Origin of the sequence: Dermabacter sp. (genome assembly GCF_032550575.1) — a bacterium.
Lineage (GTDB): Bacteria > Actinomycetota > Actinomycetes > Actinomycetales > Dermabacteraceae > Dermabacter > Dermabacter hominis.
In genome coordinates this window covers 57,672-100,534 of the sequence record NZ_JAWFZC010000007.1, presented here as the reverse complement: position 1 = coordinate 100,534, position 42,863 = coordinate 57,672, and the positions used below count along the sequence as shown (strand labels likewise).

Below are 42,863 nucleotides of genomic sequence, written 5' to 3'. Positions count from 1 at the left end.
GGCGTGTACTTCTTGCGCTGTTGACTCACAATGAACATCCTCTCCTACGGACACAAGATCCGCACTAATAGGGTGTCCACTAAACGAGGGTAACCTCAGCTCTGGCAGGTGATGGTTGGTGCGGCAGGCTTCGCCTGGGCGGTCTTGATCGTTTTCCAGCCCGACCACGACGCGCTCCACACGCCCAGCTCATCCACGACCTTCGCACGCACATACAGCGTCTTGTTATCAGGTAGATCAGCCGGAAGCGTGCACGAGAGCGTGGAACCTGACGCCCCAAGACCAGTCGCACACTTTGTCACAAACGAATCCGTCGTGCCCGCAGTCGAGGTATGCACCTCGATATTCGCTCGCATCGAATTCCCATCCGGATCCGTCCCTACCGTCGACACAACCGGGCGTTTCGAGGCCACATACGTGTCTGCACCATAGGTGGTGGTTCCGGCAACCGTTGGCACTGCTGCCACGTTCGGTTTGCGGTCGTAGGTGAACACGATCGAGGGAGGTGTGGTCGATTCCATCGACGCGAAACGCTTCCACCCGTTCACATCTGTCTCGGACGCAGCCTTCAACGCCAACGATGCGCTACCTGCGCTCGAGGTTGCCCATGACTGCGCGAGACCAGTGATCGGAATACTCACCCAGCCCGCAGCACACGACGAACTATGCCCCTTCGCAACTGTCACGCTGCCCTGCTTAGCTACCAGGCCCGGCTGCGCACGCCACCGCACCGCCGAAGTTGCGACCGCGTTCGTCGACCACACCTCCAACGCCGTCGGCCTGCACGAATACGACCACGACTCATACAACTTCAACGACGCCGACTGAACCTTCAACCCTTTAAACGATGCCGTCGAAAACGTGAGAAACGATCGAGCTTTCGCAGACCCGTCATACGTGCCAGCCTTCAACTCTCGCTCACTCGAACGATCCGACGAAACATTCGACTGCACGAACGCGTCAAACGTCGGCCGCGTGGTCGCAGACGCATACACCGGATCCACCGTCACCGGAAACACACGTGCCTCATCGAGCAGCCACTCCCGCGACAGTGACAACCGAAGCGTCACCGCCGTCGCTTCTTGCTCCACGAGCTGCACACTCACACCCGTGTGCTGTGTGTGCTCGCGACTCTTCACGTCCACGAACGCGTCCCATGCCATCGGGGCCTCGAAACGAGACACCACGTTCCCAGCCGCATCAACGAATTCGACACGCTCACCTGTGATTTCGCGGGCCGTCACACCCTCTGGGATCGACAACGGCACATCCCATGTCACCAGCGAACCCGATTGGTCCGCAGCATAAGACTCGGCAGCGGTGCGGTCCGCAATAATGAACGACTGCTCGAACCCATCGCGCGTCGCTGTTACCTGAAGATCAATCCCCGGCCACGCTTTCGCATACGTTGCCGTCGGCCCCTCCACACGCGGTGCACCAAGCGAATCCGGCCACGTCACCGCGATCTGCGAATCCGCTGCCCCACCTGACAGCGACGCTACCTCAGCCGGTTGAGCATCTGTGCCCTTCACCTCACCCGCCAACACAACCCCCTCGGGCACTGACGTGGGAGCAAGCGAACCATCCGCCTTCTCAACCAGATCAGTATTGAATGAGGTCCATTCACCCTTATCGTTCTTGAACCGCACCGGGGCCGCGAACTGCTCTGTCGTCACCGACCCATCCGCATTCACCCACGTGCTCGAGGACTCCGACCGTTCCGCCGTCACCTCCACACGCTTGCCCGTCGCTCGGGCCTGGATCACAGCCGACGGAAAATCAACCACACCACCCGAGGTGGGAGTGGCCTGCTCCACAGGCGAAGGAGAAGGGGCAGGAGTGGTATCAGCCCAGGCCTGCGATGCAGGCACCAAACCCGCCGACACCAACGCCGCCGACACCCCATACGCCGTCAACAAAACAGCACGACGAAACACACGATTACTAGACCAGCCACCCACGCGAGAATCCTCTACTCACTTGCAGCATCACTGCTGCTCCCGTAACGCCCCGAAGAGGGAGTCAGAGAAACTTTACTGCCACGTAAAAGGAGCGAGAAGCGGACTTAAGTCCCCTCAAGGTTGAATGACGTCAGCTCTTTGGGTGGGCTTCGATGATGATGTTGTCGGTGCTGTGTCTGCTGGCGGGTTGGCAGCAGGCGGAGAGGGGCGTTTGCCAGCTGGATTTTGTGATGGTCTCCGTGGTGCCGTTGCCGTCGACGTAGGCAGTGTCGCCAGTTTCCACGGTTGCCGTTACCTGGTTGAGGTGACGGGTGTCGAGACCGGGATGCTCGGGGCATGATTTCTATCCTGAACTCGACAAACAGTGCCGAGCTCAGGCTAGAAATCGAGTCCTCACAGAGTCTTGCCCGTCGGTGAATTTCAGGCTGCGCCAGCGGCAACACCTGAGTTCACGGATCGTTCACCACGGCTGCGCGAGCGCAGCACGAGGGCCGCGGCGACGAGCACAAGAAGCATCACGGCGAAGCCCGCGAGCGCCATCCCCGTTGCGGCGAATACGACGTAACCCACGAGCGAGGATCCGGCCGCGACGAGCGCGTAGGGAAGCTGGGTGTTCACGTGCGTACTCACCTTGCAGCCGGCGCCCGTGCTCGACAGGATCGTCGTGTCGGAAATCGGCGAGCAGTGATCGCCGAACACACTGCCGGCGATGACCGCGCCGAACGCCGCGACCAGAAGCTCATTGCCTCCGGGAGAAGCATTCATGAGCTGGCCCGCGAGCGGCAGCAGAATGCCGAAGGCACCCCACGAGGAGCCGGTCGCGAACGCCATGAGACCGGCCATCACAAACAGGATCGGGACGAGCCAGTGGGCCGGGAGGTTCACGTTCGCGACGACGTCGGCGAGGAAGCTGCCCGTGCCGAGATCGCCGATGACTGCGCCGAGCATCCACGCGAGAAGAAGAATCGAAATCGCGGGAAGCATCGACTTCGCACCCTGGAAAGCGCCACCGAAACGCACGGTCGAGGAGAAGACCGGGTTGGAGAGGGTGTAGCGGTACAGGTAGTAGAACGCGACGACGAGGCCGATGATGCCGCCGACGTTGAGGGACAGCGCCACGTTGGCGTTGGCCATCGTCGAGAAGAGATCCCACGCGCCGGCCTCGATGCCGCCGGTGACGTACATTCCGCCCACGACACCGAGAATGAGCAGCACGAACGGAACGAGCAGCGCGCGCTTCGCGCCCGGTTCGTGACGCGGGAGCTTGTCGGTCGCCTGACTGGGCGCATCCTTCTCATCGGCGTGCACGCCGTCGCCGGCGAAGGCCCGCTCCTCTTCCTTACGCATGGGCCCGAAATTGAGCTGCCAGGCGATCACGAGCCACAGAAATACGAGCGCAGCAACCGCGTAAAAGTTCATGAGTGCGGCGCGCACGAAGGCCTCGACCTCGCTCATCTGCAGTGCGGAGGCCGCGAGGATCGGGGCCATGATGCCGATGAGGGAGGCACCCCAGCTCGAGAACGGGATGAGCACGACGACGGGGGCCGCGCCCGAATCGATCAGGTACGAGAGCTTGGCGCGCGAGACGCGTTGCCGATCCGAGATGGGCCGTGCGATCTGCCCCACCGAAAGAGCGTTGAAGTAGTCGTCGATAAAGAACGAAAGGCTCAAAAGGCCAGTGAGAATTTGGGCCCCGCGCCGTGTCTTCACGCGCTTTTCCACCCAGTCCGAGAACGCCGACGTCCCGCCGGCCATGAGGACGAGAGACGTGATCGTGCCGAGTTCGAGCAGGAAGGCGATGATGAGGATCGTGTACCAGTTCAGCCCGCCGTCTTCCCACACGAGTCCGAGGGCAGCCTTACCGACCTCGCCAAGCGAGCCGAGCGGAGAAAAGTCAGCGATCAGTATCGCGCCGGCCACGACGCCTGCGAAGAGCGATATGAGCACACGTTTCGTCACGATCACGAGGAGAATCGCGAGGATCGGCGGAACGAGGGTGAGGATCGGGTAGGTCTCTACCACTGGGACCTCCTAGGCGTGTCGCAAACGCAGGAACACCCCCACAGTAAACGCCGTTGTCCCGAGGGGAAAGTGGAAAGGTCCCCGAGGTGATCCATACGTGGTGAAGGATACGAATGCTCACGCAGTCGCGAGCGTCAGCACCCCGACGCCCGCGAGGAGCACCGCGAAAAGTGCCGTGAGACTCGAGGGCCGCGCCTTCGCCGAGAGGGGCCCACCGGCCATCCCCCCGAGCACCGTTCCGGCCGCAAATATGAGTACCGACGGCCAATCGATATGCGTGGGGGTTCCGATCCTCGCGAGCAGCGCCGCGGCGGACGTCATGATCATGACGAGCAGGCTCGTGCCCGACGCCGCACGCATCGGCAGACCGAGCGCGATCACGAGCATCGGCACGGCAAGAAACCCTCCACCGACGCCGAAAAAGCCCGTGAGCAGCCCCGTGGCGCTCGCGGCAAGCACAAGGGCAAGCCGAGACGGTTGGGATTCGGGTTCCGACGGTTGCCCAGCAAGCGTCGGCCCCCTCTCTTTCACGTTCTCTTCGAGCCTCGTCGTGTAGGCGCGGCGCGCCATGACGATAGCGACGATGAGTAAGAGTGCACCGAAGCTGAGCATCAGGGTTCGCTCGGGCACGAAAAGGGAGAGTCGCGAGGCGAGGGCGGCGCCGACGATGGCAACGGCGCCGAAGGTGAGCCCCTCCCTCCAGCGGACATTGCCCTGCTGTGCGGGGTGGCGGAGCGCGACGATGGCGGTGAGGCCCACGACGACGAGCGAGGCACCGGTCGCGTCGTGGGGCGCCATGCCGAGCACGAACACGAGCACGGGGACAGAAAGGATGCCTCCACCCGCGCCGAGGGCACCGACCACGAGGCCGATGCCCACACCGATCACCGCCGCGAAGGCGACGGCGTTCATCGCGCCACCGCGAACTGCACGCCTAGATCACACCAAAATCGAGCATCGCGTCAGCAACCTTCACGAAGCCCGCAATGTTGGCGCCCACAACGTAGTCACCGGGGCGTCCGTACTCTTCGGCTGTCGCGGCGCACGTGTCGTGGATGTTCACCATGATGTCGGTGAGGCGCTTTTCGGTGTCCTCGAACGTCCACGAGTCCCGCGCGGCATTTTGCTGCATTTCGAGGGCCGAGGTTGCCACGCCTCCCGCATTGGCGGCCTTGCCAGGGCCGAAAGCAATGGTGGCCTCCTGGAAAAGGTCCACGGCTTCAGGGGTCGAGGGCATGTTCGCGCCCTCGGAGACCGCGATGAGGCCGTTCTTGAGGAGCGTCTTTGCGCTCGCGGCGTCGAGCTCGTTCTGGGTGGCGGAGGGGATGGCGATCTCGCCGGGGACGTCCCACACGTTGCCACCTTCGACGAACCGCGCTTTGCCGCCACGACGTTCGGCGTACTCGCGGATGCGGCCGCGCTCGACCTCCTTGATCTGCTTGAGCAGGTCGAGGTCGATGCCCTCCTCGTCGACGACGTAGCCGCTCGAATCAGACGCCGTGATAGCCACGCCGCCGAGCTGCTGGGCCTTCTCAATGGCATAGAGCGCGACGTTGCCGGAGCCGGACACGAGCACGCGGCGACCTTCGAAGTCGAGACCTTTCGCCTTGAGCATCTCGTTCGCGAAGATCGCGGCGCCGTAGCCGGTCGCCTCCGTGCGCACGAGCGAGCCACCCCAGTTGAGGCCCTTGCCGGTGAGGGTGCCGGCATCGAAGCGGTTCGCAAGCCGCTTGTACTGGCCAAAGAGGTAGCCGATCTCGCGGCCGCCCACGCCGATGTCGCCCGCGGGGACGTCGGTATCGGGGCCGATGTGGCGGAAGAGTTCGGTCATAAACGACTGGCAAAAGCGCATGATTTCGGCGTCAGACTTGCCGTGCGGGTCGAAATCGGAGCCGCCCTTGCCGCCGCCGATCGGGAGGCCGGTGAGGGAGTTCTTAAAGATCTGCTCGAAGCCAAGAAACTTCACGATGCCGAGGTTGACGCTGCGGTGGAAGCGCAATCCCCCTTTGTAGGGGCCCAGTGCCGAGTTGAACTCGATGCGAAAGCCGCGGTTGACCCGCACCTTGCCCTCATCGTCAACCCAGGGGACGCGGAAGATGATCTGCCGTTCCGGTTCGGCGATGCGCTCGAGGATCGCGGCTTCGGCGTATTCGGGGCGCCGAGCGTGGAGCAGTTCGAGCGATTCGAACACCTCCCTGACCGCCTGGTGGAATTCGCTTTCGCCGGGATTGCGGCGCAAAACGGCGTCAAGGGTCGCATCAAGTGAAGTGGCCATCGATCATCCTTTGTCGTGAGTGTATGCAGTCGTCTTCGTACACCTCTGTCGATACTGAGTGGTAAAGGCGCTCTTGAAAACTTACACGCCGCGGCCATCTTTCGGGAAGTCGCGGTCTCAGGATGAGAGACGCGACGCTTTAGCGGGCCGCGAGCTGTTCGATCGCCCAGCGGGGATCATCCGTGGAGATCGACTCGGGGCGGAGCTCGACGGCCTTTGCGAGCTGCTCCTCCGTGTTCACCGTCCACACGTTGATCTTGTAGCCACGCGCGTGCGCTTCCTTCGCGGCCTCGGGGGTGAGACCGTCCACGCTGCAACTCAGCCACGTGCAGCCGAGCTCCTCGAGCGTGTCCCACGTCGACTCCTCGACCGCATTCACGAGGAGACCGAGGCCCACGTGCGGGGCAACCTCGTGCACAGCCGCGAGAGCCTCGGGGACGAACGAAATGACCGTGTCGCGCTCGCCGTGCCCCGGGCGTTTATCGTGGATGAGCTGCGCCGAAGCCGTGGCGGCCGACGCGACCTTGACCTCGACATAGAGTTCGAGGTCCTCCATCGCGAGAAGCTCCGTGAGGAGCGGAACGCCGTGGCCACCCTGGAGTGACACCTGTGCGAGCTCGGCGTTCGTGAGGTCCTTGATCGCGCCTTTTGCGGGAATAGAAGCTGGATCGGCCATGCGGTCGATCGTCTCGTCGTGCATGATGATCGGCGTGCCGTCGGCGCTCAGGTGCACGTCGCATTCGACGACGCCAGCGCCGTCCGTCTTTGCCTGGCGGAAGCCCGCGAGCGTGTTCTCGGTCGTCACGAGCGCTGCTCCGCGGTGGCCAACGATCACGGGTCGGTAGCCCTCGACCGCCGCGACCTCGACGCCTTCGGCATGCGATGCTTGCGGCGGGCGCACGGCGGGCGCTTCCGTGACCAGAGCAGGGGCACCGGTTCCAGAACCCTGCGCGGGGACGAAATGGTCGATGCTCGCGAGAACGGTACGGAGGCCGTGGTCGGCATCCTCCGTCATCGCGCGGACCTCCTCGCCCCTGCTGAGCCCGCTCATGACGGTCGGGTCGATGCACTCAACGATGCTCTGCTCGTAGCTCTCCCCCGCGCGCACGACGACGTTGCACGGCAAAAGCGCCCCCATCGACGGATCGGCGTTAAGAGCGCGCCTCGCGAGCGCCGGGATGCACGCACCGAGAATCACATATGGGCCGAGCTCGGCGCCAGCTTCAGCGCCGATCTTGTTGGAGAGGGTGCCCTGCATGTTCAGTTCGTACACCACCCCGAAGCCTTCCTCGGCGAGGGCGTGGCGAACCGCCTCAAGGGCAACATCGAAGGGCGCCGAGACCTGCACTCGGTGCGTGTACTTCACGGGAAACTCCTTTTTCGTGGGGCGTGTTCACGCATGTCGACCGCGCGTGATCGGGCCAGGCTAAGGTGGCAATTCCACGGGCGGTTGACGCGACGGTGGCCTACAGGTGAACGAGCCGCGTTACATTATGGGGCGCAGCGGAACGAGCAGCTTCTCGGTAACTTTCTCGATTCCTGCGCGCGCCTTCCACTTCTCGGGATCCACCTCGAAGCAATCCTTGAAGTCGGCCTCAAACACTTTCTCGAGAGCCTCGGCGAATGCCGGATCGGCAACCTCGAGGTTGGTTTCGTAGTTAAGCGCAAGTGAGAGCCGGTCAAGGTTGGCGGTTCCGACGGTTGCCCACATCCCGTCGATCGTCGCGATCTTCGAGTGGTTCATCGCGGGCGTGTAGAGGAAGATGCGCACGCCAGCGTCGAGTAGATCCTGGTAGAAACCCCGCGCGACCCAGTCGACGACGACGTGGTTGGACTGTTCGGGGAGCATGAGACGCACATCGACCCCGCGCGCGGCAGCGGCACGAAGCGGCTCAAGGAGCTTACCGTCGGGAACGAAGTACGGGGTCGAGAGCCAGATGTTCTTCTGGGCGCGCTCGATGGCCGCGAGGTACATGCGGCGAATCGGGTAGACGGCCTGGAGCGGGAGGTTGGGGTGGACCTCGACGCGCGTATTCCATGCGTTTGGCGCGATCCAGTCAATGCGTTCATCGGCGCGACGATCCTCGTTCCACACGTTGACGAACGCCTGGCGCAGCTCCCACACGGCGGGCCCCACCTCGCGCACGTGGGTGTCGCGCCATTCACTCTCGTAGGCATCGCCGATGTTGAAGCCGCCCACGTACCCCACCTCGTCGTCGACGACGAGGACCTTGGAGTGGAGCAGGCCGGTCGAGCGAACCGGAGCACGCCAAAACGACCCCGAAATGGGGTACATGCGGTGAACGTTGATGCGCTCATCAAGTTGCTCGAAGAACTGGCGAGGAACCACGAGATTCGCGAAGACGTCCCAAATGAGGAACACATCGACTCCGCGCGCAGCCGCGTTGTTCACGGCGTCCATGAAGCGCTGGCCTACGCGGTCTCCCTTCCAGATGAAGGTCGCGAGCATAACCGTGTGCTCGGCATTGTCGATCGACTCGATCATCGAATCGTAAAGTTCCTCGCCGCTCGTGAAGATCCTGATGTCGGACTTCTCAACACTCGAATCGAACGTCCCGGGCTTGGGCGCACGGCGCTTCTTGCGCCCGCGTTTTGTGTAGGCGTCCATGGCGAGGAGGGTGCCCACGGCGACTGCTTGAGATGCGGCAATACCGGCAGTCGTCGCGAGTGCAGCCCGCCTGGCGATGCGCTTGCTGCGCTCAATAACGCTCAGCTGTGCGGTGGTTTCACTCATGCCTCAATCCTCGCAACTCTTCCTGAAGCCTGCGTTCCCTTCCGCGTGTCGGGCTACCGCGGCGGCCACGACGAGATCCTGCCAGCTCATACCCACGGTCGTCACGACCGTGGGGGCACTCGGAGCGTTCGTCTCAACCTTCGCGGCGGCCTCATCTCCGAGAAGCGACTTCATGCTTATGGGCGCGCCTTCGGTGAGGGATCCGTCGGCGATCGCGCGCACGACATCCCCGTTCTCGCGCAAGGCGACCGCCTGATCCTCGACGATCACGCGGGCACGTCCCATCGTCTCGGCGGGAACCTCGCGGGTCTGCGGTGTATGGGCGCCGACGGCGAGCACGGCCGCGTGCGGCTGCACCCACGCATCGTCAAACACCGCCTCCTTTGCCGCGCTCGCGCACACGATCACGTCGGCGGCCTCGACGGCAGCGCGGCAGGCGTCGGAACCTGCCTTCACCGTTCCAACGTCGCCTGCACTCCCGCCCGCGCCCACCGCGAGCGCGCTTTCACTCACGTTTTCCGGGCTGCGCACGGCGTAGGTGACAGACCCGAGAGCGTCGAAGCCCACGCCCCCGCTGCCGCACTCATCGGCGAGCGCCCGCACGAGCCCCTCCCCCTGAACTCCCGCGCCGAAGGCGACGACGTTCGGCCTGAGCGTGACGTGCGCGGCGATCGCGCGTAATGCCGGGCGTGCCGCGGCGATGGCCACCGCGGGCGTGCGAAGCGCGGTGAGGGCGATCCCGTCGACGAGCGAGCGCGGCGTCAGCGTCTGCGCGTCGCACAGCAGATACGTGCCCTGGATGAACGGGAGAGACTTGTCCGGGTTGTGCGGCGCAAGGGTCAGTATTTTGATGCCGGCATCGTCACCGACCCTTGAGGGCATCGTGAGGAATTCGCCGGTCCCGACACTCGTGAAGGTGCGTTCAGGGTCGCCTGCCGGATCGAAGCCCGAGGCGAGAGCTGCCGTCAGGGCGTCAGCGGCAGCGCGATACCCGAGGGCGAAAACGTGCTCTGCGGTGTAGTTCTTCATGTTCTCACTGTGTCATGCGTGACTTAGCACGGGCCGAATTGAGAGGTTGAGGCGTAACCTCGACACATGCCCACGTTATTGATAATTCACGGAACTACGCGTCCATCGCGCTCGGGGATCCTCGTGTCACGCGCACTCGAAAGCCTTGCGAAGGAGACCACGACCTTCGACGTCGAGTTCGCGGATCTCAAGGACGTTAACCTTCCCTTCCTCGACGAGCTCGACCACCCCCGATCCGGGAACTACGAGCGCCCGCACACGCGTGCGTGGGCGGCCACCGTCGCGCGTGCTGACGCGATCGTCTGGGCAACGCCCCAGTACAACGGCTCGTTCTCGGCGCCACTCGAGAACGCGATCGACTACCTCGCGGCGGAATGGGAAGGCAAGCCACTCGGCATCATTGCGTGGGGCTACTCCAACGGCGGGCTCGATGCGGCACGCGCGCTCACCCCCGTCGCCGCATCGCTCCGGATGGACCTCGTGGAGCCACTGCTCGGCTACACGAGCTACGGCGCTGACCTGAAAGACGGAAGCCTCACCGTGAGCGAGGAATGGAAGCGCAACGCGACAACTCTCCTCAAAGGGCTCGAAGAACGCGCGGCGTAGGATGCTCCGCATGCCCACTTCACCCCTTCGCCTCGCCGGCGACTTCGTCGTCCTCGAACCGCTCTCACTCGACCATCTCGAGGGACTCAAGGACGCGGTGAACGACGGCGAACTATGGAAGCTCTGGTACGCAAACATCGCAAAGCCCGCAGAAATGCGCCAGGACATCGAGAGGCGTCTCGACCTGTGCGAAGCAGGCTCGATGCTCCCCTATACCGTGATCCGTAAAGTCGACGAGGATTCCGGCTACATTGCCGGGATGACGAACGTCATCAACATCGACCGGGCGAACCGGGTCGCCGAGATCGGCGCAACCTGGTACGCGCAGAGCGTGCAGGGCACCGCGGTGAATCCGGAAGCGAAGTTCCTTCTTCTCCGGTATCTCTTCGAGGTCGAGAAGCTTCAGCGCGTTGAGCTGCGCACCCACACCTTCAACAGGCACTCACGCGCGGCGATCGAAAAACTCGGCGCCACCTTTGAAGGGGTCATGCGGCGCCACCGAGTTCTCAAAAACGGCACCACACGCGACACGGCGCTGTACTCGATCCTCGACCACGAGTGGCCCACCGTGCGCGCACACCTCGAATACCGGCTCCAGCGCGCAGCGCAGTAGCCCGCCCGGGAAGAGTGGCCGACGCCTGCCTTAGAGCCATTCGCGACAAGGAGAAGGGAACTACGCTCCTTTACGCGACATCCACCAGCGCTCGACGATGAGCCCGACGATGACGACGACAATGCCGACGCCCGCACCAATCGATGTTTCGACGATGCGGGGAACGAGCATCTCGTAATGCCTCGCGGGGTTCGCAAGATGCACCATGAGCAAGGCGAGCGGCGTGACGAATACGAGCCCAAATGAATAATTGCGCGTCACGAACATCTCCGCGAGGAACTGCATCGCGACGATCCACACGACTGTCTGCCACGGCTGACTCGGAAACGACATGAGGAACGCCGCGATGGCGACGCCAAGGACGGTCCCCACAACGCGGTGAAGGGCACGGTTGACCTGCCCCACGCGGCGGGTTTCTGAAAGAGGAGCCACGGCCGCCACTTGCGCCCAATATGGCGAAGGAATCATGAGCGCCGTTGAGATCGACCCCGCAATCAATGCCGCGCTCGCGAAGCGGCCCGCATCCTGTGCGTAATCGGCAACGCTCACGCGCTCCGGCACCGGCACCGGGCGGCCCGTGTTGGCCTCGCCGAGCACGTGAAAGAGCACGCTGAACGCTAAGGAAATCAGCACGCTTCCGCCGCCGAATACAAGCGGTATCCACAGCGGGAACACGTGCGGGCTCGTCGCGATAGCCGTCGCCGCAAAAACGAAGAAGAGCACGCCCCGCGGCCTCAGCGAAAAGCGAGGCACGAGGCCCGACGTCAGGGCCGCCACCATCGTGCCGACGATGACGACGATCCAGGCCCCAGGAAACGTCGGAACCAGCATCTCCGCGTGGCGCGCAGCGGTCGCGAAAACCTCGCACGCTACCAGGGCGCCTCCCGCAATGGCCTGTTGCCGCACGCGCTCGCGCGTGGGAACGAATCGGCCATAAAGCGAGCTGAAGGTGCCAAATGACGCAAAGAGTGAAAGATCAAGGCGTCCCAAGAAAAGGAGAATCACGAGGGGGACCGCAACCGAAAAGGAGATGCGCACCGCGGGGACGAACTCGCCTCGCGCCTCGCCGAGGGTCACAAAGGTCCGGGCGCTCGAGCCGACATGAACCCTCGCCTCGGCGGGAATCGCGTGCAGAAATGTCCGGCGATGACGAGAGACGCGGGGAGAAGGCACGTGCCTCAGGATAAAACCATTCGCGAGGCGCGCGCATCATCGCCCGCATCAACTCACGTTGTGAGGTGTTCGATCAAGATCTTGGCGCCCAGAGCGATGAGGACAAGGCCGCCCGCTACCGCGGCGGGAGTTCGGAATCGGGCCCCGACACGATGACCAATGATGACCGCAACGAACGACAGGGCGAAGGTGACGAGGGCGATGATCGCAGCCGCCTCAACGATGTTGACGGCGAGCATCGCGAAGGACACGCCGATCGCGGCGGCGTCGACGCTCGTGCCGATGCCCAGAAGAAGAAGTGTTTTGAGGTTGATCGCCGCTTGCTCGCCGCTAGCGTCTTCCTCCTCGACCACGAAAGCCTCACGGATCATGTGCGCGCCGATGAGCGCGAGCAGCGCGAAGGCGATCCAGTGGTCGATGGGGGCGAGCACCTGGGAGAACTGGGATGCGAGTGCCCACCCGAGCACGGGCATGAGGCCCTGAAACGCCCCGAACACGACGGCGATGAGGAGCGCCACGCGGTAGGACAACTGGCGCATGTGCACACCCTGCGTGAGAGCGGCGGCGAAGGCATCGGCGGCAAGCCCGACGCCCACGAGCAGGAGTGCGATGATGTCCACGTCTGTCAACACTTTCGCCTCGACATGCGGTGTGTCTAGAGGAAAACGAAAGTGAGGACGTCCAAACAATTTGACGGAGAATAGCGCGCGGGCGATTCTTGACACGGGCCGTAGGGCCCTTCGCCGCCCGCCCACGAGAGGCTCACCCCGCATGAACGCCACGCCCGAACCAACCAGGGTCACCGAGGACTACCTCGCCGTCATCTGGAAGGCGAGCGAGTGGCCCGACGACGGGCACACCCCCGCAACGAGTGCGATCGCCTCCGCACTCGGGGTTTCGCTCTCGACGGTGTCAGCGCAGCTCAAACGCCTCGCGACCGACGGCCTTATCGACTACCACCCCTACGGCGCGATCGCCCTCACCGCCGAGGGCGAGACGATCGCGCGTCAGGTCGTGCGGCGACACCGGATCCTCGAAACCTTCCTCGTCGACCACCTCGGCCTCGCGTGGGACGAGGTTCACGAGGAGGCAGACAAGCTCGAGCACGCGACAAGCGACCGACTGATTGGGCGCATGGACGACATGCTCGGGCACCCCGCAGTCGACCCCCACGGCGATCCGATCCCGTGCGATATTCACGATGCGCCCGACCCCGGCGTTCCGCTCACGCGCTGCGAACGGGGCGAGAGCGTAGTTATTTCACGCGTCTCCGACGAAAACCCGGACATCCTTCGCTACTGCGCGAAGCGCACGCTCGCCCCGGGCACCCGAATCACGATCCTCGAGGAAATGGATTCGACGGGCCTCATGAGCATCGAAGGTGGCGGGCAGCGCGTCGAGTTGAGCGCTCAGATCGCGAACGCGATCAGGGCGGTTCCCGAATCCGCTTAGGCGCGCAACCCGCGCACTTCGGCTCGCGCTACCAGTCGCGCGACGAGCTTCGCCCTGTTCCTTTCGGAAATCGGGCGCCCGCTGAGGTGGTTATACACCCAAAGCCCAGCACTGAGAACGTGATCCTCAAGTCGCTCTAAGTCGTCGTCGCTCTCGACATCCTCACTCGGGTTGAGAAGCCAGCGTTCATCAATCTCGTCCCAAGCCCGCTCATGGTCACGGTGGCTCAGCGCCTGGATATTGAGAAGAATTTCTACGAGGGGCTCTTCGCGCTCGAGGGCGACTACAAGGGCACGCTCGCGTTCGGCCGGCGTGAGGTCTTCGGGGGCCTTCCCGCCGCTCACGCGGGTGACCTCACGCTCCCACAGTTTCGCGGCGTAGTGGTGAAGATCGACGAGGAGATCGTGACGAGAAGGGAAGTGATAGATGAGGCCCGACTTCGACATACCTGTGGCTGCCGCGAGCGAATCGAAGGTAAGGCCGTCAACGCAACCGGTCTCGGTGACGAGGTGGTACGCCACCTTAAGGGCGTACTCTTTCTTGCTGGATCTGGGCACAGGGGTCCTAGGGGGAAAGGTTCAGCATTGAGGGGATGACAATAAAGTAACAGTGTTCTGCACCGATAAAGGCTAGGAACTACCTAACGCGAGGTATGACACATTTCTTACAAACGTAAGCCAGCGCTCTTTACATCTGTAAATCAGTGCTTTATGTTTGACCCGGTCGAAAAGACTGACACCTGTAAGAAAGAGCAGAGTCGAGGCCCCATGTCTGTCCTGTATGCCGCACGGCGTGCCCTCAGCCATCACGTCGAGGAGACGCCGACCGATCCGCGTGCTCAAAAATCGCGCGAATCGCTCGTCCGCGTCATGGTCGACGCCCTCGACGAAAACCCGCAGCCCCCGAGCGTCTCCGAACTTGTTCGACGCGCCGGCGCGAGCCGCCCCACCTTCTACCAGCACTTCGGGGACATTCCCACGCTCATGCACGCCGCGGCTATGGCTCGCCTCGAAGAGGCCTTCGCGACGCTCCCCCAGCAGGCGTCGGACAACCCCGACCACCCCGAAAACTGGACCCGCTTCGCAGCCGAAAGCTTTACGGCGCTCTTCACGCACCTGAGCGAGAACCGCACGTTTTACCTCGCGGTTCTCGACGGCCCGAGCGGGCGCGCCGCCGAAAGCGAACTCACGCGCTTCCTTGCAGGGCGCATGCTAGGCATCGGCACGCTCCGCGACGCACTGACCCGTCTCACCGGTCCCCGCGCCGCGCGCTACGCCGAGTTCCTCTCGGCGGGTCTCATTTCGCAAGCCACCAAGGACCTCCGCGACGACCTCCCGGTCTCAGCGATGGTCGAAACGACAACCGACTTCCTCGCGGCCGCGACTGGCCACAAGGCCGCCTAAGGAGAACGTTTTATGTCACAGAACAATCTGAAGGCCATGCGCACGGCCAAGGCCAATTCCATCGCGCGACGCCTCCGCAGTTCCGGAAACAGCCTTTCCATCATTCGCGTCATGATCCTCGTGATCGGCGTTTCGCTCGTTCCGCTCGTTTACGCGGCACTTCTCACGTGGTCGAACGTCGACCCCATCAACAGGCTCCACCAGGTGCCCGCCGCCGTCGTCAACCTCGACAAGGGCAACACCGACCCCGACCTCGACCTCGGCGACGAGCTGACCGATGAACTCCTCGATTCGACCTCGAACAACAACCTCGACTGGACGGAAATGTCCGAGTCGCGCGCCAACAAGGCGCTCCAGGACGGCGAGATCTACGCGGTCTTGAGAATCCCCGAGAACTTCAGCACCAACGTCGCCTCTGTTGGAAACGACGACCCCTCGACGGCCGCGAAAGCCGAACTCTCAATCACGACCAACGACGCGAAAAATATGATCTCGGGCAACCTCGCCCAGAGCATCCTCACGAAGGTCACGGATTCGCTCAACGAAAAGGTGAGCGACGAGTACCTCCACAACATCTACGCGGGCTTCAACGATATGCACGACTCGCTCTCGGATGCCGAGGACGGCGCCGGGCAGCTCGCCGACGGCTCTTCTGACGCAAAAGACGGCGCCGACAAGCTCGCCGACGGCACCGCGAACGCGAAGGATGGTTCCGGTCAGCTCGTGGACGGAACGGCTGCAGCGAAGGACGGCACTGCCCAGCTTGCCGACGGCACCACGACCGCGAAAGACGGCTCCGGCAAGCTCGTCGTGGGTCTCGGCGACCTCAAGGACGGCACCGTCACCCTCGCGAACGGCGCGAACACCCTCGCGAATGGCACAACTCAGCTCAAGGATGCGACGGGGCGCGCCGCGGTTGGCGCAGGCGATCTCGCGAACGGCGTGGGCCGGCTGGATTCGGCCGCGGGTCAACTTTCCGACGGTGCCTCGCAGGTCAACAACGGCGCGATTCGCCTGCGTGACGGCCTCACGGACGCCCAGGATGGCTCCGCGAAACTTGCCGAGGGCTTGAACGAACTGAACTCAAAGACTTCGATCCTCCCCGGAGCGGTCGCGGAGCTCAAGAAGGGCTCGGCGGCCCTCGCCGATGGCTCCGAGCTCATCGCCGAACGCATGGAGGACCTGAGCGATCGTGGGCCCGCGATCGTTGATGACCTGCACAAGGTCAAGGACAAGACTCGCGGCGCGCACGACGAGGCCGTCGAACTCAAGAAACTCACGGTCGAAGACGTCGAGGGCACCGAAGACTACGCGGAATCGCTCGCGGACATTCAAGAACACTGGGACGAGATGGATCCCGAGCAGCAAAAGCTCGCGATCGATGGTCTCAAGAGCGGCGCCGATCAGATTGCGGAACGCTCTCGCAAGATCAACGCTGGCGTGAGCGACCTCGACCTCAAGATCATCGTTCCCCTCGACGTTGCCGCGCACGCACTCGATAACAAGGTCAACGAACTTCCCGCACTCTTCGACCACGCGGCTGAGAAGTCCCGAGAAGTCGCCGACAAATTCAAGAGACTCGACGACGGAGTAGGCGAGCTCGACGCGAAATCGACCGAGCTCGTGGATGGCATCAACCAGCTCGCGACCGGCGCAAACACGCTCGATGACGGCCTCGGGAAGCTCTCGAATGGTGCCGGCGACCTGACAAACGGCACGGGTCGTTTGGCGGATGGCACGAGCCAACTCAAGGACGGAACGGGCACGGCGTACGCGGGCGCTTCGACCCTCGCCGACGGCGCCTCGAAGCTCGACGCCGCGAGCGGAAAACTCAACGACGGCGCACAGCGCCTCGCGACGGGCTCGAGTGACCTCACAACCGGCGCAGGCAAGCTTCAGGACGGCGCCATAAAGCTCGATGGCGGCATCGGCAAGCTCAACGATGGCGCCGTGAAGCTCCACGACGGCTCCATAAAACTCAATGACGGCGCCGTGAAGCTCAACGATGGCCTCGGCAAACTCAATGACGGCGCGACCGAACTCGGCGGCGGCCTCGGCAAACTCAAGGACGGCGCGAATGAGCTCCACGACGGCCTTGCCGATGGTGTCGAGCAAGTACCGAATTACTCCACGTCTGAGAAGGATCATCTCGCGAGCGTTGCCTCTCAGCAGGTAGACCTGTCGAAGCACCGCCTGCACGAGGTTGAAAGCTACGGCTACGGCCTTGGCCCGTACTTCATGACGCTTTCGCTATGGATCGGCGCGCTCGCGTTCTTCCTGGTGTTCCCGGCCCTGAGCGGTCGCCGCGTGGGCAGCAACATGCCTGCCGCAATGGTCGCCCTCGCGAGCTACCTTCCGGGTGCCTTGGTGAGCGTGCTTCAGTCGGTGCTCATGGTTTCGACCGTGCACTTCCTCGTGGGGATCGACATGATGCGTCTTGGCCAGGCGTTCCTTATTTCGTTCATCGCCTCGCTCACGTTCATGGCTCTCAACCAGGCACTCGTCGCGTGCTTTGGCCCCGTGGGGCGCTTCATGTCGCTCATCTTCACGGTGCTTCAGCTCGCGTCGGCGGGTGCTACGTACCCGATTGAGACGACTCCGAAGTTCTTCCAGATCATCAGCCCGTACTTGCCCTTCACGTCGGTCGTGAACGCACTGAGGGTCGCGATCGCGGGCGGCTCGATCAACTTCGCCCACCTCATTTGGATCATGGTTGCCTATTCGGCGGTCGCCTTCGTGATGCTCTTGTTCGGTATCCGTGCGAAGCGCCGGGTGGAGAAAATCAAGAAGAAGCTTCACGACCGTGTCGAGAACGCGGCTCAGGACGAAGCGTCGACTGGAGAGGGTGCAGAAGGCGCTGAGGAGTCCGACGGTTCTTCGGATACGGAGGATGCTCCGCAGCCCGGTGATGCTGAGGGCGCCGAGGACACGGAGGACACCGAGGAGTCCGCGGTTGCTGAAGAGCAGCAGGACGCTGGCGAGGCGGCCGAATCCGAAACGCCCGAGAGCGGTGAGGGTTCGGCACCCGGGGAGAAGGCCTGACGGGCACCGGGCGCGAGTTATCCACAATCGAGGGTCCGACGACTGCCAAGGCTCACCTGTTTCCGTAGGATCGAGGCATGACGCTTCCCTCCCATCCGTTTCAGGTCAACCTTCACGCGGTCGTCGAGCTTCTGAGCACGCACATCTACTCGAATCCGCGCGTGTTCCTGCGCGAGCTCATTCAGAACGCTCGCGATGCGATCATGACGCGCATCGAGGCGGGCACGCTGACCCTCGATGATGCCCTCATCCAGGTGACGCCCGTGGGCCCCGAATCTGGCGAGCTCGTTGTCACCGATAACGGCGCGGGCATGCACCGCGAGGAAATGGCGGAGCTCCTCTCGACCGTCGGCCAATCGAGCAAGCGGGACATTTTCGACTTGCCTCGCACGGATCGGCTGGGGCAGTTCGGCATCGGGCTGCTGAGCTGCTTCATGGTGAGCGATGAAATCGTGGTCGAGACCCGCCCCGCCTCCGGTGGGGAGGCGAGCCGTTGGGTGGGCCGCAGCGACGGCACGTTCACGCTCGAATCTCTCGAGGGTTCGGCCGGCTCTCACGTTGCAGTCGGCACGAGCGTGCGGCTCACCCCCCGGCCGGATGCTCGCGAGCTCACGTCATACGTTCGCGTGTGGGAGCTCGCGACCACGTTCGCGGAGTTCCTCCCCGTGACGCTCGAGGTCTGCGGGCCGCGTGGAACCGAGCGTTTCGTCAACCGCACCCCGTTTTTTACCCGTCACCTCTCCCCCGGGGTGCTCCCCTCGGCGGCAGATGCTCCCGTGGAGGGCAGCGAAGATGACCTTCACGCTTGGGCCCTCGAGCGGGATCTCGAGCACCTCGCCGAGTACGGAACTGAACTTCTCGGTGCACAACCCCTCGACATAATCGACATTTCCGTTCCCGAAACGGGCACGCGAGGAACCGCTTTCGTTCTTCCGGCCTCCCCCTCTCCAGGCGCGCGGCAGGCCACGCGCGCCTACATGGGCGGGCTTCTCGTCTCCGAAGCCCTCCCCGATCTCCTGCCCGAATGGGCATTTTTCGTGCGAGTCGTTCTCGATTCCACGGGGCTCACCCCCACCGCCTCGCGCGAAGGTTTCGTCAACGATGAGGCGCTCGCGGTCACGAAGCGCGCGATTGCCTCGACCTTGCGGTCCTGGATCCTCTCGCTTGCTGAGAGCGATCCGCGCGGCCTCCAGCGTTTCCTTGCCATTCACGACTTGGCCCTGCGCTCCCTCGCCGTTCACGATGTGGAGCTCGCGCGGATCGTGCTGCCTCATTTCACGTTCGAGACGAACCAGGGGCGCATGCTCGTGAGCGAGATCGTCGAGGCGAACCCGCGTGTGCGCTACGCCGAAACAACGGAGGAATTCCGCCAGCTCGCGGGCGTAGTCCCGAGCGACCAGGTCGTCGTCAATGCCGGCTACGTGTACGAAAAAGACCTCATGCGGATGCTCGGCGAGACTATTGCGTCCGCGAGCGCCGCGCCCATCACCCTTGGCGATGTGATTGCGCAGTTCGGGGCGGTGTTCGGTCCAGACAAAGAGGCCGCCGAACGCGTGCGCGCATTCGCCGAAACCGCGCTGTTTGGGCTCGATTGCGACGTCCAGGTGCGCGCATTTACTCCCGAGGATGTCCCGGCCCTCTACGTCGTTGATCCCGATGTTTTGAGGAGCATGGAGCTGCGCCGCCTTGAGGAATCGACGAGCGGCTTCTGGGGCGACCTCATGCGTGAGGTCACGGCCTCCTCACCGGAAACGGAGCGTGCGCCGGAAGGCCCAGACTCGAGCCTGCCCACCCTTGCCACACTCGTTCTCAACTGGAATAGCCCCCTCGTGAAAATGCTCGCGGGCATCGAGAGCGAGGATCAGGTGGTGGCCTCGCGAACGGTGCGGCTCATCTACGTGCAGGCGATGCTCGCGGGGCACAACCCGCTGCGGCCCGCGGATCGCGCGATCCTCAACGAGTCCCTTTCCGACATGCTCGCGCTTTCCACGAATCTCATGCGGCGCGATCTCTCGATCGAGGATTTTCTCGAACCGGGCGAAGGCACCGAAAGTTAGGCTGGGACCATGCGTGAACTCCAAGCATCGATTATCAACGAGATGGGCGTGAAGCCCCAGATCGACCCTGCGGCAGAGGTCGAGCGCCGCGTCGCTTTCCTGACCGAGTACCTGCGTTCGACCGGCGCGAACGGCTTTGTGCTCGGCATTAGCGGCGGCGTCGATTCGACTCTCGCGGGCCGCCTCGCTCAGCTCGCGGTTCAGAAGGTGCGTGCCGAGGGCGGCGACGCTCATTTCGTCGCGGTGCGCCTTCCACACGGGGTGCAGCACGATGAGGCCGATGCGGCCGCGGCAATGGCGTGGATCGGCGCGGACCGCGAGATGACCATCAACATCAAGGGCGCTGCGGATGCACTTCGCCACGAGTTTGCGTCTGCGGCGGGGCATGAGACAAGCGATTTCAACGCGGGCAACATCAAGGCGCGCCTGCGCATGGTCGCTCAGTACGCGATCGGCGGTGACGAAGGGCTCCTCGTGATCGGCACGGATCACGCCGCCGAGTCCACGGTCGGGTTCTTTACGAAGTTTGGCGACGGTGGCGCGGACATCCTCCCTCTCTACGGGCTCAACAAGCGCCAGATCCGCTCGCTTCTCGAACATCTGGGCGCACCGGATCCGCTCTGGACCAAGGTGCCGACCGCCGACCTGCTCGATGGCAACCCCGGGCGCACGGACGAGGACGAGCTCGGCGTGAGCTACGACGACATCGACGACTACCTCGAAGGCCGAGACATCCCCGCGCCCTCCGCAGAGAACATTGAGCGCCGCTATCTCTCGTCGCGACACAAGCGCACAACGCCCGTGACCATCACCGACACGTGGTGGAAGGGCACCCCGGAGTCGCGATGAGCGAAACAGAGACCGTCGAAAGCCTCGCGCGCCGCTTCGACTCCCCTGCGCCGATGCCGCCGCGGGAGCGGTGGGAGATCGGCAAGCGCGCCGAGCGACTCGCAGAGGAGCGAGGCGATAAGCGAGCCCTCTACGAGATCCGCATGCGGCTCGTAGGTTTCGCCTTCCAGGCAGCCGAGGCCACGGAGCAGCTCACGCTGTTCCTGTGGTGCGCGCACATGCACGATTCCGATCCCTCTCGCTACCCCGTGCGTCCTCTCGAGACTCAGCCGGACGTCGACCTCCTGTGGTGGTACAAGTGGCTCACGGTCATGCTTCTGAGCTACCCCCAGTACTCGCTTTCCCAGGTGCGTTCCGCGCTCGACATGATGCGCGCCGCCTATCAACGCGAAGGAGCCGGGGAAGCCGGAATCCTGTGGGCTGAACTCTCTTTCGCGCTCGAGACGGGCAATGTCGACGAAGCCCGCGAGGTTCTCACTCGCATCAAGGCGTGCCCTCCCGACGAATACTCCAATTGCGACGCGTGCGCGAGGGCGCAGGAAGCCACGATTTTGTGGCAGATCGACGAGCCGGAGGCAGCGCTTCGCCTCGTGGACGAAATCCTCGACCGGGGCTACGAGTGCGCGGAAGAGCCTCAGTCGATCGCCTCAGAGGCCTTGTTCGCCTTTGCGCGCGCCGGGAGGCTTCCCGAGGCCGCGGCGCTCGCGGAGTTTTCGTACCCGCTGATCATGTCCTCACCGATGCATCTCAGCCACCAGATCGACCACATGCTGTTCCTTCTCGCAACGGGCAATGTGCGCATGGCGGCGATGCTCTTCGTGCGCCACTTGCCGAACGTACGCCACGAGGGTCTCGCCCCGAGCATGTACCTTGCGGCGCTCAAGCAGCTAATCGTGGTGGCGAGCGAGCTTACGCGCGCCGGGTACGGCGCGATGACGATCGAGGGCCTCAACGGCGAAGACACAACCGTCGAGAAGTTCATTGAAGCGGCGCGCAGCACGGCGCTTCCCCTTGCGGAAGCGTTCGATAAGCGCGATGGCACGAATGACCGCGCCGTCTCGGTCACCGAGGCAGGCCGCACTCCGCTCGAGCGCTTCTCGTTCGAACTCGGCGGCTGAATCGATCCTCGGGAAAGCGGCTCACGTCCCGCAGAAGCTCGTGAAGAATCGAGCGTGAGCCGGTGGCGCCTCGAGGTCCTCGAATCCGTCGCGGCGCGTCCACGGGTCGCGAATCGCGGCAAGGAGGCGCTCGAATTTTCCCCGCTCGCCGCGCTCGACGTCGCGCAGTGCTGCCTCGACGTGGTGGTTGCGGGGAATGTAGATCGGGTTCGTCTCGCGCATGAGCGCCTCGGCGCGCTCGAGGCTCGTTCCTCCGCGCGAGCGAAGCTCCTCGAGTTCAGCTCGCCACGCGCTGCCCGCAGCGAACTCTCCGTCGATGCTTTTTCCTTCGGCGAGGGCCCTGAAAAACAGGGTGAAGTCCATGTGCTCGCGTTCGAGGGACTCGAGGGTGTTCGCAACGAACTGCGCCAACGCGACGTCCGGTTCCGCCTCGATTCCGAGCTTTCGCGCGAACACTCGCGTGAAGACAGCGCGGTACTCCTCCTCAAACTCCGCTAGTACCGCACTCGCGTCGTCGATCGCGCGCTGCGGATCCGGGTCGATGAGGTCGAGAAGGGCTTCGGCGAAGCGCGCGAGGTTCCACTGCGTAATGGCCGGCTGCTGGTCGTAGGCGTAGCGGCCGCCGGTGTCGATCGAGCTGAAGCACGCCCCGGCCTCGTACCGATCGAGGAAGGCACACGGCCCAAAGTCGATCGATTCGCCCGCAACGCTGACGTTGTCGGTATTGAGCACGCCGTGCACGAACCCCACCCCCATCCACTGCGCCACGAGCCGCGCCTGGCGCGCGGCGACGCCGCGAAGAAGAGCAAGGGCAGGCCGCCGGCGAGCGTCGGCACTCTCTTCCCATCCGGGGTAGTGCCGATCGAGGACGAATCGTACGAGCGTGTCGCGCGTATCCGCCGCGATTGTTCCCTGATCGCCCGCGACCCTCGCGAACTGGAAGGTGCCCACGCGAACGTGGCTTACAGCCGTGCGCACGAGGATCCCCGCGGGTTCCGGCTCGGGTGCGCGGCGCCTGATCCGCTCCCCCGTCTCGAGAACCGCGAGCGCGCGGCTCGCGGGAATGCCGAGGGCGTCAAGCGCCTCCGAGATGAGGTATTCGCGATACATCGCGCTGAGCGGCGCTTTGCCGTCCGATCCAGGACGCGAGAACGGCGTGAGCCCGCTGCCCTTGAGGTGCACATCCACGATAGCATCGCCGCAGGTCAGCTCGCCCATGAGGTGAGCGCGGCCGTCGCCGAGGACGGGCGAGAAGGTGCCAAACTGGTGGCCCGAATACGCCATGGCGTGCGCGCTGTGCGCATTCGCAAGGCTGCGCGCGAGGCCCTCGACCGCCTCGATTTCCGCCCCGGAATCAATCCCGAGCTCCCTCACGAGCGGCGCATTCGCGGCCCCCACGCGCGTATCGGCGGGGATGCTGGGCGCGCACTCGCGCACGAGATCGGGAAACTCGCGCGCGAACTGGGTGGTCAGTGGCGGAAACTGGGAAGGCACACCACCACGCTACAGGGTCCGTTCCGACGCTTGCTCACCTAGCGTCGCACCCACATCCGTGAGCGCTTGACCACTACACTTTCGGTATGCCGCGCTTTTCTCGCGCCGACGTCTATCGGCTCCAATACAAAGCGATCGTCGCCATCTTCGCCGCGTCCTGCATGCTCGTCTCGATTGGCACGCTCGTGAGCACCATTGCGGCCGGGCAACCGTCGGACCAACGGGCGATCCCCGCTGCGCCCGCACCCGTGAAGGCGCGCGTGATGACCATCCCGGACACCCCCGCGGATGCCTCCGCTCTCACAAATCTGTCGCGCGGGGTGGATCTGCGCGAGGGCGAAAGCCTCGGCATCGATGTGTCTTCGCATCAAAAGACGATTGACTGGGGCGCTGTCGCCGATGCGGGCGTGAGCTTTGCGTACATCAAGGCGACCGAGGGCACTGGTTATACCGACCCGAAGTTTGCCGCGAACTGGGAGGGCGCCACGAAAAACGGCATCACCCCGGGCGCCTACCACTACTTCACGCTGTGCTCCCCCGGCGCGGATCAGGCACGCGATTTCTTGAAGGCAGCCCCGCCGGATTCGGGGGCGCTTCCACCCGCCCTCGACCTCGAGTTTGATGGCGCGTGCGAAAAGCGCCCCGAAGCTGAGCACGCCAATGCCGAGGTCGAGGCCTTCGTGAACGCGGTTGAGAAGGCGTGGGGGCGAAAGCTCGTGATCTACTCGAGTGCCGAGTGGCGGCGCCACTACGACCTCCCGCACGCCGAAGGCCGCCCAACCTGGCTCTTCTCCGAGTCGTCGCGACCCAAGGAGGATCGCTGGGCGGTATGGCAGCTGCGTTTTGACGGCACAGTCGACGGAATTTCCACTAAGGTCGATATTGACGTGATTCGGCCAGCGCATCTCAAAGGAGAGTAATCGATGACGAGACAAGTAAGCGTCGTACTCTTTGACGCATTCGAGCTGCTTGATGTGTGCGGGCCGGTTGAGCTTTTGAGCCACGTCGAGGGCATCACGCTCGACTTTGTGGGACCCGAGGCGGGTCTCGTCTCGAGCGCGCAGGGCCTTCGCGTGGAGTGTGGCCGTTCGTTTCGGGAGCTCTCCAAGGAGCCGATCGACATCCTTCTCGTCCCGGGTGGGCCCGGCACGCGAACGCTCGTCGACGATGCGCCGTTTCTCGCGTGGCTTACCGAGGCCGGCGCGCGTGCCCGGCTCCTCGCGTCCGTGTGCACGGGCTCGGCGCTCCTCGCGTCGGCCGGGCTGCTCGAAGGCTACCGGGCAACGAGCAATAAAGCCGCGTTCGAGTGGGCGCGCACCTTCGGTCAGACGATTGCCTGGCAGAGGGAGGCTCGCTGGGTTGAGGATCGTGATCGCTGGACGTCCTCGGGCGTGGCCGCTGGGATGGACATGACCGCCGCCCTCATTGCCTCCCTGTGCGGCACCGAGGCCCGTGATCGGGCCCTTGCGAAGGCCGAATACACGGCCACCACCGATAGCGATTCGGATCCCTTCGCCGCCGCGCCCCCTCTGCCCTGAGGGCGTGCACAGCGGGGCGGCAGGCCCTCACAACTGGCGGAGGCGGTGCCAGCGAGAGACCCAGTTTTCGACATCGACGAGGGGCACGAGAAGCGGAGGCTCCTCGCTTGCGGCGGGCCGCAGCGAAGCGTCACGGACCGCCGCGCTGTTTTCGCGGCGCGCCCGAGCGTTGTAGTCCTCGAGGTATTCGCGCACCGCGTCTTGTGATGGGAGCGAGCGAAGAGTGTGCGCGAGCATATCGTGTTCCTTGCGCAGCACCACAGCGGCGGGCAGTAGCGCCTCGCGATCGAATTCGCCGGAGGAAATGCGCGATTTAATCCACCAGTCGGGATCGTGCACGTCCGGAAGCTCGAGCTGCGCACCCGCGAGGGGAAGGTTGTCAAAAACGCCGGCAGCGGCGGCCCGATCGGCAGCCGTCGGAATGAACCCCGCGCCCTCCCCCACGGCACCGAGCCATGCGTTTGTGTGCGAGCCCGAGGGCGTCTCCTCACTCATGCTGCTCAACCCCTCACCCGAGTACACGCGTGCAGATACGCGAAAGCCCCTCCCGTAGGAGGGGCCCGCATGGGGTGCGCAAGGGGGGACTTGAACCCCCACGCCCGCAAAGGCACACGGACCTGAACCGTGCGCGTCTACCAATTCCGCCACTTGCGCGGGAACTTCGACACCGGGTTTCACGGCACACCGAGATCGAAGCGCTCCCTAATATAGCCCCACCGCCTCGCGCGCGCGAATCCGCGCACGGGCCAGGTGGGCAACGCCACGGGGCGAACTAGTCGTCGGTAGGCACCTGTGTCACGACGAGCACGCCCGAATCCTGGGAATTGAGGATCGTCGCTGCGATGACCGTGGCCTCTGCCTTGCCCCATTCCGCCTCTATCGGGCATACCTGGGAGTTGCGACCTTCAGCGATCGACATCTCACCCGCGCACTCGAACTTCGAGATGGGCATTTCGAGGGACTGCATCGCCTTGAGCGCCTTTTCGGACACCGTCGCGCCGTCCACGGGAGAATCGACGGCCCACATGTCACCGATGCCGTAGGCAAGAACCTCGGTTCCGGGTTCGGTGAACTTCCCGCTGAGCGAGGCATCAAAGTCGTTGTCAAAGGCGACGAGAAGGCCCGGGCCCTGCACATTCGAGAAGGTGCCGTAGGCGTAGGCCTCGCGGGTCCTGTCCCCTGTCGTCACCGTGCAGTGGGTCTTCGGCTTGCCCGCGGTGATGTCAATATCGCCATCGCACTCCACGGTTGCCTCACCGCCATCATCGAAGACGCTCGAGATGGACGTAGCGATCACGTCACGGCTGAAGGGGAAGTCGCCGATATCCGGATTGGTGTCCTCAGTGAAGTGAGCGATTATCGCGGGAGCCGCGCCCACCTTCGCTTCAGGTTCGGAAGAAGCGGTTGGGCTCGAGCTCTCGCTCGGCGTTGCGCTCGCATCCTCGCTCGCGCTCGGCTCCGCACTCGGCTTGTCGCTTTCTTCGGCCGAGGGAATCTGGGTGGGGCTCGGCTTCGCCGTTTCGGGTGCGTGGGTGGGGGTCTCGGTTGGCGTGGACACCTCACCACCCGTAGCCCCGCACGAAGCGAGCACAAGCGCGGCGGCGAACGCGGCGGATGCGCCGCGGAACGTAGACCTCATCGACATGGAAATCTCCTCTAGACATGGGCACGAGGGAAGTGCGTGCTGACATATCTTCCCGCGCCCCACGCAAAAAGTAAAGACTTTGCAAAGTGTGGAGGTTGTGAAGGAAAGGCCGCACGCTCGAGCGGCAGGCAGGGTCCGACGGCTACCAGGCGCCTTACGAGGCCGCGACGCTAAAACACCGCTCGCACATAAGGGATTCGCGCCGCGACAAGCGACACTGCCCACGAAAGCCCGAGCACGAGCACCCATGCGCCCACGCACGCGAGTGTTCCGCTCGAGTCGAGCCCGGGCACTAGGAGGCGCACACCTATGAGCACAACGAAATGGCACAGGAACACGCCGAACGACGCATCGCCGAGGCGCCGCAACACACCCTGCACGCGATCGGAAACCACCCACTCGCGGCTCACGGCAAGAAGGCCCGCCACAAGCGCGAACGACGCACCGACATTCAAGGGTGAGCGGTAGTTGCCGCTGACGAGCTTGCCCCATCCCTCGTTCTCAATACCGAGACCGCCACACACGCCGAGAACCGCGAGCAGCGCGATACCGAGGGCGAGCACGGCGGGCGCAAGGCGCCGTCGGACCGGGTGGGCGAACGCGACGTGACCAGCGAGGTAGTGCCCTACGTAGAAAATCCAGTAGGTGAGCACCGCCCCGGAAATCACGCCCGTGGGTTGCCCGACCGCCTCAAACGCGTTCGGAGCGAGATATACCGACAAACCCCACGCGAGGCTCACACCGGTGGCAGCCCACGCACGTGCTTTCGAATGCGCAACGAACGAGCCGAGCACGGGGGTAATGATGGACAGTCCCATGATGAGCCACAGAAAGTACAGCTGCGGGGACTGATCCCCCATGAGCGCTTCCTTGCCGAGCCGCTCCGCGGTCAGGTCGCGACCCAGAACCACGCCATTGATCACAACGCCATACACGAGCGTCCACACGATGGTCGCGGGAATGAGCCGCGCGAAACGCGAACGTAGAAACGGCCATGCTCCATTGCGCATCGCCACCGGGGCGAGGTTCAGGGCGCCGGAGATCATGATGAACACGGGCACCGCGACGTTCATCATCGAGCGGAACACCACGAGTGCCCAGGGGGCGTTTTCGGCAGTGGCGGCAGGCGCGAGACAGTGGATGCCTACGACAGCGACGATCGCCGAAATACGCACAACATCGAGCATTGGCACATAGCGCCGCTGAGGTGTCGAAGGCATGGGACCAAGGTTACGAGAATTCGGCGCGCGCCTTTTCAGCCTCCGCGAAGCTCGCGTCGATTGCCTCAACGCTAATGCGGTGGCGGAACACGAGCACGTACGCGAGGGTCACGAGCAGCACGAACGGGATGCCCACCATGGCCGCGAGCTGCATGCGCTCAACGGCGATCACCGTCGAGAACACGAAAAGGAGGCCGGCAATGCCCGCGATCGCCGTCACCACGCCACCGGGCATGCGGAATAATTCGCGGCCGTCGCGCGTGCGGTGATAGACCACGTAGGTCACCAGGATCAAAACCCACACGATGACCGCCGAGAAGATCACGGTCGACATGATGAGGGGGAACAGACCGCCGATACCCGTCATCGCAAGCACCACGACGACGAGGATCCCGCATGCGTGCACGATGATGCCGGGCAGCGGAATGCCGCGCCTGGTCGTGCGCTCGAGCATTTGCGGGGCGAGCGAATCCGCGGCGAGCGAGTGAAGAAAGCGCGAGCCCGCATACACGTTGGCGTTTGCGGCGGACAGCGCGGTGATCACCACGATGAGGTTCGTGAGGCCCGCCGCCGCAGGAATCCCGAGTTCGTGGAACACCATGACGAACGGCGACAGGCGCACGTCACCAGCGGCACCCGAGGCTTCTTTCCACGGCACGAGCGCGACGATGATCCCTATCGCCGCGACGTAAAAGAAGCTCAATCGAATCACGGTCGACTGCGCGGCCGTGCGGATCGACCGTGCGGGATCCTTCGCCTCAGCGGCCGAGATCGACAGCATCTCGATGCCGCCGAAGGAAAACATCACGAGCGCCATCGAGACCCACACGCCTTTGAAACCAAAGGGCATGAAGCCACCGTCGTTCGTCCAGTTCGAGACCCCGGCAGCAGGTGTTCCCGGGAGCCCGAAGAACACGAGACACAGCCCCACGAGAATGAAGACGACGACCGCGATGACCTTGATGCTCGAAAGCCAAAACTCGATCGTGCCGAAGCTCTTGACGCTCACCACGTTGATCGCAACGACGATCGCGCCGAGGATCGCGACCCCCGCCCACTGAGGAAGATCCGGAGCCCAGAACTGGAGATACAGGCTGCACGCATACAGTTCAGCGGCGGTCACCCCGACCGTCACGATCCAGTAGAGCCACCGCACGAGGTATCCCCAAAAAGGCGAGAGATAGCGCGCGGCGAGTGTGCCAAATCCGCCCTGGACGGGGTGACGCGAGGCCATCTCGCCCATCGCGAGGGCGATGGTCATGGCAATGGCGGAGCCGATCGCAAAGCTGATGATCACGGCGGGACCGGCCACGGCGATCGCATCTCCGGAACCGAGGAAAAGGCCTGTGCCGAGCGCGGAACCCATCGCGATCATGGCCATCTGCCGATGCGTGAGCGATCGGGAAAGGTGGCCGTGTTCGTGGGGATCGCTGGCTGTAGACGGGTGTGAGGATGGGGAGGTCATTGCATAAATGTATTCAATTTTTTGGCAGGGCGCGCGAAAGACCACCAGATGACACGAAAAAGCGGCGGGTGTGGACCCGCCGCTTCCTCGTTCGCTCTCATTCGAGCGTTTACGCTATGCCGTTCAGGCGCGCGCACCCTTCGCGGCAACGACCTGGACAACGAGGTTTGCGTAAACCTCTTCGTGCAGGCGCACCGTCACGGTGTACTCGCCGAGCGACTTGATCGGCGCGGTGAACTCGACCTTGCGGCGATCGATCTCGCGATCGAAGCCAGCCTTAACGGCCTCGGCAACCTCGGCGGCGGTCACGGCGCCGAAGAGGCGGCCGTTCTGGCCCGCACGCTCGGCCACGACGACCGGCTTGGTCTGGAGGAGGTCACGCAGTGCCTGCGCATCCTCGAGCGACGCCACGGCGCGCTTCGAGTTTGCGGCAGCCATCTGCTCGAGCTGGCGCTCAGCGCCCTTGGTCCACGGCGTGGCAAGGCCGCGCGGCAGAAGGTAGTTGCGCGCGTAGCCGGCCTTGACCTCGACGACATCGCCGGGGCCGCCGAGCTTGGAAACCTCGTTGGTGAGGATGAGCTTGGTAGTAGCCATTTTTCTCTATCCTTCCTTGGCTCAGCGACCGGAGGTCGAGTAGGGAAGGAGGGCGATCTCGCGGGCGTTCTTGACGGCCTTCGCGATCTTGCGCTGCTCCTGGACACTGACGCCGGTCACGCGGCGTGCACGGATCTTTCCGCGATCCGAAATGAACTTACGCAGAACCGCGGGGTCCTTGTAGTCGATGTTCTCGATACCGGCGCTCTTGAGCGGGTTCTGCTTCTTCTTGGGCTTACGAAGCTCTGGCTTCGCCATCGTGGTGCTCCTTTGAGTGAGGGGAGCCCGGGCTTTCTACCCGGGATGGAATGGATAAATTGAGGATGTGTGCCGAGTGGCGCGGCGCGATTTAGAAGGGCGGTGGCTCTTCAGCGCCGCCGTTGCTCCAGGGGTCAACATCGGCGGGGTTCTGGCCGCCCTGCGGTCCACCCTGGGCGCCACCGCGGTTACCGCCGTAGCCTCCCTGGTTGGAGTAGCCGCCTTGGCCGCCACCATAGTTGCCGCCACCGCTGTTACCACCGTTGAAACCGCCACCGAAGTTTCCGCTGCCGCCGCGCTGAGTGCGGGTCGGCTTCGCGGTCGCGTAGCGAAGCGAAGGACCGATCTCGTCGACCTGGAGTTCGATCGAGGTGCGGTTATTGCCTTCGCGGTCGGTGTAGGAGCGCTGCTGGAGGCGGCCCTGAACGATCACGCGGGTGCCCTTCGTGAGGGACTCGGCGACATTCTCGGCTGCATCGCGCCAGATGGAGCAGCGCAGGAAGAGAGCTTCGCCGTCCTTCCATTCGCCCGACTGGCGGTCGAACGTGCGGGGGGTCGACGCGACGGTGAACGACGCGACGGGAATCCCCGAGTTCGTAAAGCGCAGCTCGGGATCGGCGGTCAGGTTTCCGACGACGGTGATGACGGTATCGTTCGCCATGACTCTCCTTCAGCTGATGGTGCGGTGTGGCTTGTAAACGAGGTTTTTACTTCTCGTCGACGCGCATGAGCTTCGTGCGCAGAACGGACTCGTTGAGGCCGAGCTGGCGATCGAGCTCCTTGGCGGTCTCGGGCTTCGAGGTGAAGTTAAGAACGACGTAGATGCCTTCCTGCTTCTTGTCGATCTCGTACGCAAACTTGCGCTTGCCCCACACGTCGGTGTTGTCGACGGTGCCGCCCTCAGCAGGAACAACCTTGATGAGCTTCTCAAAAGTAGTGTCCACGGTACGCTCGTCGATCGACGGGTCCAGGATCACAACCATTTCGTACTTACGCATGTGTAAATCCCCACCTCCTGTGGTCTATCGCGGCCACGGTCCTTCCGTGGCAGGAGGGTCATGCATGCGCCTGCGGTTTTCCACAGACTTCCCAAGTCTAGCGGCTCGCCCGGGTTCGGGGAAGGGGGTCCGACGGTGGCCTGGACCTCACCGCTACCGAGGTTCTTTCGGCGTCGCGGTCGGCTCAACGGGTTTGTCGTTGCCGCGCGTCGGCTGTACCTTCGGCGTCTCCGGCTTTTCGCTCGGTTCAGGCTTCGGTTCGGGCTTCGGCTTCGGCGCTGGCGATGCCGGCTTCTCCTCGGACGGAGAAGGAGACGGCTCGGGCGCCTCCTGCGACGGCTCCTCGGTTGCGGGCGGCTCCTCACTCGGCTCTTCCGATGGTGCCTCGGTCACCTCGGGTTCCTTGGTCACGCGCGGCGCAGGCGCCTGCGTCCGTTTTGTCCTCTTCCGCTTCTTCTTGCCATCGGTATCGACTTCGTCCGGGAAGTCGAGTTCGTCCTGCCCGTCGAGGGCGCTCGTCATGATGTCGGCGAAGATACTCGCGGGCGCGCCGCCACCGGTCATGTCCTCCCACGGGCCGAACGGGGTGAGTGGCTCTTCAGTGCGGCCGTCGGAACTTGGTTGGAACATGCCCACCGCTGTGACCAGCTGGGGGGTGTAACCCACGAAAAGCGCCGAGCGGAACGAGCTTGAAGTACCCGTCTTGCCCGCGACCGGGCGGCCATCCATTTTTTTGTTGACGATTCGTGCCGAGCCGCGAGAGCTCGTGGGTTCCTGGAGGGCTACGGTCGCGTTGATCGCCGTGGACTCCTTGAGAACTCGCTCGCCGTCATCCTTATAGGCGTACTTGCTCGAACCGTCAGCATTCGTCACTTTTTCGACGATGTGCGGCGTGCGCTTAATCCCGCCCGAGGCGATCACGGAATACGACCCCGCGAGCTCGAGAACCGTGAGCGATGAAGAGCCAAGGACGTTGCTCGGACTGTCGTCGAGACCGGGTGTCTTCTCGGAAAGCCCCATCTTGACGGCCGCTTCGCGCGTCTTCTCGGCGCCCATGTCAACGTTGAGTGCCGCATAGGGCGTGTTGTAGGAGTGCCGCGTCGCGGTCAGGAGATCGACGCTGCCACGCGAGACATTGCCGAAGTTCTTGACGGTCCACCCCTTGAAGGTCCTAGGCGAAGAGGCGTCCCAGTTGGAGTGGAGGCTATAGCCCTCCTCGAGCGCGGCAACAAGCGTGAACGCCTTGAACGTTGAACCGGCCTGCATGCGCGACTGGGTAGCGTCGTTCCGCTGCTGCTTGAGGTAGTCCTCGCCGCCGTAGAGCGCCCGGATCGCACCGGTTGACGGGTCGATGCTCACGGTTCCCACGCGGTTATTCTCGGGGCGGTCCTCGGGGAGATTCGCGATCGCTTCGACGGTCGATTCTTGCGTGTGCTTGTCGATCGTCGAGACGATCGTGTAGCCGCCCGTGTCGATGTCGTCCTCGTCGAAGCCTCGCGCCTCGAGTTCCTTGCGCACCGTCGTCATGAGGTAGCCATTTGTGCCGCGCAAGGAGTTTTGACGTTTGTATTCGATCGTCTCGGGGAAGCTGAGCTTGTCGGCTTCCTCCTTCGTGAGGCTTCCCGTCTCGTTGACCTCTCGGTCGATGACCCGCTGCCAGAGCGCTTTCGCTTTATCGGGATTCTTCGCCGGGTCGTAGGCGCTCGGTGCGGGAATGACGGCGACGAGAAGTGCGGCCTCGGCGTCATCGAGCTCGCTCGCACTCTTACCGAAGTAGGCCTGCGCCGCCTCTTCGATTCCGTAGGCGGAACGGCCAAAGTAGATCGTGTTGAGGTAGCGCGAAAGGATCTCGTTCTTGTCGAGCTCCTCATCGATTTTGACGGCCATGATCATTTCGCGCACCTTGCCGGTATACGACGTGACCTTGCCCGTGTAGTAGTTCTCGACATACTGCTGGGTGATCGTCGAAGCCCCCTGGCGGGAGCCGCCAGAAAGGTTGTTCACGAGAGCGCGCACGATACCCTTCGGCGAAATGCCGCGGTTCTCGTAGAACGTGGAGTCCTCCGAGGCGACGACAGCCTCCTTGACGTTGTCCGGGATCTCGTCGGCGGGCAGGATCGTGCGATTGAGGTCGCTGAACTCGCCGAGGAGAGTCTTTCCGTCCGAGTAGTACACGCGGGTCGTTTGAGCAACGGCGATATCGGTCGGCTCGGGTACTTCGGTAGTCGCATACAGCCACGCACCGAAGCCCACGCCAGCACAGAAGAGGACGAGGACGGCCGCGGAAAGGAGGCGCCACGAGGGAAGCCACCGCAAAAAACCCTCCTTTCCGGCGCGCGGGTAGTTGAGAAAGTTCGTGGGCTTGGGTTTGGGCTTGGGCTTAGACGCAGCCGTGCCTGCTCCCGCTACAGCGTGCCGGCCTTTCGTGGGCGCGGCGTTTTCGGGGCGCGGTTTCGTGCGGCTGCGACCAATGCTCGCTGCCGCGGGAGTGGTCGCAGGGCGCGCTGCACGCTTTCCGCTCGAGCGGGTACGGCTCGTCCCCTTTGGGCTCTTGTCGCTCACTTCGAGGTTCCTCTCGTCGCCGGCGCGCTTTCGTGCGCCCCATTATGCGCCCACCATTCCTGAAGGCGCCTCGAGGCTTCCTCCTCGCCGAGAGGTCCCTCCTCCATGCGCAGCTCAAGAAGGTAGGCGTATGCCTTGCCGACTGCCGGGCCGGGCTTGAGATCAAGAATCTGCATGATCGCGCGGCCATCCAGATCGGGCCGGATTTTGGAGATCTCTTCTTGTTCCGCGAGCTCGGCGATGCGTTTTTCGAGGTCATCGTAGGCTTCGCGAAGACGCTGGGCCTTGCGCTTGTTACGCGTCGTGCAATCGGCGCGCGTGAGGCGGTGAAGGCGTTCGAGCTGATCGCCCGCGTCCGTCACGTAGCGGCGCACGGCCGAGTCTGTCCATTCGCTATCCGCGTAGCCGTGAAAGCGAAGATGCAGTTCGATGAGGTGTGCGACCGCCTTGGTCGTCTCCTTATCGAACTTGAGTGCCTTCATTCGGGCCTTCGCCATGCGCGCCCCCACGACTTCGTGGAACCGGAAGGTCACGACTCCGCCTTCTTCGTAGCGGCGCGTATTAGGCTTCGCGCAATCGTGCATGAGCGCCGCGAATCGCAAAATGAAGTCGGGGCCGGGAACCGGTCCTTCGGGGCCTGTTTCAAGGTCAATCGCCTGCTCAAGCACCGTGAGCGAATGCGTGTAGACATCCTTGTGCCTGTGGTGCTCATCGATCTCGAGCCGCATCGCGGGAAGCTCGGGAAGGATGATCTCGGCAAGGCCAAGATCGACCATCTGCTCGAGGGCACGCCTCGGGTGATCGCCGAGCATGAGCTTGACGAGTTCCTCGCGCACACGCTCGGCGCTCACGATCTCGAGGCGGCCGGCGAGGGCCGCGATTGCGCGCGCGGTTCCCTCCTCGATGTCGAATCCAAGGGTCGAGGCGAAGCGCACGGCGCGCATCATGCGAAGCGGGTCGTCGCTGAAGGACTGTTCGGGAGCGACCGGTGTGCGAAGAAGCCCCGCAGCAAGATCCTCGAGACCGCCGAACGGATCGATGAACTCGAGAGAGGGAAGACGAACGGCCATCGCGTTCACGGTGAAGTCGCGTCGCGAGAGATCGCCATCGATCGTGTCACCGTACGCGACCTGCGGCTTTCGAGACTGCGGATCGTATTCCTCCGTGCGGTACGTCGTGATCTCGACCTTGACGCCGTCGAGCTGCGCGCCGAGCGTGCCAAACTCGCGCCCCATGTCCCAGATCGCGCCCCGTTTGCCGACCCACTGCCGAAGAATCTGCTCCGTCGACTCGGGCCGCGCCGACGTCGTGAAATCAAGGTCATCGCTACTGCGGCCAAGAAGGGCATCGCGCACGGGCCCGCCGACGAGTGCCAATTCCTCGCCCGCAGTCTCGAACATGTGGCCGAGCTCGTGAACGGAGGCTGGAAGCGCCTGGAACATGCTCCGCGCGCGGATGCGAACGGTCTCGATCCCCATCCGGTGTGCTTCACGCTTGTCGCCGTTAGTCACGTCGTTCATTCCTCACCTTGATCTGTGATGTGCGGATCGCTCCGCGCGCGCCACCCGTGTTTGGCACGTGGCACGAAGCTGCGCCCTCTACAGTGGTTCCATGCTTCGATCCGTGACGCGGCGCGTTTGTCGCGCCCTCTTCGTCATGGTCGCACTGTATTCGATCCTGTGTGCGGCTCTCGTGCCCGCCGGCGCGCTCGCCCAGCGGGACACCGCAGCGTACCAGTTTACCGGCCAGCAACCGCCCACGAATGTGGCACTGACCGCACCCGCCCTACCGTCGGAACCCGCCCCGTCACCGGAACCTGACGCCCGCGCGCCCCTCACGCTCGATCTTCGCGCGCTCTCCCCCGGGGCGGTGAAGCCGGGCGGTACGGTCGAAGCCCGCGTGAACATTACCAACACGGGAAGCACCCCGCTTGAGGGCGTGGCCCTGGAGCTCTCGGGGCTCACGTCGCGAGTCACGGATCGCACGGTTGCCGACGAATGGGCGGCGATGGATGCGGCGGATACATCGCACCGAGGAACGGTGCGCGGAACTTCGGCCACGCGCACGCTCGGGCCGGGCGAGGCCGCCGAGTTCACGGTGCGCGTCCCGACGGACTCTCTCGGCTACACGCGAGACGAATCACTGTGGGGGCCGCGCCGCATCGCCCTTACGGCGGTTACGGGGGCGCAGGCGTCGGCCGACGCCACCCAGTCCTCCACCGGGGGCACCGCCGCCGCAACTCTCCGCACGTTTCTCGTGTGGCAGCCCACCGCCGAAACGCCCCGGATTTCCCTCGCCTACCTCGCGCCTCTCGCAAGTGCCGATCCCGCACTCGCGGCGACCGACCCCGACGCCTTCGCCAAGGACGTTCGCGAGGGTGCCTTCGCCGCGCAGTGGGACATTGCCCAGCGTGCTGACGTGAGCTGGTGGCTCGACCCCTCCATGCTCACTGACCTCAAGGTTCCCAAAGGGATGAGTACGCTCGACGAAGCGCTGTCTAAGCTCGATCCCGCACCTTCCGACTCCACGCCGAGCCCGAGCCCTTCCCCTCCCACGACCCCCGCTGCCTCCGACGCGGGCGGCGCCGATGAACCCGCGAGCGCACCCGCCCCCGGCACAACGTGGGGGCAGGATCACACCTGGGATGAGCGCCGCTCGGCGCTCATCGACGCGGCTTCGAGTCACGACGTCACGCTCGCGCCTTTCGCCCTCGCGAGCCCGGCAACTGCCCGCTCGACCGCGAAGTTGCTGGAGAAAGAGGCCTCCGCCGCTGCGACAAGCGCGGGCCTCAGCACGGCGCCGACAGTCGTCCGCATGGAACCCGAGGCGGTCTCCGCGAAAGCGATACGCGCATCGGGCGCGAAAGTCGCTCTTGTCCCCGCCGAATCCTTCTTCTCCTCCACGAACCCCAACGTCACACCGAGCGGTTACGCGCAGCTTGCACGCAAGGGTGAATCCACGGTCGCGCTCGTCGGCTACGACACGCGTCTGACCGAACTTTCAGAGCACCTCGCTGACGCACGCGACCCCGAACTGTCCTACCAGCGGGCCCTCGCGGACACGGCACTCATCGCGGGCCAGCCGGCGTCGGCCCCGCGCACCCTCCTGCTCGCCCCGTCCGCGACCTCTTCACTGAATCCCGAGCGCACGTCGCACCTGCTCGATACCTTGAGCGCCGCGCCGTGGGTCGCCCACGCCCCTGCATCCACGCTTCTCGACGCGGCGAAGGCAGGAAAAGGCACGACCTCGATCATCGGCGAGAGTGGAAACTACTGGGTTGGCACGGTGAAGTCCGTGCGCGCGATCGGTGAGGGTTCCGACGCCAGCCCCGCCCACATCGACGCCTCGCCCGAAAAGGTGCCGGCGGGCGCAAGCGAACGGGTCGAGAAGAGCCTCACGTCGCTCACCGACGTGCGCGCGACGCTCAAGGACCCGAGCTACCTTTCCGGAGCGGTTCTTCTGGCGGCCTCGGGGGTGAGCAGCCCGTTTTTCGCGGACGCGAACGCGCACGTTCGACGGCTTTCTAGCATCGCGACGGTGACGGAAGCGAACACCCGGCGAATCTCGCTCACGCTCGCGGGAACCTACAACCTCGTCTCCAACGAAGCATCGATCCCATTTACCGTCCACAACGGATTCCCCACCCCGGCAACGCTCCAGCCCACGGTGTCGTTTTCTGACCGCATCGCAAAGACGGGCGGGAAGCTCTCACCGATCACTCTCCCCGCCCTCACGACGAGCGATCACTCCGTTCCCGTGCAAGCAGTGAAAAGCGGGAACGGCACGTTCACGGTGATGATCGCGAGCGAAAACGGGGTCATCCTCGATTCTCGCGAGAGCCAACTGAGCGTCAATCCGGAGTGGGAGAACTGGACGACCCTCGTCGCGATGGTGCTTCTTGCCGCGCTCGTCGCCATGGGCGTGATCCGCGCGGGCCGCACGAAGTCGGATGCCCGCAGCCCGGCCATCACGGCGCCCGAGGATCTTGAGAGCGTCGACGACCCCGACGCCTCCCCGCACCATTCGTGACACAGGAATTAAGGACCCGAACCGAACTATGAACAAACCGAGCACCTCCTCCGCGCGGGGCAAAGCTATGCGAGCGAGCGCCGTTATGGCTGTTGCCTCCGCGTCGACCCGACTCCTGGGTTTCGTGCGCACCTTTTTGCTCGGCATGGTGCTCGGCGGCTCGGCATCGATCGCGGCGAACGCCTATTCGGCAGCGCAAATTCTGCCGAACTCGCTGTGGATCCTCATCGGCGGCGGCACGCTCAACGCGATCCTCGTACCGGCGGTCGTGCGCGCAGCGAAGCTCCCGGATCGGGGCGAGGATTTCTGTTCGCGCCTGTTCACCCTGTTCTTCGTTGTCGCGGCGGCCATCACGACCCTGTGCACGCTTGCCGTTCCTCTCCTCACGGTCGTGGCGAACTCAAAGCTCGACCCGGGAACGGCGCAGGCCGCGACGGTTCTCGGCTATTTCATGATGCCGCAGATGATTTTCTCGTGCATCTACATCATGTTCGGGCAGATCCTCAACGCACACGAGAGTTTCGGCCCGTTCACGTGGGCCCCCGCGCTCAACAACATCATGAACATTGCAGGCTCGATCCTGTTCCTCGTTTTGTGGGGCACGCAGCCTGATGGCACGCAGTGGACGTGGGGCATGGTGCTCGTGCTCGCGTTTTCCCAAGTGGGGGGCAGCGCCGCGCAGGCCCTGCTCGTGTGGGCCTGGACGAGGAAGATCGGCCTCAAGATCAGGTTTAAGTGGGGTTTTCGCGGTCTGGGCCTACGCAAGCTCGGCACGATGGGCCTGTGGACGTTCGCCATGATGGTTATCGGCCAGATCGCGGTGTTCGCACGTCGCTGGTCAACGGGCGGTGCGGTCTCGGCGGTGGAAAAAGCGCAAGCGAGCGGGGTCGGCGCTTCCCGCGAGCTTTACCCCGCTCTCGCGGCCCTCGACTGGTCCTACACGGTTTTTATGCTCCCGCAGGGCATCATCGCCGTATCGCTCGTGACGAGTATCTTCCCGCGGATGTCGAAGCGCGTGACCGAACACGACCACCTCGGGGCCTACCGCACGTATTCGTCGATGAACAGGATTCTGTTCGTGCCGATGATCCTCGCGACCGCCGTGCTCGTTGTTCTCGCGGCGCCGATCATGTGGGTCGTTGTGGGCGGCACGAGTCCCACGGGCGCGGGTGCAAATGGGCTCGTGCTTATCGGCTACACGCTGGGACTTCCCGCGTTCGCGGCAACCTACCTCGTGACTCGCTACTTCTACGCCTATGAGGACACCCGCACGGCCTTCCTGATGCGCGTTCCCCCAACGGTGCTCTCGCTCATCGCGATCCCCGTGATCCTCTTCTGGGTCGATCCTCGCTATGCCGCTGCGGCGGGCGCTTTCGTAAGCTCGGTCGGGATTCTGATCGGGTGGCTCGAGGGCGTGTGGCACATGCGGCGCAATCTCGCCCGCAAGGGCGTCGACATGAGTCAGGTGAACTCGCTCGGTGCCGTGTCGATGGTTGCCCGTCTTCTCGTTGCCGGCCTGGTCTCAATGGCCGCGGGCTGGGGTCTCCTCGCACTTCTCGGCGATCTCACGTGGAAGGGGCGCCTCATCGCGATCGTCGTGGGCGTCATCGTTGCGGCGGTCATGACAGGGGTGTTTGCTCTTGTCGCGTGGGCGCTTCGCGTGTCTGAGATCCGCGACGCGGCAACGATGATCGCCTCCCGAGTCATGCGCAAGCGTGGCCGCGGGAAACCAGCAGAAAAGCCGCAGGAGGAGACTCCCGCCGCCGTGGAGGAAACCTCGAGCGTGCCAGAGGCACCCCGCTACGATGGTCAAACATCGGATCGAACTGTTCAAGCGAACCAAAGGATGACCGTGACCGATATTCGCAGCCTCGAGGAGCTTTTTTCCTCCCTCTCGCTGAGCCCTGCCCTGGACGGTTCGGGGCGCGGAGAATCTGGCCGCGTGCCATCGTCCACCACCGAAGGGGCGTCGTGGCATCGCGGTGTGAAGGAGAGCGGCGAGCCGATTCTCGTCTTCCTCGTGCGCGGGGAGTTTGCCGCCGATGTTCTCGATGCGGCCCGCCGCGTGTCTCTCGTGAGCGTTCCCGGCCTCGAGGCCGTCCATGACGTGCTTGAGCCGAGCGACGGCGAGTCGAAGGCGACCGCGGTGGTGTATACGGATCCGGGCCTTCCCACCCTCGCTGACCTCACCCGCGACGGCGCGCTTCGCGCAGAAACGGCCCGCACGATCGCGGGTCGCGTGACGACGACGCTCCAGGAGGCCCGTAGCAAGGGCATTCGCCACCACCACCTTGACGAGGATCGCGTGTTCGTGGATCTTGAGCACGATCAGGTGACGATCCTCGGCGCAGGTGTCGAAGATGCGGGCGACGAGGGTCTTTTGCACCTCACCGAACCCTTCACTCTCAGCCCGGACGTGCGAGCCGTGGGCCGGGTTTTGTATGTCGGGCTCGCGGGGCGCGGGCCGGAGTTTTTCGGTTCCGACGCCTCCTTCGATCCGTCGACAACGTCTCCGCGCACGGTTCCCGCCGAGCTGGGTGCGCTCACTGCGGCTCTTCTGACGCCGCTCACGCCGAATGCGCCCGCGGATGGACCGCGTCCGTTGTCGATTGAGGACGTACGCGAGGAGCTTTCACCGTGGCAATCGCTTCCGGTCACTCTCGAGGCGTACGATCCCGAGCAACACGCGGGGGCGCCTGTCCCACTCGCGGTGCGCAAGGCCGCGGGACCCATTGTCGCGGGGCCGTTTGAGCGCCAGGCGGAAGCACAGAGCAAAGCTGCGGTAAGCGATTCCGAATCGCCTGCTCCCGCCGAGAACCCCGAGGCCAATGAGAATGTCGAGGCCGAAGAGAACGCTGAGCACACAGAAACTCCCGCAAACAGCGAAGGCCCCGAAATCACCGAGGGCTCCGAGGCCCCTGAAGCCACACTGACGGGCACGGCCGAGACGGTCGACAGGCCCCTTACGGATTCTGAAAAGCCGTGGTCCGAGGTCATCGACGCCCCTCAGAACCCAAGCGCGGCAAGCACCTTCCCCGGCCACATCGACCCGAGTACGCACTACGCCCCGGCTGCGCCTGCGGAGGAACCCACGGCGCCGGTGGCGCCCGTCGCCCCTGCCGCACCCGCCCCTATTCCGGTCGCGGGTCGCGAGGAGTCCCTCGCCGAATCTCCGCGCACACCAAACACGAACGATGAACCCCACTCAGCTCCCGGCCGCCCGGCCGTGGCGCCTCCCTCGGCAGTGCAGCACGCTGCCCCTCGCGTGCGCCAAAACGCTCCCGGAGCGGGTGTCGTCATCCCCGTGCAGGGCCGCGACGCGAGCGCCTTCGACGCGAACGCTCCCGCCCCGCAAAGCCCACAGCACGCTTCAGCATTCCGCGACGTCATGGACATCGCACTCGCCTCCGACGCATCGGGGAGCACCCCGGCTTCCGGCGCCAGCACAGTGTCTCGCTCGACAACGGCGCGCGTCATTCTCGTTGCTGCCCTCCTCGCCGTCATCCTCGGCCTCGTCTGGGCGGTAACGTCCGTGACGTCGGTGGGCCGCCACAATCGAGATGTCGCCACGAGCCCGACCACGCAGGCGTCGGAAGAAAAAGCCCCGAAAGAAACCGAGGCCCCGGCTGAAAAGCCGAGCGAAAAACCAACCGAGACGCCCAAGCCCCTCGCGCCGCTCAACCAGGTGAGCATCGTGTACCCGCCGGACCCCACGAAGGCTGATAAGCCCGAGAGGGCGGGGAACATGCTTGACGGCGATCCGGGTACCGTGTGGAAGACCCAGCGGTACAACGGCGCCGATTTCGGCAAGCTTCGCGACGGGATGGGCGTCAAGCTCGACCTCGGCGAAGGTGAAGTCAAGAACGTCCGCGTCACGCCCGGCGCGCAGCAGGGCGGCACGATCGAGCTGCGCACCCTGACTGAGGACGGCCAGCTCGGCGACGTGCTCGCCTCGGGCGAGGTCGCCGCCGGCCAAGACCTCACCCTCACGCCCGAGAAGCCCGTCGACGCGCGGGCGCTTGTGCTGTGGGCCCCGAACCTCGGCGCTGTCGACGGTGGGTTCCGCCTCGAAATCGCCGAAGTGAAGGTCAATCAGGAATGATGTTCTTTCGTCGCGGCTCGCGTCGCCGCTCACGCGCGCGAGGCGAATTGAAAAGCTGGACGGGCTTCCCACCCGGGGTGTTCGCCGCTTTTCTCGTCGTGACGATTCTCCTTGGCGTCATGCTGTCGTGGGCGCTCAACCTCAGCGTGACGATGGACGCACCTGCCTCGCAAAGCATCGCCGATTCGAACTCGGCCCCTGGAACCGATAATGCCGGCCTTCCGGTACTCACCGAGTACACGCTCGGCGCCGAGGTCCAAAACCTTCTCGATACCGGAAGCCTGCAAACGCCCGCGACGTTCGACGTCACGCAGTGCCTGAAGTCCCTGTCGTCGAAAGAGTCGGTGCTTATGCTCGAGCAGGTGTCGTGGGGCGCCGACGAAAACGCGTGGCTCCTTGTGCTCGATGAGCATAACCTCACGCAAGTTCGCCGCGAGGGTGGGGAAGTTTCCGCGTCCGTCGTGCGTTCCACATGCGGAAGAAATGCCGACGGCGCCTCCGATCTCCTGTTTTCCGCACGGGTACTCGTGGATCCGAAGAGCTGACCGCGGATCTCAGCCTTCCCACCTACCCTTGTTCTGTTTGACCGTTGCGAGCTTTCGC

Annotated in this window: 35 protein-coding genes and 1 tRNA gene; 14 read left to right on the top strand and 22 right to left on the bottom strand. The window is 64.2% G+C overall.

All coding sequences use genetic code 11. The features are described 5' to 3' along the window. Nucleotides 1-95 precede the first annotated feature (95 nt). Entirely contained in the window at nucleotides 96-1,817 is a 1,722-nt protein-coding gene (locus tag E6X30_RS08840; protein WP_316336047.1) for a DNRLRE domain-containing protein, read from the bottom strand. 268 nt (nucleotides 1,818-2,085) lie between these two features. On the opposite strand from E6X30_RS08840, the gene E6X30_RS08835 reads away from it, so the two are divergent. After that, nucleotides 2,086-2,301 (top strand): hypothetical protein, encoded by a 216-nt coding sequence (locus E6X30_RS08835; RefSeq protein WP_147594876.1) that lies wholly within the window; start codon nucleotides 2,086-2,088, stop codon nucleotides 2,299-2,301. 80 nt (nucleotides 2,302-2,381) lie between these two features. Here E6X30_RS08835 and E6X30_RS08830 read toward each other — a convergent pair whose 3' ends face one another. The 6 genes from E6X30_RS08830 to E6X30_RS08805 all read right to left on the bottom strand — a co-directional run bounded on the left by E6X30_RS08830 (nucleotide 2,382) and on the right by E6X30_RS08805 (nucleotide 10,042). Next, nucleotides 2,382-3,983 (bottom strand): Na+/H+ antiporter NhaC family protein, encoded by a 1,602-nt coding sequence (locus tag E6X30_RS08830; RefSeq protein WP_016663482.1) that lies wholly within the window; start codon nucleotides 3,981-3,983, stop codon nucleotides 2,382-2,384. A 117-nt stretch (nucleotides 3,984-4,100) separates the two neighbouring features. Further along, nucleotides 4,101-4,895: a sulfite exporter TauE/SafE family protein gene (locus tag E6X30_RS08825; protein WP_016663483.1), complete on the bottom strand. Its 795-nt coding sequence runs from the start codon at nucleotides 4,893-4,895 to the stop codon at nucleotides 4,101-4,103. A gap of 22 nt (nucleotides 4,896-4,917) precedes the next feature. Further along, nucleotides 4,918-6,258, bottom strand: a complete 1,341-nt coding sequence (gene gdhA, locus E6X30_RS08820) for an NADP-specific glutamate dehydrogenase (protein WP_016663484.1) — start codon at nucleotides 6,256-6,258, stop codon at nucleotides 4,918-4,920. A 139-nt stretch (nucleotides 6,259-6,397) separates the two neighbouring features. Beyond that, nucleotides 6,398-7,624 carry a glycerophosphodiester phosphodiesterase family protein gene (locus E6X30_RS08815; protein WP_016663485.1) on the bottom strand — a complete coding sequence of 409 codons (1,227 nt, stop codon included), beginning with the start codon at nucleotides 7,622-7,624 and terminating at the stop codon, nucleotides 6,398-6,400. A 120-nt stretch (nucleotides 7,625-7,744) separates the two neighbouring features. After that, a complete protein-coding gene (locus E6X30_RS08810) occupies nucleotides 7,745-9,013 on the bottom strand; it encodes a phosphatidylserine/phosphatidylglycerophosphate/cardiolipin synthase family protein (RefSeq protein ID WP_016663486.1) in 1,269 nt (422 codons plus the stop codon). A 3-nt stretch (nucleotides 9,014-9,016) separates the two neighbouring features. After that, complete coding sequence (locus tag E6X30_RS08805) at nucleotides 9,017-10,042, bottom strand: ornithine cyclodeaminase family protein (protein WP_016663487.1); 1,026 nt, start codon at nucleotides 10,040-10,042, stop codon at nucleotides 9,017-9,019. Nucleotides 10,043-10,108: 66 nt separating this feature from the next. On the opposite strand from E6X30_RS08805, the gene E6X30_RS08800 reads away from it, so the two are divergent. Both E6X30_RS08800 and E6X30_RS08795 read left to right on the top strand, forming a co-directional pair. After that, nucleotides 10,109-10,648, top strand: coding sequence for an NADPH-dependent FMN reductase (locus E6X30_RS08800; protein ID WP_084813912.1), 540 nt, complete (start codon nucleotides 10,109-10,111; stop codon nucleotides 10,646-10,648). 10 nt (nucleotides 10,649-10,658) lie between these two features. Further along, a complete protein-coding gene (locus tag E6X30_RS08795) occupies nucleotides 10,659-11,261 on the top strand; it encodes a GNAT family N-acetyltransferase (RefSeq protein ID WP_016663489.1) in 603 nt (200 codons plus the stop codon). A 60-nt stretch (nucleotides 11,262-11,321) separates the two neighbouring features. Here E6X30_RS08795 and E6X30_RS08790 read toward each other — a convergent pair whose 3' ends face one another. Then, entirely contained in the window at nucleotides 11,322-12,434 is a 1,113-nt protein-coding gene (locus E6X30_RS08790; protein ID WP_143485199.1) for an FUSC family protein, read from the bottom strand. 53 nt (nucleotides 12,435-12,487) lie between these two features. Beyond that, nucleotides 12,488-13,066, bottom strand: a complete 579-nt coding sequence (locus E6X30_RS08785; RefSeq protein WP_016663491.1) for a manganese efflux pump MntP family protein — start codon at nucleotides 13,064-13,066, stop codon at nucleotides 12,488-12,490. 139 nt (nucleotides 13,067-13,205) lie between these two features. Here E6X30_RS08785 and E6X30_RS08780 point away from each other — a divergent pair, with 139 nt between their 5' ends. Further along, nucleotides 13,206-13,886 (top strand): metal-dependent transcriptional regulator, encoded by a 681-nt coding sequence (locus E6X30_RS08780; RefSeq protein ID WP_016663492.1) that lies wholly within the window; start codon nucleotides 13,206-13,208, stop codon nucleotides 13,884-13,886. On the opposite strand, the gene E6X30_RS08775 is transcribed toward E6X30_RS08780, so the two are convergent. Next, nucleotides 13,883-14,443, bottom strand: coding sequence for a TetR/AcrR family transcriptional regulator (locus tag E6X30_RS08775; RefSeq protein ID WP_016663493.1), 561 nt, complete (start codon nucleotides 14,441-14,443; stop codon nucleotides 13,883-13,885). The genes E6X30_RS08780 and E6X30_RS08775 overlap by 4 nt on opposite strands. A gap of 210 nt (nucleotides 14,444-14,653) precedes the next feature. On the opposite strand from E6X30_RS08775, the gene E6X30_RS08770 reads away from it, so the two are divergent. The 5 genes from E6X30_RS08770 to E6X30_RS08750 all read left to right on the top strand — a co-directional run bounded on the left by E6X30_RS08770 (nucleotide 14,654) and on the right by E6X30_RS08750 (nucleotide 22,355). After that, nucleotides 14,654-15,289, top strand: a complete 636-nt coding sequence (locus tag E6X30_RS08770; RefSeq protein ID WP_034371258.1) for a TetR/AcrR family transcriptional regulator — start codon at nucleotides 14,654-14,656, stop codon at nucleotides 15,287-15,289. Nucleotides 15,290-15,301: 12 nt separating this feature from the next. Then, nucleotides 15,302-18,331 (top strand): YhgE/Pip family protein, encoded by a 3,030-nt coding sequence (locus tag E6X30_RS08765; RefSeq protein WP_316336045.1) that lies wholly within the window; start codon nucleotides 15,302-15,304, stop codon nucleotides 18,329-18,331. Between the two features lie 77 nt (nucleotides 18,332-18,408). Next, complete coding sequence (locus tag E6X30_RS08760; protein ID WP_016663496.1) at nucleotides 18,409-20,388, top strand: HSP90 family protein; 1,980 nt, start codon at nucleotides 18,409-18,411, stop codon at nucleotides 20,386-20,388. A 9-nt stretch (nucleotides 20,389-20,397) separates the two neighbouring features. Then, nucleotides 20,398-21,237, top strand: a complete 840-nt coding sequence (nadE, locus tag E6X30_RS08755; protein WP_016663497.1) for an ammonia-dependent NAD(+) synthetase — start codon at nucleotides 20,398-20,400, stop codon at nucleotides 21,235-21,237. Next, a complete protein-coding gene (locus tag E6X30_RS08750) occupies nucleotides 21,234-22,355 on the top strand; it encodes a hypothetical protein (RefSeq protein WP_101687213.1) in 1,122 nt (373 codons plus the stop codon). The genes nadE and E6X30_RS08750 overlap by 4 nt, the downstream gene beginning before the upstream one ends. Before the next feature lie 21 nt (nucleotides 22,356-22,376). Here the strand turns inward: E6X30_RS08750 and E6X30_RS08745 are convergent, their stop codons facing one another. After that, a complete protein-coding gene (locus tag E6X30_RS08745) occupies nucleotides 22,377-23,849 on the bottom strand; it encodes a YdiU family protein (protein WP_257876786.1) in 1,473 nt (490 codons plus the stop codon). An 86-nt stretch (nucleotides 23,850-23,935) separates the two neighbouring features. On the opposite strand from E6X30_RS08745, the gene E6X30_RS08740 reads away from it, so the two are divergent. Beyond that, nucleotides 23,936-24,769 carry a GH25 family lysozyme gene (locus tag E6X30_RS08740; protein ID WP_316336044.1) on the top strand — a complete coding sequence of 278 codons (834 nt, stop codon included), beginning with the start codon at nucleotides 23,936-23,938 and terminating at the stop codon, nucleotides 24,767-24,769. A gap of 3 nt (nucleotides 24,770-24,772) precedes the next feature. Further along, nucleotides 24,773-25,387 (top strand): DJ-1/PfpI family protein, encoded by a 615-nt coding sequence (locus tag E6X30_RS08735; protein WP_316336043.1) that lies wholly within the window; start codon nucleotides 24,773-24,775, stop codon nucleotides 25,385-25,387. A 27-nt stretch (nucleotides 25,388-25,414) separates the two neighbouring features. Here E6X30_RS08735 and E6X30_RS08730 read toward each other — a convergent pair whose 3' ends face one another. From E6X30_RS08730 to E6X30_RS08680, 11 genes are all read right to left on the bottom strand, one after another. Then, nucleotides 25,415-25,882 (bottom strand): DnaJ family domain-containing protein, encoded by a 468-nt coding sequence (locus tag E6X30_RS08730; protein ID WP_316336042.1) that lies wholly within the window; start codon nucleotides 25,880-25,882, stop codon nucleotides 25,415-25,417. A gap of 75 nt (nucleotides 25,883-25,957) precedes the next feature. After that, nucleotides 25,958-26,041: transfer RNA gene (locus E6X30_RS08725), tRNA-Leu, on the bottom strand. 118 nt (nucleotides 26,042-26,159) lie between these two features. Next, nucleotides 26,160-27,032, bottom strand: coding sequence for a hypothetical protein (locus E6X30_RS08720; RefSeq protein WP_096882328.1), 873 nt, complete (start codon nucleotides 27,030-27,032; stop codon nucleotides 26,160-26,162). Between the two features lie 170 nt (nucleotides 27,033-27,202). Continuing rightward, nucleotides 27,203-28,252: an acyltransferase gene (locus tag E6X30_RS08715; protein ID WP_316336041.1), complete on the bottom strand. Its 1,050-nt coding sequence runs from the start codon at nucleotides 28,250-28,252 to the stop codon at nucleotides 27,203-27,205. A 10-nt stretch (nucleotides 28,253-28,262) separates the two neighbouring features. Further along, nucleotides 28,263-29,717 (bottom strand): amino acid permease, encoded by a 1,455-nt coding sequence (locus E6X30_RS08710; protein WP_316336040.1) that lies wholly within the window; start codon nucleotides 29,715-29,717, stop codon nucleotides 28,263-28,265. A 123-nt stretch (nucleotides 29,718-29,840) separates the two neighbouring features. Beyond that, nucleotides 29,841-30,311 (bottom strand): 50S ribosomal protein L9, encoded by a 471-nt coding sequence (gene rplI, locus E6X30_RS08705; RefSeq protein WP_016663506.1) that lies wholly within the window; start codon nucleotides 30,309-30,311, stop codon nucleotides 29,841-29,843. A 21-nt stretch (nucleotides 30,312-30,332) separates the two neighbouring features. Then, a complete protein-coding gene (rpsR, locus tag E6X30_RS08700) occupies nucleotides 30,333-30,569 on the bottom strand; it encodes a 30S ribosomal protein S18 (protein ID WP_016663507.1) in 237 nt (78 codons plus the stop codon). 91 nt (nucleotides 30,570-30,660) lie between these two features. Beyond that, a complete protein-coding gene (locus tag E6X30_RS08695; RefSeq protein WP_259853570.1) occupies nucleotides 30,661-31,230 on the bottom strand; it encodes a single-stranded DNA-binding protein in 570 nt (189 codons plus the stop codon). 46 nt (nucleotides 31,231-31,276) lie between these two features. Then, a complete protein-coding gene (gene rpsF, locus E6X30_RS08690) occupies nucleotides 31,277-31,567 on the bottom strand; it encodes a 30S ribosomal protein S6 (protein ID WP_016663509.1) in 291 nt (96 codons plus the stop codon). Between the two features lie 153 nt (nucleotides 31,568-31,720). Further along, nucleotides 31,721-34,129, bottom strand: coding sequence for a transglycosylase domain-containing protein (locus E6X30_RS08685; protein WP_316336039.1), 2,409 nt, complete (start codon nucleotides 34,127-34,129; stop codon nucleotides 31,721-31,723). Then, nucleotides 34,126-35,649 carry a CCA tRNA nucleotidyltransferase gene (locus E6X30_RS08680; RefSeq protein WP_316336038.1) on the bottom strand — a complete coding sequence of 508 codons (1,524 nt, stop codon included), beginning with the start codon at nucleotides 35,647-35,649 and terminating at the stop codon, nucleotides 34,126-34,128. The genes E6X30_RS08685 and E6X30_RS08680 overlap by 4 nt, the downstream gene beginning before the upstream one ends. Before the next feature lie 91 nt (nucleotides 35,650-35,740). Here E6X30_RS08680 and E6X30_RS08675 point away from each other — a divergent pair, with 91 nt between their 5' ends. The 3 genes from E6X30_RS08675 to E6X30_RS08665 all read left to right on the top strand — a co-directional run bounded on the left by E6X30_RS08675 (nucleotide 35,741) and on the right by E6X30_RS08665 (nucleotide 42,805). Beyond that, the gene (locus E6X30_RS08675) at nucleotides 35,741-38,158 is read left to right on the top strand and encodes a DUF6049 family protein (protein WP_316336037.1); all 2,418 of its coding nucleotides are present in this window, start codon (nucleotides 35,741-35,743) and stop codon (nucleotides 38,156-38,158) included. An 85-nt stretch (nucleotides 38,159-38,243) separates the two neighbouring features. After that, the gene (locus E6X30_RS08670; protein ID WP_316336036.1) at nucleotides 38,244-42,260 is read left to right on the top strand and encodes a lipid II flippase MurJ; all 4,017 of its coding nucleotides are present in this window, start codon (nucleotides 38,244-38,246) and stop codon (nucleotides 42,258-42,260) included. Next, entirely contained in the window at nucleotides 42,257-42,805 is a 549-nt protein-coding gene (locus E6X30_RS08665; protein ID WP_016663514.1) for a hypothetical protein, read from the top strand. The genes E6X30_RS08670 and E6X30_RS08665 overlap by 4 nt, the downstream gene beginning before the upstream one ends. The last annotated feature ends 58 nt before the right edge of the window (nucleotides 42,806-42,863 follow it).

Coding starts and splice junctions, on each gene's coding strand:
- E6X30_RS08735 (WP_316336043.1), top strand. CDS start 24,773: ATGACGAGACAAGTAAGCGTCGTACTCTTTGACGCATTCGAGCTGCTT.
- E6X30_RS08750 (WP_101687213.1), top strand. CDS start 21,234: ATGAGCGAAACAGAGACCGTCGAAAGCCTCGCGCGCCGCTTCGACTCC.
- E6X30_RS08780 (WP_016663492.1), top strand. CDS start 13,206: ATGAACGCCACGCCCGAACCAACCAGGGTCACCGAGGACTACCTCGCC.
- E6X30_RS08795 (WP_016663489.1), top strand. CDS start 10,659: ATGCCCACTTCACCCCTTCGCCTCGCCGGCGACTTCGTCGTCCTCGAA.
- gdhA (WP_016663484.1), bottom strand. CDS start 6,258: ATGGCCACTTCACTTGATGCGACCCTTGACGCCGTTTTGCGCCGCAAT.
- E6X30_RS08695 (WP_259853570.1), bottom strand. CDS start 31,230: ATGGCGAACGATACCGTCATCACCGTCGTCGGAAACCTGACCGCCGAT.
- E6X30_RS08825 (WP_016663483.1), bottom strand. CDS start 4,895: ATGAACGCCGTCGCCTTCGCGGCGGTGATCGGTGTGGGCATCGGCCTC.
- E6X30_RS08765 (WP_316336045.1), top strand. CDS start 15,302: ATGTCACAGAACAATCTGAAGGCCATGCGCACGGCCAAGGCCAATTCC.
- nadE (WP_016663497.1), top strand. CDS start 20,398: ATGCGTGAACTCCAAGCATCGATTATCAACGAGATGGGCGTGAAGCCC.
- E6X30_RS08810 (WP_016663486.1), bottom strand. CDS start 9,013: ATGAGTGAAACCACCGCACAGCTGAGCGTTATTGAGCGCAGCAAGCGC.
- E6X30_RS08800 (WP_084813912.1), top strand. CDS start 10,109: ATGCCCACGTTATTGATAATTCACGGAACTACGCGTCCATCGCGCTCG.
- rpsR (WP_016663507.1), bottom strand. CDS start 30,569: ATGGCGAAGCCAGAGCTTCGTAAGCCCAAGAAGAAGCAGAACCCGCTC.
- E6X30_RS08835 (WP_147594876.1), top strand. CDS start 2,086: ATGACGTCAGCTCTTTGGGTGGGCTTCGATGATGATGTTGTCGGTGCT.
- E6X30_RS08805 (WP_016663487.1), bottom strand. CDS start 10,042: ATGAAGAACTACACCGCAGAGCACGTTTTCGCCCTCGGGTATCGCGCT.
- E6X30_RS08730 (WP_316336042.1), bottom strand. CDS start 25,882: ATGAGTGAGGAGACGCCCTCGGGCTCGCACACAAACGCATGGCTCGGT.
- E6X30_RS08670 (WP_316336036.1), top strand. CDS start 38,244: ATGGCTGTTGCCTCCGCGTCGACCCGACTCCTGGGTTTCGTGCGCACC.
- rpsF (WP_016663509.1), bottom strand. CDS start 31,567: ATGCGTAAGTACGAAATGGTTGTGATCCTGGACCCGTCGATCGACGAG.
- E6X30_RS08715 (WP_316336041.1), bottom strand. CDS start 28,252: ATGCCTTCGACACCTCAGCGGCGCTATGTGCCAATGCTCGATGTTGTG.
- E6X30_RS08710 (WP_316336040.1), bottom strand. CDS start 29,717: ATGACCTCCCCATCCTCACACCCGTCTACAGCCAGCGATCCCCACGAA.
- E6X30_RS08675 (WP_316336037.1), top strand. CDS start 35,741: ATGCTTCGATCCGTGACGCGGCGCGTTTGTCGCGCCCTCTTCGTCATG.
- E6X30_RS08770 (WP_034371258.1), top strand. CDS start 14,654: ATGTCTGTCCTGTATGCCGCACGGCGTGCCCTCAGCCATCACGTCGAG.
- E6X30_RS08665 (WP_016663514.1), top strand. CDS start 42,257: ATGATGTTCTTTCGTCGCGGCTCGCGTCGCCGCTCACGCGCGCGAGGC.
- E6X30_RS08720 (WP_096882328.1), bottom strand. CDS start 27,032: ATGTCGATGAGGTCTACGTTCCGCGGCGCATCCGCCGCGTTCGCCGCC.
- E6X30_RS08680 (WP_316336038.1), bottom strand. CDS start 35,649: ATGAACGACGTGACTAACGGCGACAAGCGTGAAGCACACCGGATGGGG.
- rplI (WP_016663506.1), bottom strand. CDS start 30,311: ATGGCTACTACCAAGCTCATCCTCACCAACGAGGTTTCCAAGCTCGGC.
- E6X30_RS08760 (WP_016663496.1), top strand. CDS start 18,409: ATGACGCTTCCCTCCCATCCGTTTCAGGTCAACCTTCACGCGGTCGTC.
- E6X30_RS08740 (WP_316336044.1), top strand. CDS start 23,936: ATGCCGCGCTTTTCTCGCGCCGACGTCTATCGGCTCCAATACAAAGCG.